The sequence below is a fragment of the Acinetobacter sp. AS167 genome (genome assembly GCF_037152175.1).
In the GTDB taxonomy this organism is placed as follows: Bacteria; Pseudomonadota; Gammaproteobacteria; order Pseudomonadales; family Moraxellaceae; genus Acinetobacter.
In genome coordinates, this window is the sequence record NZ_JBBCMP010000007.1 from 1 (window position 1) to 57,671 (window position 57,671).

Annotated in this window: 56 protein-coding genes and 1 pseudogene (1 of these 57 running past the window's edge); 35 read left to right on the top strand and 22 right to left on the bottom strand. The window is 38.9% G+C overall.

Going from position 1 to position 57,671, the window contains the following annotated elements; all coding sequences use genetic code 11:
* The coding region (locus tag WFN33_RS12485) for an NAD(P)/FAD-dependent oxidoreductase (protein WP_336953457.1) at positions 1 to 210 on the bottom strand (210 nt) is incomplete at its 3' end.
* A 203-nt stretch (positions 211 to 413) separates the two neighbouring features.
* On the opposite strand from WFN33_RS12485, the gene WFN33_RS12490 reads away from it, so the two are divergent.
* The 5 genes from WFN33_RS12490 to WFN33_RS12510 all read left to right on the top strand — a co-directional run bounded on the left by WFN33_RS12490 (position 414) and on the right by WFN33_RS12510 (position 4,850).
* Positions 414 to 1,025 (top strand): DUF1285 domain-containing protein, encoded by a 612-nt coding sequence (locus WFN33_RS12490; RefSeq protein WP_336953458.1) that lies wholly within the window; start codon positions 414 to 416, stop codon positions 1,023 to 1,025.
* Positions 1,026 to 1,072: 47 nt separating this feature from the next.
* Positions 1,073 to 1,951, top strand: a complete 879-nt coding sequence (gene murI / locus WFN33_RS12495; protein WP_034616447.1) for a glutamate racemase — start codon at positions 1,073 to 1,075, stop codon at positions 1,949 to 1,951.
* Between the two features lie 107 nt (positions 1,952 to 2,058).
* Entirely contained in the window at positions 2,059 to 3,075 is a 1,017-nt protein-coding gene (locus tag WFN33_RS12500) for a DUF4062 domain-containing protein (RefSeq protein ID WP_336953459.1), read from the top strand.
* Positions 3,076 to 3,174: 99 nt separating this feature from the next.
* Positions 3,175 to 4,185 (top strand): ferrochelatase, encoded by a 1,011-nt coding sequence (hemH, locus tag WFN33_RS12505; protein WP_336953460.1) that lies wholly within the window; start codon positions 3,175 to 3,177, stop codon positions 4,183 to 4,185.
* Positions 4,186 to 4,205: 20 nt separating this feature from the next.
* Positions 4,206 to 4,850 carry an MBL fold metallo-hydrolase gene (locus WFN33_RS12510; RefSeq protein ID WP_336953461.1) on the top strand — a complete coding sequence of 215 codons (645 nt, stop codon included), beginning with the start codon at positions 4,206 to 4,208 and terminating at the stop codon, positions 4,848 to 4,850.
* A 660-nt stretch (positions 4,851 to 5,510) separates the two neighbouring features.
* Here WFN33_RS12510 and WFN33_RS12515 read toward each other — a convergent pair.
* Positions 5,511 to 5,687 carry a DNA gyrase inhibitor YacG gene (locus WFN33_RS12515; protein WP_336953462.1) on the bottom strand — a complete coding sequence of 59 codons (177 nt, stop codon included), beginning with the start codon at positions 5,685 to 5,687 and terminating at the stop codon, positions 5,511 to 5,513.
* Between the two features lie 75 nt (positions 5,688 to 5,762).
* Between WFN33_RS12515 and WFN33_RS12520 the strand changes: the two genes are divergently transcribed.
* From WFN33_RS12520 to WFN33_RS12530, 3 genes are all read left to right on the top strand, one after another.
* Positions 5,763 to 6,425, top strand: a complete 663-nt coding sequence (locus tag WFN33_RS12520) for an SAM-dependent methyltransferase (RefSeq protein WP_336953600.1) — start codon at positions 5,763 to 5,765, stop codon at positions 6,423 to 6,425.
* Positions 6,415 to 7,620, top strand: coding sequence for a TIGR03862 family flavoprotein (locus tag WFN33_RS12525; protein WP_336953601.1), 1,206 nt, complete (start codon positions 6,415 to 6,417; stop codon positions 7,618 to 7,620). The genes WFN33_RS12520 and WFN33_RS12525 overlap by 11 nt, the downstream gene beginning before the upstream one ends.
* Before the next feature lie 88 nt (positions 7,621 to 7,708).
* Positions 7,709 to 8,119 carry a GFA family protein gene (locus WFN33_RS12530; RefSeq protein WP_336953463.1) on the top strand — a complete coding sequence of 137 codons (411 nt, stop codon included), beginning with the start codon at positions 7,709 to 7,711 and terminating at the stop codon, positions 8,117 to 8,119.
* Between the two features lie 47 nt (positions 8,120 to 8,166).
* On the opposite strand, the gene WFN33_RS12535 is transcribed toward WFN33_RS12530, so the two are convergent.
* Complete coding sequence (locus WFN33_RS12535) at positions 8,167 to 8,499, bottom strand: HopJ type III effector protein (protein WP_336953464.1); 333 nt, start codon at positions 8,497 to 8,499, stop codon at positions 8,167 to 8,169.
* A gap of 145 nt (positions 8,500 to 8,644) precedes the next feature.
* Here WFN33_RS12535 and WFN33_RS12540 point away from each other — a divergent pair, with 145 nt between their 5' ends.
* Positions 8,645 to 9,493 carry a hypothetical protein gene (locus WFN33_RS12540; RefSeq protein ID WP_336953465.1) on the top strand — a complete coding sequence of 283 codons (849 nt, stop codon included), beginning with the start codon at positions 8,645 to 8,647 and terminating at the stop codon, positions 9,491 to 9,493.
* A 125-nt stretch (positions 9,494 to 9,618) separates the two neighbouring features.
* Complete coding sequence (gene crcB / locus WFN33_RS12545) at positions 9,619 to 9,999, top strand: fluoride efflux transporter CrcB (protein ID WP_034616430.1); 381 nt, start codon at positions 9,619 to 9,621, stop codon at positions 9,997 to 9,999.
* A gap of 69 nt (positions 10,000 to 10,068) precedes the next feature.
* On the opposite strand, the gene WFN33_RS12550 is transcribed toward crcB, so the two are convergent.
* Positions 10,069 to 10,317 carry a type B 50S ribosomal protein L31 gene (locus WFN33_RS12550; RefSeq protein WP_004816804.1) on the bottom strand — a complete coding sequence of 83 codons (249 nt, stop codon included), beginning with the start codon at positions 10,315 to 10,317 and terminating at the stop codon, positions 10,069 to 10,071.
* Positions 10,318 to 10,600: 283 nt separating this feature from the next.
* Positions 10,601 to 11,899 (bottom strand): ABC1 kinase family protein, encoded by a 1,299-nt coding sequence (locus tag WFN33_RS12555; RefSeq protein WP_336953466.1) that lies wholly within the window; start codon positions 11,897 to 11,899, stop codon positions 10,601 to 10,603.
* A gap of 198 nt (positions 11,900 to 12,097) precedes the next feature.
* On the opposite strand from WFN33_RS12555, the gene WFN33_RS12560 reads away from it, so the two are divergent.
* Positions 12,098 to 12,313 (top strand): DUF1737 domain-containing protein, encoded by a 216-nt coding sequence (locus WFN33_RS12560; RefSeq protein WP_034616427.1) that lies wholly within the window; start codon positions 12,098 to 12,100, stop codon positions 12,311 to 12,313.
* An 83-nt stretch (positions 12,314 to 12,396) separates the two neighbouring features.
* Here WFN33_RS12560 and WFN33_RS12565 read toward each other — a convergent pair whose 3' ends face one another.
* Positions 12,397 to 13,752, bottom strand: a complete 1,356-nt coding sequence (locus WFN33_RS12565; RefSeq protein WP_336953467.1) for an MATE family efflux transporter — start codon at positions 13,750 to 13,752, stop codon at positions 12,397 to 12,399.
* 40 nt (positions 13,753 to 13,792) lie between these two features.
* Positions 13,793 to 14,254 carry a DMT family transporter gene (locus WFN33_RS12570; protein WP_336953468.1) on the bottom strand — a complete coding sequence of 154 codons (462 nt, stop codon included), beginning with the start codon at positions 14,252 to 14,254 and terminating at the stop codon, positions 13,793 to 13,795.
* Between the two features lie 118 nt (positions 14,255 to 14,372).
* Here WFN33_RS12570 and hemW point away from each other — a divergent pair, with 118 nt between their 5' ends.
* A complete protein-coding gene (gene hemW, locus WFN33_RS12575) occupies positions 14,373 to 15,527 on the top strand; it encodes a radical SAM family heme chaperone HemW (RefSeq protein WP_336953469.1) in 1,155 nt (384 codons plus the stop codon).
* A gap of 76 nt (positions 15,528 to 15,603) precedes the next feature.
* The gene (locus WFN33_RS12580) at positions 15,604 to 16,089 is read left to right on the top strand and encodes a hypothetical protein (protein ID WP_336953470.1); all 486 of its coding nucleotides are present in this window, start codon (positions 15,604 to 15,606) and stop codon (positions 16,087 to 16,089) included.
* 210 nt (positions 16,090 to 16,299) lie between these two features.
* Here WFN33_RS12580 and WFN33_RS12585 read toward each other — a convergent pair whose 3' ends face one another.
* On the bottom strand, positions 16,300 to 18,123 hold the full coding sequence (locus WFN33_RS12585; protein ID WP_336953471.1) for an acyl-CoA dehydrogenase C-terminal domain-containing protein: 1,824 nt from the start codon (positions 18,121 to 18,123) through the stop codon (positions 16,300 to 16,302).
* 233 nt (positions 18,124 to 18,356) lie between these two features.
* On the opposite strand from WFN33_RS12585, the gene WFN33_RS12590 reads away from it, so the two are divergent.
* Complete coding sequence (locus WFN33_RS12590; RefSeq protein ID WP_336953472.1) at positions 18,357 to 20,762, top strand: hypothetical protein; 2,406 nt, start codon at positions 18,357 to 18,359, stop codon at positions 20,760 to 20,762.
* 78 nt (positions 20,763 to 20,840) lie between these two features.
* Here the strand turns inward: WFN33_RS12590 and aroE are convergent, their stop codons facing one another.
* Both aroE and hemF read right to left on the bottom strand, forming a co-directional pair.
* Positions 20,841 to 21,629, bottom strand: coding sequence for a shikimate dehydrogenase (aroE, locus tag WFN33_RS12595; RefSeq protein ID WP_336953473.1), 789 nt, complete (start codon positions 21,627 to 21,629; stop codon positions 20,841 to 20,843).
* 674 nt (positions 21,630 to 22,303) lie between these two features.
* Complete coding sequence (hemF, locus tag WFN33_RS12600; protein ID WP_336953474.1) at positions 22,304 to 23,245, bottom strand: oxygen-dependent coproporphyrinogen oxidase; 942 nt, start codon at positions 23,243 to 23,245, stop codon at positions 22,304 to 22,306.
* A 273-nt stretch (positions 23,246 to 23,518) separates the two neighbouring features.
* On the opposite strand from hemF, the gene hemN reads away from it, so the two are divergent.
* Positions 23,519 to 24,883, top strand: a complete 1,365-nt coding sequence (gene hemN / locus WFN33_RS12605; protein ID WP_336953475.1) for an oxygen-independent coproporphyrinogen III oxidase — start codon at positions 23,519 to 23,521, stop codon at positions 24,881 to 24,883.
* Positions 24,884 to 25,100: 217 nt separating this feature from the next.
* Here hemN and WFN33_RS12610 read toward each other — a convergent pair.
* Both WFN33_RS12610 and ribA read right to left on the bottom strand, forming a co-directional pair.
* Positions 25,101 to 25,211, bottom strand: a pseudogene (locus tag WFN33_RS12610) (DUF4844 domain-containing protein); the annotation flags it as partial.
* Positions 25,212 to 25,423: 212 nt separating this feature from the next.
* Positions 25,424 to 26,026 carry a GTP cyclohydrolase II gene (gene ribA / locus WFN33_RS12615; protein WP_336953476.1) on the bottom strand — a complete coding sequence of 201 codons (603 nt, stop codon included), beginning with the start codon at positions 26,024 to 26,026 and terminating at the stop codon, positions 25,424 to 25,426.
* Positions 26,027 to 26,341: 315 nt separating this feature from the next.
* Between ribA and dxs the strand changes: the two genes are divergently transcribed.
* The 10 genes from dxs (at position 26,342) to WFN33_RS12665 (ending at position 36,082) form a co-directional block, all read left to right on the top strand.
* Entirely contained in the window at positions 26,342 to 28,246 is a 1,905-nt protein-coding gene (dxs, locus tag WFN33_RS12620; protein ID WP_336953477.1) for a 1-deoxy-D-xylulose-5-phosphate synthase, read from the top strand.
* A gap of 130 nt (positions 28,247 to 28,376) precedes the next feature.
* Entirely contained in the window at positions 28,377 to 29,207 is an 831-nt protein-coding gene (locus tag WFN33_RS12625; protein WP_004725624.1) for an inositol monophosphatase family protein, read from the top strand.
* 179 nt (positions 29,208 to 29,386) lie between these two features.
* Entirely contained in the window at positions 29,387 to 29,800 is a 414-nt protein-coding gene (locus tag WFN33_RS12630; protein WP_336953478.1) for a hypothetical protein, read from the top strand.
* A gap of 33 nt (positions 29,801 to 29,833) precedes the next feature.
* Positions 29,834 to 30,169 (top strand): hypothetical protein, encoded by a 336-nt coding sequence (locus tag WFN33_RS12635; RefSeq protein WP_336953479.1) that lies wholly within the window; start codon positions 29,834 to 29,836, stop codon positions 30,167 to 30,169.
* A gap of 336 nt (positions 30,170 to 30,505) precedes the next feature.
* A complete protein-coding gene (locus WFN33_RS12640; protein ID WP_016539375.1) occupies positions 30,506 to 32,443 on the top strand; it encodes a DEAD/DEAH box helicase in 1,938 nt (645 codons plus the stop codon).
* A gap of 410 nt (positions 32,444 to 32,853) precedes the next feature.
* Positions 32,854 to 33,672 carry an ABC transporter ATP-binding protein gene (locus WFN33_RS12645; protein ID WP_004725631.1) on the top strand — a complete coding sequence of 273 codons (819 nt, stop codon included), beginning with the start codon at positions 32,854 to 32,856 and terminating at the stop codon, positions 33,670 to 33,672.
* Positions 33,669 to 34,448: a lipid asymmetry maintenance ABC transporter permease subunit MlaE gene (mlaE, locus tag WFN33_RS12650; RefSeq protein WP_004725633.1), complete on the top strand. Its 780-nt coding sequence runs from the start codon at positions 33,669 to 33,671 to the stop codon at positions 34,446 to 34,448. The genes WFN33_RS12645 and mlaE overlap by 4 nt, the downstream gene beginning before the upstream one ends.
* Positions 34,448 to 35,125 carry an outer membrane lipid asymmetry maintenance protein MlaD gene (gene mlaD / locus WFN33_RS12655; RefSeq protein ID WP_244014196.1) on the top strand — a complete coding sequence of 226 codons (678 nt, stop codon included), beginning with the start codon at positions 34,448 to 34,450 and terminating at the stop codon, positions 35,123 to 35,125. Before mlaE ends, mlaD begins: the two co-directional genes overlap by 1 nt.
* A 21-nt stretch (positions 35,126 to 35,146) precedes the next feature.
* Positions 35,147 to 35,767, top strand: coding sequence for an MlaC/ttg2D family ABC transporter substrate-binding protein (locus WFN33_RS12660; RefSeq protein ID WP_004725637.1), 621 nt, complete (start codon positions 35,147 to 35,149; stop codon positions 35,765 to 35,767).
* Positions 35,768 to 35,794: 27 nt separating this feature from the next.
* Complete coding sequence (locus WFN33_RS12665) at positions 35,795 to 36,082, top strand: toluene tolerance protein (RefSeq protein WP_336953480.1); 288 nt, start codon at positions 35,795 to 35,797, stop codon at positions 36,080 to 36,082.
* A gap of 107 nt (positions 36,083 to 36,189) precedes the next feature.
* On the opposite strand, the gene WFN33_RS12670 is transcribed toward WFN33_RS12665, so the two are convergent.
* Positions 36,190 to 37,203 carry a magnesium and cobalt transport protein CorA gene (locus WFN33_RS12670; protein WP_004725641.1) on the bottom strand — a complete coding sequence of 338 codons (1,014 nt, stop codon included), beginning with the start codon at positions 37,201 to 37,203 and terminating at the stop codon, positions 36,190 to 36,192.
* Between the two features lie 158 nt (positions 37,204 to 37,361).
* Between WFN33_RS12670 and WFN33_RS12675 the strand changes: the two genes are divergently transcribed.
* Both WFN33_RS12675 and WFN33_RS12680 read left to right on the top strand, forming a co-directional pair.
* On the top strand, positions 37,362 to 37,979 hold the full coding sequence (locus WFN33_RS12675; protein ID WP_336953481.1) for a TIGR00730 family Rossman fold protein: 618 nt from the start codon (positions 37,362 to 37,364) through the stop codon (positions 37,977 to 37,979).
* Positions 37,980 to 38,054: 75 nt separating this feature from the next.
* Positions 38,055 to 38,453, top strand: a complete 399-nt coding sequence (locus tag WFN33_RS12680) for an NUDIX hydrolase (protein WP_336953482.1) — start codon at positions 38,055 to 38,057, stop codon at positions 38,451 to 38,453.
* A gap of 52 nt (positions 38,454 to 38,505) precedes the next feature.
* Here the strand turns inward: WFN33_RS12680 and WFN33_RS12685 are convergent, their stop codons facing one another.
* A complete protein-coding gene (locus tag WFN33_RS12685) occupies positions 38,506 to 39,135 on the bottom strand; it encodes a ComF family protein (protein WP_336953483.1) in 630 nt (209 codons plus the stop codon).
* 184 nt (positions 39,136 to 39,319) lie between these two features.
* Complete coding sequence (gene recG, locus WFN33_RS12690; protein ID WP_336953484.1) at positions 39,320 to 41,365, bottom strand: ATP-dependent DNA helicase RecG; 2,046 nt, start codon at positions 41,363 to 41,365, stop codon at positions 39,320 to 39,322.
* Between the two features lie 59 nt (positions 41,366 to 41,424).
* Between recG and WFN33_RS12695 the strand changes: the two genes are divergently transcribed.
* A complete protein-coding gene (locus WFN33_RS12695; protein WP_336953485.1) occupies positions 41,425 to 42,246 on the top strand; it encodes an NAD-dependent epimerase/dehydratase family protein in 822 nt (273 codons plus the stop codon).
* 20 nt (positions 42,247 to 42,266) lie between these two features.
* Positions 42,267 to 42,779 (top strand): alpha-ketoglutarate-dependent dioxygenase AlkB, encoded by a 513-nt coding sequence (locus WFN33_RS12700; RefSeq protein ID WP_336953486.1) that lies wholly within the window; start codon positions 42,267 to 42,269, stop codon positions 42,777 to 42,779.
* 252 nt (positions 42,780 to 43,031) lie between these two features.
* Here the strand turns inward: WFN33_RS12700 and plsB are convergent, their stop codons facing one another.
* Positions 43,032 to 45,617 carry a glycerol-3-phosphate 1-O-acyltransferase PlsB gene (plsB, locus tag WFN33_RS12705; RefSeq protein WP_336953487.1) on the bottom strand — a complete coding sequence of 862 codons (2,586 nt, stop codon included), beginning with the start codon at positions 45,615 to 45,617 and terminating at the stop codon, positions 43,032 to 43,034.
* 288 nt (positions 45,618 to 45,905) lie between these two features.
* Between plsB and WFN33_RS12710 the strand changes: the two genes are divergently transcribed.
* Together WFN33_RS12710 and WFN33_RS12715 are read left to right on the top strand one after the other, a co-directional pair.
* Positions 45,906 to 46,781, top strand: coding sequence for an acyl-CoA thioesterase (locus WFN33_RS12710; RefSeq protein ID WP_336953488.1), 876 nt, complete (start codon positions 45,906 to 45,908; stop codon positions 46,779 to 46,781).
* Between the two features lie 152 nt (positions 46,782 to 46,933).
* A complete protein-coding gene (locus tag WFN33_RS12715; RefSeq protein ID WP_336953489.1) occupies positions 46,934 to 48,172 on the top strand; it encodes a dicarboxylate/amino acid:cation symporter in 1,239 nt (412 codons plus the stop codon).
* A 97-nt stretch (positions 48,173 to 48,269) separates the two neighbouring features.
* Here the strand turns inward: WFN33_RS12715 and WFN33_RS12720 are convergent, their stop codons facing one another.
* The 6 genes from WFN33_RS12720 to WFN33_RS12745 all read right to left on the bottom strand — a co-directional run bounded on the left by WFN33_RS12720 (position 48,270) and on the right by WFN33_RS12745 (position 55,430).
* A complete protein-coding gene (locus WFN33_RS12720) occupies positions 48,270 to 49,217 on the bottom strand; it encodes a metal-dependent hydrolase (RefSeq protein ID WP_056512178.1) in 948 nt (315 codons plus the stop codon).
* A 136-nt stretch (positions 49,218 to 49,353) separates the two neighbouring features.
* Entirely contained in the window at positions 49,354 to 50,211 is an 858-nt protein-coding gene (yihA, locus tag WFN33_RS12725; protein WP_004816856.1) for a ribosome biogenesis GTP-binding protein YihA/YsxC, read from the bottom strand.
* A gap of 123 nt (positions 50,212 to 50,334) precedes the next feature.
* Entirely contained in the window at positions 50,335 to 50,778 is a 444-nt protein-coding gene (locus tag WFN33_RS12730) for an RrF2 family transcriptional regulator (RefSeq protein ID WP_336953490.1), read from the bottom strand.
* 94 nt (positions 50,779 to 50,872) lie between these two features.
* A complete protein-coding gene (gene hmpA, locus WFN33_RS12735; RefSeq protein ID WP_336953491.1) occupies positions 50,873 to 52,081 on the bottom strand; it encodes an NO-inducible flavohemoprotein in 1,209 nt (402 codons plus the stop codon).
* 295 nt (positions 52,082 to 52,376) lie between these two features.
* The gene (locus WFN33_RS12740) at positions 52,377 to 53,936 is read right to left on the bottom strand and encodes a helicase HerA-like domain-containing protein (RefSeq protein WP_209827921.1); all 1,560 of its coding nucleotides are present in this window, start codon (positions 53,934 to 53,936) and stop codon (positions 52,377 to 52,379) included.
* 303 nt (positions 53,937 to 54,239) lie between these two features.
* Positions 54,240 to 55,430, bottom strand: coding sequence for a PLP-dependent transferase (locus WFN33_RS12745; protein WP_336953492.1), 1,191 nt, complete (start codon positions 55,428 to 55,430; stop codon positions 54,240 to 54,242).
* Between the two features lie 180 nt (positions 55,431 to 55,610).
* Between WFN33_RS12745 and WFN33_RS12750 the strand changes: the two genes are divergently transcribed.
* From WFN33_RS12750 to rplD, 4 genes are all read left to right on the top strand, one after another.
* On the top strand, positions 55,611 to 56,336 hold the full coding sequence (locus WFN33_RS12750) for a type 1 glutamine amidotransferase (protein WP_336953493.1): 726 nt from the start codon (positions 55,611 to 55,613) through the stop codon (positions 56,334 to 56,336).
* Between the two features lie 274 nt (positions 56,337 to 56,610).
* Positions 56,611 to 56,922 (top strand): 30S ribosomal protein S10, encoded by a 312-nt coding sequence (rpsJ, locus tag WFN33_RS12755; protein WP_004725677.1) that lies wholly within the window; start codon positions 56,611 to 56,613, stop codon positions 56,920 to 56,922.
* Positions 56,923 to 56,983: 61 nt separating this feature from the next.
* A complete protein-coding gene (gene rplC / locus WFN33_RS12760; RefSeq protein ID WP_004725679.1) occupies positions 56,984 to 57,622 on the top strand; it encodes a 50S ribosomal protein L3 in 639 nt (212 codons plus the stop codon).
* A gap of 11 nt (positions 57,623 to 57,633) precedes the next feature.
* On the top strand, positions 57,634 to 57,671 hold the start of the coding sequence (rplD, locus tag WFN33_RS12765) for a 50S ribosomal protein L4 (protein ID WP_004725681.1). Its footprint extends 565 nt past the window's final position; only the first 38 of its 603 coding nucleotides appear in the window; its start codon is at positions 57,634 to 57,636; the stop codon falls past the right edge of the window.

Genomic DNA, 57,671 nt, shown 5'->3' on the forward strand with positions numbered 1-57,671 from the left:
AAGTTCATTGATTGCACGAGGTTCAAGTACAGCACCAGAAAGGATATGCGCACCAACTTCAGAGCCTTTTTCAACCACACAGACAGAAAGGTCTGGAAGATTGTTTTCAAGAGCTAATTGACGAATTTTAATCGCAGCAGAAAGACCCGCAGGGCCTGCGCCTACGATCACTACGTCAAACTCCATCGATTCACGTTCGATGTGTTCCATGTAGGACTCCTCATATTTCTAAGGGTGGCAACCGTGAGCATTTATTGGGAATTAATAAATCGGTGCTGCCATGAGTGTTCTAAAAATTCCGTGATACGAATTAACGCTCGTACCAATAATATATTTTGCGCTAGTATAGTTAGAAACCCTAATCTAGCCAATTGGCTGAGTCGTATTATTTTTAAGTCAGCAAGGCATAAACCATGGTAAATCAAAATAATTCAACATCAGCGGCTCAAAATCAGCCAGATTCTGATGATAAAAACTTAATGAGCATTGCACAATACTTAAAAGATGTACAGGCGGGTCACAAAAGGTCAATACCTCCTTTAGAGCAGTGGCAGCCAAAGCATTGTGGCAAAATGGATTTGACGGTAAAGGCCAATGGAGAATGGTGGCACGAAGGTCAATTGATCAAACGCCAAGCGATTTTAGACCTGTTTACAAAAGTACTTTGGAAAGAAGATGGAAAGTTCTATTTAAAAACCCCAGTTGAACAGATTGAAATTCAAGTTGAGGATGAACCTTTATTGGTCAATCAAGTTGATCAGGTGAATCTCGATGGGCAGGTCTATCTACAAGTGACCACCACCAATCAAGACATTACACTGATTGATCCAGAACACCCTATATTTATGCGTGAATATCAAGGTGAGTTAAGACCTTATGTACATATTCGTTTCGGGATAAATGCCTTGATTCAACGTTCTGCTTTTTTTCATCTGATTGAATATGGGAAATTGCTTGAAAATGAACAAGGAGATACCATTTTATCTTTAGAAAGTGGTGATTTTCACTTGCAATTAGGGACTTGAGGTTTAATCTTGTTAATTATTTTTACCGTATGCCAATAGTGGATCAAATGAGCGCGATTCTTCCTCTCTCTCCTCTAGAAAATCCAATGCCAAAAGCCTTGGCAGATGCCCCGATTGGTATTTTTGATTCAGGTATCGGTGGGCTTTCTATTGCACAGGAAATTGCCAATTATTTGCCAAATGAACGTATTGTTTATTATGCCGATACTGCACATGTCCCTTATGGCCCACGGACGGATCAAAATATTCGTGAATTAACTGCGCAAGCAATCGAGTGGTTATATCGTCAAGGTTGTAAAATCGCAGTTGTGGCATGTAATACCGCTTCAGCATTTAGTCTGGATTATTTACGTGATCATTATGGTGAAAACTTTCCTATTGTTGGGCTGGTGCCTGCTTTAAAGCCAGCAGTGCTACAAACCCAGTCTAAAGTGGTTTCAGTTTTGGCTACACCTGCCACTTTTCGTGGAAAATTGATCAAAGATGTGATGCAGCGTTTTGCAGAACCTGCCAATGTTGAAGTACTGACGATTACCAATCTTGAACTGGTTCCCTTGATTGAATCTGGACGTTATAACAGTTTGGAATGCAAACATAGCCTGCAAAAGGTTTTAGATCCAGTCATTGCCAAAGGTTCAGATTATTTGGTGTTGGGCTGCACCCATTACCCTTACTTAAAACAAAGTATTCAAGAATTATACGGCCCTCAGCTTAACTTAATTGATTCTGGATTAGCGGTTGCACGACAAACGGCGCGTATATTGTTAAAAAATGAGTTAATATCAAGTAGCTTGCAAGAAAAAGGGGTGCGTTTACAATGTTTTGTGAGTGGGGAAAATGCAAAACAATTAGAAAATGTCATCAAACATCTCATACAACCAAAAATTACATGGTCTGTAGAAAATATTGTTGAAAAACTCGGCTAATTCTTTCAATATTGAACAGATTTAATATATTTTCATAAGTGTAGGGCATATCCAACTTAAAGCTCATGGATGGATTTAAGTAGGGTGTGACAAGAATGGGTTAACCTATGCTCGATAAACGGTATCAAGTTTTTATTACAACATCTGGCAAAGAAATGCAGCCAGAACGGATGGTCGTGTCACAAACCCTTATAGGGATGGGTTTTTTTTCTTGGGGATTAGAACAACGGACACCATTAAGTACCGCATTTGCACGTCGTCAGATAGATGACTGTGATTACGTTTTATTGTTGTTAGGGAGTCAGTACGGTGAACAATCTGTTTCAGGGGTGAGTTATTTACATCTTGAATATATTTATGCGGTGACCAAACAGAAACCAATTATTGTATTTATGCATGAGAGTCCTGAATTTCGCGAACCGCATTTAAAAGAAGAAAGTACGCTGCTAAAAGAAAAGTTTAATGAATTTAGACATCAACTACAAAAAGAAGTTGAGCAAGTCGTTACTTATCGAACTTTACGAGATTTAGAACTTGCGGTACGTTCATATATGCCACAAATGCTAGAGCGCTATCCTGTTGTAGGATGGGTAAGACCTCAGAATATTCAAGTCCTACAAGATGAGATTGATCGTTTAAAAGCGAAGTTGGCGCATATTTCCGTAGAGCAAGGGAAAAAAGAAGCAGATCCATTTTTAACTTTACCCAAAGTTTCATTACATGAAGTTTTTAATTTTGATTATCGAATGCATGCCTATCAAGATGGTAATTTTAAAGAGTTATCGCCAGCGCGTGAGATGACTTGGGCTGAGCTGTTAAAAATCTTATCAGTTGAATTTAGACAACCGACGTCTGAGGATTTTTTCTCTAAAGTCTTAAACGAATATTTGAATAATACGGGTTTAACCGACGCACAAGTGGTGATGCCACGTGCCCATGCTGTGTCTAGAGCGCAGATTAATGTGCGTTCATTGCATACGATTAAGCAGCAAGTCCGTCAAAATGAATGGATCATTCCTGTGGGGCGTGATGATCGTCAGCGTATGCTATGGCAGATGACAGATAAATGCGTAAAATTACTTGAAAATTCACAACGTATTAGCAGTCGCTCTTCAATTTTTTAAGTTAAATAAATTGAGTGAGTCAAGATAAAAAATTTTGTTTAGATAAAGACTCTGTTAAGCTGATCATACGAGATAAACTATTGTGTAAATCGGGTGAAAATGTCTTTATCTAAACCTAAAGTTCTGATTATTATTGCCAATTTAGGGACACCAGATGCGCCTACAGCTCCAGCTGTTCGGGCTTTTTTAAAGCAGTTTTTATCAGATCAGCGTGTCATCGAAATTCCCAAAATTTTATGGGCAATTATTTTAAATGCATTTGTTCTGCCTTTTCGACCAACGCGTGTTGCTGAAGCTTATGCACAAGTCTGGTCAAATGATTCACCTATGCGTGAAATTCTATTTGAACAAGTTGAATCGCTACAAAAAAAATTAATAAGTACCAATGCTGATTTAGATTTAGAGATTGTGCCAGCAATGACCTATGGGCGACCAGGTATTGATGCTGTATTGAATGATGCGAAAAACAAGCAGTATGACCATATTATTCTTTTTCCGTTATTTCCACAGTATTCGGCAACATCAACCGCCCCTTTATATGATGCCGTTGCACAATGGTTGTTAAAGCAACGCAATATCCCGGGTTTAAGTTTTATTCGAGATTATTATCAACACCCACTTTATATTCAGGCGCTAGCCAACAGTGTGCGTGATTATCAGCAGCAATATGGACCAGCCACTAAACTGTTGATGTCTTTTCACGGGATCCCACAGCCTTATGCAGATAAAGGTGATCCTTATGCAGAGCGTTGTCGTATCACTGCACTTAAGGTGGCACAGCTGTTGAATTTAAGAGACGACCAATGGGCGATCAGTTTCCAATCCCGTTTTGGCAAACAAGAATGGGTAAAACCTTATACCGACCAGCTCTTACAAGAGTGGGCAGTGCAAGGTGTTGAATCTGTTCAAGTGTTAAGCCCTGCATTTTCGGCAGATTGTTTAGAAACCTTGGAAGAGCTGGCGATTCAAAATGCTGAATTATTTTTAAAAGCAGGGGGCAAACACTATGCTTACATTCCTGCATTAAATAGCCGTGCGGATCATATTGACTTATTTGAGCAACTTTTACAGACTCAATTGAATACACTCAAGTTTCATTTACAGGTATAGGGTTTTTTAGGAAAATTATCATGTTACAAGTCAAGATTGTACCCGTTACTGCATTCGCCCAAAATTGTTCTATTGTTTGGGATTCGGAAACCAAAGAAGCGGTATTGATTGATGCTGGTGGTGAGCCTGAGAAATTAAAACAAGAAGTTGAAGCATTAGGACTGACAGTCAAAGCATTGTGGTTAACACATGGTCATTTGGATCATGCTGGTGCGGTAGGTGCATTGGTCAAAGAATGGAATGTGCCTGTGATTGGTCCGCATAAAGAAGACCTGTTTTGGTTAGAAATGATTCAAGAAGTATCTGCCCGTTATGGATTTCCAATTCCTGAGCCTGTTCATGTCAATCAATGGTTAGAGGGTGGCGAAAAGTTAAGCTTAGGGGATGAAGAGTTTGAAGTGCGTTTTGCACCAGGACATACACCAGGCCACGTCATTTTTTACAATGCCAAATATGGTGTGCTTTGGACAGGAGATGTACTGTTTAAAGGTTCAATTGGCCGTACTGACTTTCCAAAAGGCAACCATCAACAGCTCTTAGAGTCAATTCAGCGTGAATGTTTTACCCTGCCTGATGAAACTCAATTTATTTCAGGGCATGGTCCAATGAGTACCATTGGTTTTGAAAAGCAACACAATCCTTTTGTGGCAAGTAAAGCGGGTTAAGTATTCGCTGTCTGACTTCATTATAAAAAATAATTAATAATAAAATTGTGAAGTCGTAGATGATTTATTCATCATTGTTTTTCTAATTCAATATTTTATATATGATTAAATGCAGGATAAGCCACTTAAATAGTCATGTAAATTATGCTTAGATAAATCGATTAAAGAACAGTGTTTATATTTCTTATTTCACAATAAAGCTTTTAGACATTACTTAATCTATCATTGAAATAAGAGGGACTATTTGCATGATAATATTCAAGAATAGTTGTATTCATTAAAATTAAGTTACTTAATTATTTTAAATCATTTTTATTTTATCATTTCCAATTTGAGTAATAAGATTATAGTTGCAAATAAAATCCCGATTGCTAGAAGAGAAAAATCAAGAATATATACTCCAATAAAAGTAAAAAATACACATAAAATTGCTAAGAGAGCGACAAAAAATTTTAAGCCTATTGACACCTTAACTACTCCACCTTTCATGATGAGTTGAAACTGATTAGACTTTATACAAGTGTGAAAACAAGCTGTATGATATCGCGATATATTCAAAAATAAATGCTTATTGTAAAGTGTAATTGTAAGTTTTTTTTAAATTTTCTAAACAAGAATAGAGTATAGGTAATTAAAGTAAGTGTAGTTTGCTGAAGCTTTTCAGAAAGCTTCAGAATCCTCTGCTTGAGGTGCATCTTCTGTAGGTAATGTATAGTCTCCATTGGCCCAAGCACCTAAATCAATGAGTTTGCAACGTTCAGAGCAAAATGGACGAGATTCATTACCCGCCCAAGTAGACGGTTCGCCGCATCGAGGGCAAGGAAAAGTTTTAGACATATGGAAATCCTCATTTAAAAAAGCAAAAGTCGCAAAGAGTTGTTAAACTTGTGAACGATTTCTTGTTAGTTTGATCTGATTATGTCGATTCGTCAATTTCAAGCACAGCGTATGCATGCTCCTCGTGATTTTCAATGTATTGAAAATAACCCAATTTGTGTAGAAATTGGGGCAGGAAAGGGCAAACATGCTTTGCTCTTTTCTGAACAGCACCCTGAACTGAAATTGATTGCGATAGAAAGAACCCGTGAAAAATTTATTGCCATGCAAAAACAGCATCAGCTGGAAGGTCAAACAAATTTAACTCCTATTCATGCTGATGCATTACCGTGGGTGGTGCATGCACTTTATCCCTATCAGGTACAACAATTTTTTATTCTCTATCCAAATCCAGAACCGCATAATCCTGCGCAGCGCTGGTTAAATATGCCTTTTTTTGAATTTTTGCTTTCCAGATTATCTCCAAATGGCAGTATCACGTTAGCCAGTAATATTCCTGAATATATTGCTGAAGCAGAACAGCAACTAAAAGATGTTTGGAAACTGCCTTATGAAAAACAAACGATTGCATCAGATTCAGCACGTACGCATTTTGAAATTAAATATTTAGAACGTGGTGAATTGTGTCAGCAATTGATTATTGCTAAACCTGAACACTATCAAACTCGTTTTGATGAGGTCGGACCACGTCAGGGTCAAAGTGTTGACTACCAATCAGAGCCGTCTGATGCCAATTAAGAAAATTGCCATCATCGGGGCAGGGCCAGCAGGTTTAATGGCTGCAGATGTTTTAAGTCAGTCTACAACTGATTATGAAGTTCATGTTTTTGAACAGAAACCTTCTGCTGCACGTAAATTTTTGATGGCTGGAAAGACGGGGCTGAATATTTCCCATGCAGAAGCATTTGAACAATTTATTCAACGTTATGATCATGGGGAATGGTTAAGACCTTGGGTTGAAAAGTGGGATGCAACTTGGATTCAAAATTGGATGCATCGCTTAGGAATTGAATCCTATGTGGGAAGTTCAGGACGAATTTTTCCTGTAGAAATGAAGGCCGCTCCTTTGTTACGTGCTTGGTTAAAGCAATTGGCAGTGCAGTACGTTCAATTTCATTATCGTCATCAAATAACCGATTTAAAGCAGCAACAACTCGAAATTCTTGATCTCAGGAACAATCAAGCACAGCAGTTAGATTTTGATGCGATTATTCTGGCGTGCGGTGCTGTGTCATGGTCACGTTTGGGCAGTGATGGCGCATGGCAAAAGTGGTTGCCTGCTTCTGAAATTGAAGCGTTTCAAGCGAGTAATGCCGGTGTGGTTCGGGCATGGTCAAACTATATGCAGCCTTTATTTGGTCAGCCTCTTAAACGTGTAGACGCTTGGGTAGATAATTCTGCAAAGACACAAGGTGATATTGTGATTACCCATTATGGACTAGAAAGTGGCTTAATCTATAAGCAGGGGCGATTATTACGTCAGTTGGTACAGCACAATCAACCCCTGTCGATTTATCTGGACTTGTTACCTGATCAAACTGTTCAACAACTTACTCAGAAATTGCAGCCGTCCAAAAAGCAATCCAGTACCAATATCTGGCGCAAAGCAGGTTTAGATACAGTTAAAGCGAATCTGATTCGTGAATTGGTTGATAAATCGGTTTGGAACAACCCAGAAAAATTAGCACAACAGATTAAGCATTTAAAAATTGAGTTAGAAGGATTTCGCCCCATTGAAGAAGCAATCAGTTGTGCAGGGGGTATAAAGCAAGCCGTATTAACTCAGTATTTACAACTTAAATCCAATCCCTCTGTATTTTGCTGTGGTGAAATGCTGGACTGGGATGCTCCGACAGGAGGATATTTGTTAACTGCGTGTTTTGCGACAGGGCGTGCTGCGGGTGAGGGTGTACATCAATATCTCAATACATGAGATTAGGCAAAAAAAATGATGGTGTTTTGATTAAAAATGCGACTTTTATGCTATTGCCAATAGCCTTTGAAATAGGGAGATTTTCTCAATGTCTGCTGAAAAAATATATACAGGAAGTTGTTTGTGTGACGGTATTCACTATGAGATTCATGGTGAAATTGGAGACGTGATTGAGTGTCATTGCCAACGTTGTCGTAAAGCCAATGGTACAGCATTTGCGACCAATGCACCAATTCAAAAAGCAGATTTTAAGATTACCAAAGGTGAGGAATTACTGAAAAAATTTGCATCGACAGCAACAACAACACGTTGTTTCTGCCAAGAATGTGGCTCACCAATCATCAGTATTAAAGCAGAAACACCAGATACCTATCGTTTAAGAATTGGAACTTTAGATACAGCTTTAGAACAGAAGCCAACAATGCATATTTTTACTGCTTATAAAGCAGAGTGGGATACCATTTGCGACGGTTTACCTCAATATGATGAGCGTCCATAACCGTGTAGAAAGGGATCGAATAGATCCCTGACTTAATTGTATTGTTGTTATTTTGCAGTTAAAGCATTGCCTTCAAATTTGATGCCATTCCAGCCATTTTGCATAAATTGGCGAATGTTCTGATGGTCTGTTGCATCAGGCGTTGCTAAAACAGCAGCATAATGCTCTGCAAATAGATTCAGTGTTTGTTGTTGATCTAAATCATTTAATTGTGCAAAAGAAAAAACTTTAGCACTGCCTTGGTTCTCTGTGGCAGCATTATGCTGTTGACCATTTTGAAATGCAGTCGGTGTGTGGGTATAACGAGCTTCAATATGACTGATGACATCTGCAAATTTTGCATCGCCTGCTTGAAGTTGTTTCAATAATTCTTGAGCCATGATGTGAAAATTCCGTGTTAAATCGTGCCAATATCATAGCCTATGGTTAAATAATTCAGTAATGCTATTTAATATTTTGAGATGGGCCATTCTTTAACCATATTTGCTAAAATAACAGCATCGAAATCCATAAAAATAGGTCGGTATGAATCGTCATAATATTAAAAATAAAGATTCAAACTTTATTTTGAGCCTGATCGGTCTTTTTGCTGAACGCCCATTATTATTAAAACTACGCCGTATCTTGATGGGTTTTATTCCTTTTCTACAGCTACAAAGTCAGGTCAAGAATCTTGTGTATTTGTCGTGGTTGGTGGATATAGATCAAGTTCGTTCACGCTATCCACAGCCTATTCAGTTATGGGAAAAGCAAGGGAAAACGATTTTTACCATACTGATATATCAGCATGAACATTTTGGTTTTTCTTTTTTAGGTCCATTACGTAAATTGATGCCATCACCGAAACAAAGCAATTGGCGCTTTTATATTGCCCCTATACAACAGGATAAAACGGTGATTTTCGAGCAAGTTGTGATTGACCAGCAGCTTTATGTTTTGAGTGGGCGTTTGGCAAGTGATGCGATGCCAGCACAATATGCAAAGAAATTTGTTCACCAAGTCTCTGAACAGCTGATTCAAACAGAGCTTGAACTTGATCCAGTTTATCAATTATCCAGCACGGTTCAAATCAATACAGATCCGCGCTTACCTGAGGCGTGGCAAAATTTATTCTCTTCATGGGATGAGGCCATTCAATATCTGGCTGAACAAGACCATGCATGGGTAGAATGGGTCGATCAACCTGAAAAACTATCACAAGGGGATATTGAAATGCCTTTTGATTTTAGTCAGGTTCTGCCTGCGCAAGTGCTTAATATTGCTTGCCCCTTGCTACAACAATGGGGTGTTCTTGAACAAGATGTATTTGCCTTTGTTGTGCCAACTTTGGACTTTTATGTCAGAAATGAGTTGCCACTTAAATTAGATCGTTAAGCTTCTCCATGTTAATCTGTGGATAACTATCCGCTTATACACAAGCTGCTTATAAACAAGCTGAGCTGTAAAAAATCGGATGGTGGGTAAATGCGTTTTTTAAAAAGTTTTAAGGATATCTAAACATGAATTGGCTATTGGTCGCATGCGGTGGGGCAATTGGTGCAAGTTTACGTTATGGTGCAGGGTTTATTATTTCTAAACCACATAGCCTATTCCCTTGGACAACATGGTCGATCAATATCTTGGGCTGTTTCTTGGCTGGGATTTTTTTTGCTTTTACCCAACGCTATCCTATTTTACAGAATGAAACTCGATTATTTTTAATGGTTGGAATCCTCGGAGGTTTTACAACTTTTTCCAGTTTTGGTCTGGAAACATTCCAGCTGATTCGGCAGGGACAGTTTCCAATTGCTTTGGCTTATACTGTTTCTAGTGTGATTGTTGGTGTGATCTGTTTAGCGATAGGCTTTTATATTTTTCAAATGCTTTTATCCACAAAATAATGTGCAATATTCAAAATGAAAAAGCCTAAGCTGAGGGAAGCTTAGGCTTAGACACAACATACAGTTCAATTAACGTTTAAAACGGGCAAAGCGTTTATTGAAGTTGGCAATACGACCTTCATTGCTTGCCTGACGAATTTCACCTGTATAGAAAGGATGTGAAGCACTGGATATATCGAGTGTGACATAAGGATATTGTGTGCCTTCATATTCTTTGGTGTTTGTTGTCTTGATCGTACTACCAATAACAAAGTATGCATTGGCATTGGTGTCATGAAATAACACTTGACGATATTCTGGGTGGATACCTTGGCGCATGGTTTTAACCTCTAATTATTTAAATATATTGCAATGTTATAATATTACATTTGGTTTGTAAAGTACTTCATTTGATGGGTATTCGTGTTGTCTAGCGGATTTGAAAAAAGTGAGATAAAAAAAAGAAGCCTAAGCAGGAGGATCTGGCTTAGACTTCAAATATAAGTTTAATGTAAAGCTCTATTCTTAAAATTAGATGAAGCGCATAACGAAATTTTTAAAATAAATGTGTTGATCCTGTCACTTTTAAATAAATTGGATGCAGTCGATTTCAATAAAAAACTTAGTCTTGTAAAGGCACCAGCTCTTCAAAGAGGTCTTTTAAATTATCATTGACTTTAAGTTGAATCAGATTCCAGTATTGGCCTGAAATCGTGCGATTTACCATTAAAGTATCTGGTGATGGTTTGAATACATCCCAATATTTTAACGATTTTTTCACCAGTTTGATGCCATCATGATGTGCTGAATTTTCAGCAAAATCATAATGTGTGGTCAATGGTCGTAATAAAATTTCAAGCCATGCCTCATATAACTCTACTGGAAATTTACCTTTTTCAGCTAACGCATCTAAAACGGTTAAATGCTCTTCAATCGTCACAATATCTTGTTTTCGTGCAGCTCTGACCAAGGCTTTAAAATGAGTAATGATTTCATTGGATAAGGTTTTTACACCACCAAAATCGTAAATGATCACACTGCCGTCTTCACGGAAAGCAAAGTTGCCAGGATGAGGGTCGCAATGGAAGCGTTTTAAGAAGAAAATCTGTTGACCCAATGCCAATATTAAGCGTCGACCAATTTCATTGCGCACAGATAAATCCCAAGTACTTGCAGTCTCAATACTTTCACCTTTTTCAAGGCTTAGGGTTAAGATGCGACGACTCGAATAGTCTGTAAACACTTTGGGAATAATAATTTTTGTGTCCAAAGCTTGATGGAATGTTCTAAAAACTTGTAAGTTTTGTGCCTCAATTTCGTAATTGAGTTCTTCATGTAAGCTGTCTTGAATTTCTTTAAATAAGCGATCTTGTAATTTTTTATCTACTTTTAAAACACCCATTAAGCGTAATGCCAAACGAACCTGTTTTAAGTCACTTTCACATGCTTCATCTACCCCAGGATATTGTACTTTGACCACAACTTCAGTGCCATTTTTTAACATGGCTTTGTGAACTTGGCCAATAGACGCTGCTGCGAAGGGTTGTTCCTCAAAATGCAGAAATGTTTGATCAATCGGTTTGCCTAGCTCGCGTTCTACTTGTTGTTTAATTTCGGCATATGGCATTGCAGGCGCTTGACGTTGCAATTTAGCGATTGCTCGTGCGACTTCAGGTGGAAAGATATCTTTATATTGCGAGGCGATTTGACCAACTTTCATCACAGCACCTTTCATTTCTCCTAAGGTATCTGCAATTTGAACACCAATATCTTGGAACAGCTTACTGCGGGCTTCATTTTTTTGTTCTTCATCCGCATTAAAGTTACGAATTGAATTTGATACCGTTTTCGTCGCGATACTTGCAGTCATACTCGCAAGTTTCATAAAGCGGCGACCTGGGGTACTGGTACTTTTCGACATTCGTAACTATCCTTTAATTGGGATTAAACGTTTAATTCATTTTGATCATAGGCGACTATTGTTAAACTGCCTACTCTAATTTGTTAAGCGTTTGTTTCTACTTGGCTATTTTTAATCTTAAAATATCCAGCATGCTATCGGTCTCTTCTCAGTGGTTTTGGATTAAATATTCTTCAATATTTTAATCGTTGTTGGATCATGAAAGTTTATCGTTATTTAACTGGTAAGGATGATGTGAATTTCTGTGCACGGGTCAGTAAAGCTTTAAATGACGGCTATGAGTTATATGGTTCTCCAACGATGACGTTTAATGGAACTGATGTCATTGTCGGGCAAGCCATTGTAAAAGAGGTTGGCAATGAATCTGAGATGTCTGAAAAGTTTCAGCAAGCCTATCAGCTTCAATCTGAGTAAAATAAAGTACACTTATAAAAAATAATGCTGTATTTAAACAGCATTATTTTTTAGCTAAACGCTTTAAATCAAATAAATCTAAATTAAGCCTGACTTAACCTTTTATTATTGGTATATAAGCGTGTCAGTAATAAAACACAGGCAATCGTGAGTCCGATAATCAGTCCTGTCCAGACCCCAGCTGCACCCATAACGGTATAACGTGCCAAATAAATCCCAACAGGGAAAGCGATGACCCAGTAGGCCAGCATGGTGATCCACATTGGGCCTTTGGTATCCTGCATTCCACGTAAGCAACCTGCAGCACTGACTTGCCATGCATCCATAAGTTGGTAACCAATCGCAAATAAAATTAAATATATTGCTGCTTGGGAAACATCATAGTCACTGGTATAAACAGACACAATCTGTGGACGAAGAATCAACAGGAGTAGCATGGTAATACAGGCGAATAAGGTACTGGTCATTAATCCAACTTTCTGCACTTTACGCATCGCATACCAATTCTTTTCACCATAATAAGTGCCCGTACGAATGGTCAGGGCTAAAGCCAATGACATCGGAATCATAAACAATTGCGATGTGATGGATAAGGCAATTTGATGTGCTGCAACGGTAACTTCACCAAGCGGACTGAGTACAATTGCACCTGTACTGAAAATACTGACCTCAAAGAAAATCGCCAAACCAATCGGCAATCCCAGTTTGAGAATGCGTTTAATCAGTACGCGGTCTATTTTCTCAAACATATTTAAGGGTTGTGTAGCTTGATAGCGTTTGGCTTTTAAAATATAGATGCTAATCGTGATGAACATGATCCACTGCAACAGGGCTGTTGCAAAACCACAGCCCGCACTTCCCAAGTGTGGAATCGGACCAAGCCCATACATAAAAATAAAATTGAGCGGAATTTGTACCACAAGTGCTACAAGGCTAATCACTGTAACTGGACGAGGATAGCCTAAAGCTTCTGAATAGCCGCGCAATGTTGAATACATGGTAAAAGCAGGCATACCAAAAGCAATTGCATGTAAAAACAAACTGGCTTTAGGCAATAAAGATTCAGGCACACCAACCAAAGGTAACAATAAAGGAATAATCTGTAAAATGAGCATACCAATAATACCCAGCAATAAGGCAACCCATAAAGACTGACGAACAATCGAAGGGATGTTTTCTGGAGTGCGTGCGCCATTGGCTTCTGCTACTAAAGGCGTAGTTGCGATCATGATGCCACTAAACAGCAGCATGACAGGAATCCATAAACCTACACCAACAGCAATTGCAGCGAGATCTTCGGGAGACATATGCCCAGCCATAATGGTATCAATCAATCCAAAGCCTGCCGCAGCAAACTGAGTGATTAATATTGGGAGCATTAAGTTAAAAAGTTGCTTTAATTCAAAGCGGGTAGTTGTGGCTTTTATCGATGCAGACACAGTAAATACTCGTTTTAAATGTGCTTAGAAAATAGATTGGTTAGCGTTGTAGAGTGAGAAGCACACCTATAAAAATCACCACGCCACCTAAAAGACGTTGCCAGTTGACTGGCGTTTTATCTGTACCCAGTAGTCCAAATTGGTCAACGATCATCGACATTGCAATTTGTCCAAAAATAATTAAGCCTGACAGGGTTAAAAAACCCAATTTCGGTGCAGTATAAATGCTCATACTGATTGCATAAACACCTAAACAGCCACCCAGCCAAAGATACCAAGGTATCACCGCTAAACTGGAAAGGGTTGGTCTTTGTTCAGCTTGTACAATCACCAAAATAGCGAGCAATAGTGTACCAACTAAAAAGGATAAAAGGGCAGCTTGTAATGGGGAATGAAGATATTCACGTAGTTGAGTGTTAAGAGCTGTTTGAAAGGTCATGGCAATGCCAATACCCATGGTGAGTGGTAAAAGGAACAATAATTGACTCGATATTTTCAGCATTCTTCTTCATCTACTTTTATTGTTAATGTTTAGTCTAAAGCAAATTGATGACTTGTTCTAATCGGATGGTAGAAGTCATGTTAAAATAATTACTCTCTAAACTTGTTCTGAGCTTTCTTTGACTGATTTAACACCTCAAAATATACCTTTGTCGCTTTATATCCATATGCCGTGGTGTGTCCGTAAGTGTCCGTATTGTGACTTTAACTCACATGCTGTACCTGATGGGAAGCTGTCTTTAGATTTAGAGCAAGAATATTTGCTAGCATTGGTTGAAGACTTTAAAACCCAAGTGGATTTTGCTCAGGGACGTAAAATTCATAGTGTGTTTATTGGTGGTGGAACCCCGTCATTGATTTCTGCACAAGGTTATCAGTGGCTTTTTTCCCAGTTAAAAGCTTTAATACCGTTTGAGCAGGATTGTGAAATTACTTTGGAAGCCAATCCTGGGACAGTTGAACATGATCCTTTTGCAGACTATTTAGATGTTGGGATTAATCGTTTATCGCTTGGGGTGCAAAGTTTTAATCCTGATCATCTAACAAAGCTGGGGCGTATCCATTCCAATGATGATGCTGTTTCCGCCATTCAACATGCCAAACAAGCGGGTTTTCAACGCGTCAACGTAGATTTGATGCATGGTTTACCAGAACAGACTTTAGAACAAGCCTTGTATGACTTAAAACTTGCAGTCGAAAATGGGGCAACCCATATTTCATGGTATCAATTGACCATTGAACCGAATACCGTTTTTTTCCGCACTCAACCTATTTTGCCTGTAGATGATGTTCTGGAAACCATTCAAGAACAGGGAGAACAATATTTACAGGCCAATGGCTTTATCAATTATGAAGTGTCTGCATGGCGTAAAGAAAAACCGTCATCACATAATTTAAATTATTGGCAATTTGGCGATTATTTAGCGATTGGGGCAGGGGCACATGGCAAAATTACCCAAGCTGATGGTGTATACCGTTTTCAAAAAACCCGTTTGCCTAAAGACTACTTAGCCAAAGTGCCTGCTGAACATTTGCAATTTAAACGTATTGAAAAACAAGACATGCCTTTTGAATTTATGATGAATGCTTTACGTTTAAATGAGGGTGTTCATGCCCACATTTATCCTGAACGTACAGGGTTGAATTTGTCTGATTTAGATCAGGTAATTGGTTCATTAAAACAGCGTAAATTGATGTTGAATGATGACGCACAGTTGGCATGTACAGCGCAAGGTCATGTATTTTTAAATTCTGTGCTGGAAGAGTTTCTATAAATCTACAGCATAAAAATTTAGCTTTTGTTATGATCTGACTTAAAACAATAATCTATTAAAAGTTAAGGTCATCACAATGAATAAGTTCCTAATCAGCAGGTTATTTGCTGTGGCAAGCCTATCACTGGCATATGCTAAAAACGTTGTCCCTCAATTTAGCGATTATCTGGTGAAAGCTGTGTATACAGGCAAGACCGCGGAACTTGATCTTTCAGATCCAAGTGCCAATATGTTTCGCACTCGACTAAGAGATGCATTAACACAAAAACCAGATTTTGCCGGTGAATATGTCACCACCATGTGGGGCTGTGGCGGGGGATGTAGAGTCTATTCTTTTGTCAATAAACGTACGGGTCAGCTTTTAGCGGATGGCTTTGGTGGGGAGGAACGGACTGAAGATGTGGTTGCAACACGTCCAAACAGCCGTCTCTTGGTCACACAAGAAGAGCATATGAATCAAAACTATGAAGTGGATCAAGTGACTACACGTTTTTATGTGCTCGAAAAAAATCGATTTAAGTTGATTAAAACCATTACTCAACCCGCTTCTAAAACTCAATAGTAGGGGATGACAGAATTATCTGTTGGCTTTTAAACAGATCAATTTTTAAAAGCATTAAAGCGAGCGCTTAAGGGCATTTTTAAGTTCAGGCTTTCAAGGATGGGCTTCTGCTACAAGTAAATGAATATCACTGTAGTGCAGCTTGCACTGTTATATTTAAAAAAACAAAGAGCGCCGTAGCGCTCTTTGTTTTTTCAGAAATCTTAAATTTTAGTAATCAAAACTAAAATGTTCTGCATCAAGTGCCATCATGGTACGAGATGGATTTACCATAGACTCAGCATGACCTTGTGAACGTGGTAATAATTGTTCAAAGTAGAAATCTGCAAGTTTGATTTTTGCTTTATAGAACTCAGGAACTTCGGCACCATTACCAGACGCTAGTTTTTCAGAAGCGACTGCTGCTTGTTGAGCCCAGTAGTAAGCCATCATTGCATAACCAGAGAACATCAAGAAATCCACAGAAGCAGATGATACGATTTCGCGGTCTTTACGTGCTGCAAGCATAATACGTACAGTCAAAGCGTTCCATTGCGCACAGATCTTGGTTAAATCCCAAGCAAAACGACGCATATATTTGTTACGTGCATGTTGACCACAGAATTTCAAGATTTCAGCGGTATATTCACGAACCACTTTACCTTTAGATGAAAGCAGCACTTTACGACCAATTAAATCAAGTGCTTGGATACCTGTCGTACCTTCGTACAAAGTCGCGATACGTGCATCACGTGCAATTTGTTCCATGCCATGCTCTTTGATATAGCCATGACCACCAAACACTTGCATACCCAAATTCGCAGATTCAAGCCCCATTTCTGTTAAGAAACCTTTGAGAATTGGGGTATAGAAACCAAGCTTATCATCATATTCTTCAAATTTTGCTTGATCACCTTGTAACATTGCATCAGTCATTTTATCTGCAAGTTGAGCGGCATGATAAATCATTGCACGACCGCCTTCTGCAAATGCTTTTTGAGTCAAAAGCATACGACGTACATCTGCATGGTGAATGATTGCATCAGCCACTTTGTCTGGATCTTTTTTACCAGATAGAGCACGCATAGACATACGGTCTTTTGCGTATGGTAAAGCACCTTGGAATGATAATTCCGCGTGAGCAAGGCCTTGTACAGCAGTACCAATACGCGCCGTGTTCATGAAGGTGAACATTGCATGTAAGCCTTTATTCACTTCACCAATCAGATAGCCTGTTGCGCCATCAAAGTTTAATACTGCTGTAGCAGATGCACGAATTCCCATTTTGTGTTCAATAGAACCACAAGTCACAGGATTACGTTCACCCACTGTACCTTCAGCTGTAGGGATGAATTTAGGCACAATAAACAATGAAATACCTTTAGTCCCTGCAGGTGCATCTGGAAGACGCGCAAGAACGATATGGATAATATTTTCAGTTAAATCATGTTCACCCGCAGAGATGAAGATTTTTGTCCCTGTAATCGCGTAAGTACCATCAGCATTAGGTTCAGCCTTAGTTTTTACTTGACCTAAGTCTGTACCACATTGTGGTTCAGTCAGACACATTGTTCCTGACCATGTACCCGCAGTCAGGTGTGGCATATAGGTATTTTTTTGTTCGTCTGTACCAAATTGCAGGATGGTATTCATACATCCCATGCTCAAACCTGGGTACATGGTGAATGACCAGTTTGCAGTCCCCATCATTTCAGATTTGATTAGGTTTAATGACATCGGTAAACCTTGGCCACCAAACTCTTCAGGATAAGACAGGCCTTGCCAGCCGCCTTGAATAAATTGGTTATAAGCTTCTTTAAAACCTTTTGGTGTCGAGACTTCACCATCTTTAAAATGACAACCTTCTTCGTCACCAGATTGATTCAGCGGAGAAAGTACATTTTCACAAAAATCTGCAGCACCTTCTAAAATCATATCGACAGTATCAGCATCGGCATTTTCGCCAATTGATAGTGTTTTATAATGTGCAGAATAGTCAAAAACTTCATTCATTAAAAAACGTATGTCACGGAGCGGCGCTTTATATGCTGGCATGTGTTTAATCCTAATTTAAAAATAGTTTTGGATTTTCAATCTATAGCTTCATTATTCATAATCATATGGGAATTACATTGATAAGACTCTCTAAAAAAATTGTCAGAAATGCGAATTTGGTAGAAAAAGCACATGTGAATTTGTTGATTTTTTGATAGTCTTGTACACTTTGTTTTTTATTGTTTCATTGTTATTTTTATTGTCATTATAATATTCAAGTGGGTAGATCTATCATGCATTTAAAAAAATTAACATTGTGTTTATTGGGTTTGAGTTTATCAGCATGTTCTACACATGTGATTAAAAGCAATGCTTTAAATGCAGATCAAGACGCTCCGCAACGTGCAATTCAAGGGTTTAATGCCTTATATGAATATCCAAATTTTGATTACCGTGGACAAGTTAAGGTTCGACTTGATAGCGTTCAGAAAGCCAACACAGCTGATACAAAACAATTAGATCCTACAATTGAAAAAAAGGTCAATCAATACCTGAAAGATCAAAAAATCAAGTTAACCGATGCGCAAAAAAAAGATCTTTATCAAGCAATTGCTAAACAGGACTCAAAGTATTTTAGTCGTTTTGCTGGTATGGGCGCAGATGTTGTACAAAATATCGTGAATGATTTGCAGATTCGTTATGATGGAACGGTAAATTATCGTCAGAAAATGGCATCGCTTAACTTAGAGACACTGTATAAAAAACCCAACCTCTCAGTGGAAATGCGTATTCCTACAGTTTTGGATTTAAATAATTATAAATTCTATACGCATATCTTTTCTTTGATGCCTTATTTGGCTAATTCACAAGATCAGAATAAATATGCCTATTATGATTTTTCTAAATATAAAGATGATATTGCCAAGGTAAATGGAAAAGCCTTGGTTGAGTTGCTTAAACAATCAGGCGCAACCTCTTATTTAATTGCTTCCCCGAATCAAATTGAAAATCTTGCGGTGAGTTCAGCTGAGAAGCAAACAGGTGTGGTTGAAAAAATCCGCTTGAATACCACCATTGAAGAAATGTTTTTGCAAGGTCAATTGTATTCTACAGTAAATCGTCAATATTTCATGAATTCAGTGCTTGGATTGAGCGCTACTAATATTGCAAAACTATTAGATACTACAGGAGAAAGCCAATCTAGCGATGATGCTAACGAAGCGGCACAAGCTGCAATGAAAGCAGTAGAAGAAGCCTCAGCGGGGATCAATACTGATGATGCGGGAGTTGCTGATGCCGCTAGCGCCATGTATCAACTTTATAGTGCAGTCAATCGTCAATCTCATGACGCGTCTGAAGAAGAGGTGGATGCAGTTTATGCAGATGCACAAGAAGCGGCTAAAAAAGCAGTTGAAGATGACGAAGACTATGCCACTAGCCAAGCTTCTGATGCTGCTGAGCAGGATGATGACAATGTTGAAGCTGAGTCTGAAGACGCATCAGCAGCGCGTCAGAAAATTTTAACTGAACAACAGTGTGAAGATTTAACAAAAGCAAAAGCTCATCCACGTTTTGGTGATGTGGAATATTGCCAGTATCATTATGAAATTGATGTTTTAAGTGCTGAACAAAAGGATGATGCATCTTCAGCTAGCAAAACTTTACAGCAGCAAAGTAATGCAGCGCTTGTCAAAACCTTTACAAGCTATGCGAAAGACCAGTTGGTTGATGCTCAACAATTTAAACAACTGTGGAATCAACATCATACTGAAGTTGAATCCAGTTTGCCGGCTAAAAACAAACGTAATCCTTTAATCGTTGATCTGTCTTTAGATAACAAAGGCCGGGCGGTAAAAGTAGATTATGATTTGGGTGTGGATTTTGATAAATTAAATCGCAAGCTGAATGTTAAGATGGATATGCAATTCCTTAATTATGGAAATGCCAGCAAGATCGACCAGAGTGTTTTACAGCAAGCCAAACCATTTAAAGACATCTTTAAAGGCAGCATTATGGAGCAAGCTGTAGGTGGTATTGCGGGTGTTTCAGGTGATACAGGCAGCCGTTCAGAACAAAAATACTTAACTTTAGATGAGCGTTTAGCACAGTTGGCTGAACAGGTGTTTGCACAAACGGGTTCCTATGAAAAAACCTATAAAGCGGTATTTATTGCCAAACTGACTGCAGAAAAACCTGAGCTAATCAAACAATACTCTGCTCAAGATTTACAGGAAATTGCGGCAGTCTACGCTTATTCTTATTCTGATGAAGAGATTTACAATCCAAAAGGCCAGACTTTAAAGCAGATCCAAGCTTTACAGAAAAAACATCATTTGGAAGATGACCACCAATATGATGATGGACTTGGAAATGCTGTTGATGAGATCGTGGCTAAAGTTTGGAAAGATAAGCAAAGTGTTTTAGAAATTCAGAATTTAGTTAAGAAATACAAAACCACTGAAGCTGTTTTTGCGCAATATTATATGCAGAAGTTTGAAGCAGAAAATGAGATTGAAAAAGGGCAACGTGCTGACTTTATCAAAACAGCGAAGATTTTAGCCAAGTCTTATACTGCATTTAAACGTAATAAATTTAACGATCAGGTAGTGGCTGGCTTGGATCAAGACGCGACTGAATTTATTGATTATGATTTATTTAAGCAAACCTATCAGATCTTGAGTGATGCCAAGTTAAAGTAATTGATCTTGGTTTGGTTAAAAAGAACCTCAATTGAGGTTCTTTTTTATTGATTTTTTAAAACAAAGATACATCCATGATTAAAGAAAATCTTTTAAATTTGGACGAACCCCATTCCAAATATAAAATGCTTCGATGGCTTGTCCAACCAACATACCGAAGCCTTCTGAGCTTGGAATCTGGCGCGCTTTGGCTTGATCGATAAAACTTGAAGGTTTGCCATATGCCATTTCATAAGCATGGTGAAAGGTTAAGGTTTCAGGAAGAATCAGTGCATCACCCGTTAAGCTTGCCGAAGTCGCATTGATAACAAGATCAAATTGCCCATCTAATTCATCTAGGCTACAAGCGGAAAGTTCTGCTTCAGGAACAGCGCTTTGTAAATCTGCCACCAATTGTTCCGCACGTGAACGGGTACGGTTGGCAATCACAATCATTTTAGCCCCCGCTTTTACCAAAGGGTAAACCACACCGCGAGTTGCACCGCCTGCACCAATAATCAAAATATCTGTGTTTTCTAAAGTCCAGTCCAATGCTTTAATCGCATCGACTAAACCTTGTCCATCTGTATTGTCACCATGCAAAATGCCGTTTTCCATCCAAAGCGTATTGACTGCCTTAGCGATTTTTGCACGTTCTGTCAGTTGTTGGCATAAGGCAAAAGCTTGTTCTTTAAATGGCACAGTAACATTCATACCTATGCCATTGTGTGCAAAAAATTCATTAACACTTGCAGTAAAGCCATCGAGTGGGGCAAGACGTTTTACATAGTTGAGATCAATACCAGTCTTTTCTGCAAAGGCATGGTGTAGTTCAGGTGAACGAGAGTGTTCAATCGGATTTCCAATGACTGCGAATAGTTTACTCATGCCAAATGTCCAAGTATTGATTGTATTGATTTTTAGAGAATCTCGACAATATACTTGAAAATGGATGATACAACCAAACTATATGCAGTTTAGCTTATGCTAAAATTTGAATAAATTGATGATTTAGAGCGCTTTTTTAATCGCGCTAAAGCTGGTTTTTAAGAGGAAGGTTTTTTGGGAAATGTTGTGCTTTAAAAAAGATGCTTATGGGTTGCAAACTGACTCTAAGAAGTCAAGAAAAATCATAGCAAAAACAACAAGAAATCCAGCAGATAATACAACACTAGAGGTAATCGAGATGCTGTCAGAGAGATGGTTGTTAGAGATAATAGTGGTTGAAATAGAGCATGCTAATAAAAATAAAATACTGAATGAAAGTGTAACCTTGTGATTTTCTAATAAATTCCTCATACCTACCTCTGGTTTCTACCGCTATAATAATCTTTAATGCTAAGACTTTTTTCAAAAAAATTAAGGAAATTTTAAGGTTGGTATCTTAGCCAAGTTCGAACATATATTAAATTAAAAAAGTGTCCTAATCGTGAATTATTCTCATTTTAATTGTGAGTAAATCTTTCAAGACTTATTTTCTCAGAAGTATTCAACGGTTTAAGTTAAAAAGCTATCTTAAATGAAAGATAGCTTTTTAACGATGAAGCTTAAATTGCTGATGATTACTTTAATATGGACAACCAGTCTTTAGGCTTTAAATAATGATCAGTGAGGCGTTTTTCTGGGCTATTTTCATCCCATTCTGGGCGATAAGACCATGCAGCAAGTGGTGGCATGCTGACCAGAATAGATTCAATTCGCCCACCAGTTTGTAAGCCAAATAAAGTTCCACGATCATAAACCAAATTATATTCAACGTAGCGACCACGACGATACAGTTGGAAGTCTCGTTGGGCTTGTGTAAATGGTTTATCCTGATTTCTTTGGAAAATAGGCAAAATAGCATTTAAATAACCATGAGCGACCGCTTGTATATATTCAAAGCATTTTTCAAAATCCCATTGGTTTAAATCATCAAAAAACAATCCACCAATACCCCGTTGTTCATCACGATGTTTTAAATAGAAATAATCATCGCACCATTGCTTATGTTCCATATAAATTTCTTTACCAAACGGTGCACATAGATCAAATGCTGTTTGGTGCCAAGATAAAACATCTTCATCATTCGGGTAAAAAGGCGTGAGGTCAAAACCACCACCAAACCACCAAATTGGTGCCTGTCCTTCAGGTTCTGCAACAAATAGCCGTACATTGGCGTGAGATGTTGGAACATTGGGGTTTGTTGGATGAATGACCAAAGAAACACCCAAGGCTTGTGCTTTGGCTCCAGCAATTGCTGGATGGCGTTCTGTTGCTGAAGCTGGTAGTTTGGAAATGTTGATGTGAGAAAACATCACCCCGCCTTTTTCGATCACAGTACCATTTTGTAAAACACATGAACGGCCACCGCCCCCTTCAGGGCGTTGCCAGTCATCAATTTCAAATGTTGCAGTGCCATGGCCTAATTTTTCTTGTTGCTCTAGGGCAGAGCAGATTCGAGCTTGTAAATCTGTCAGGAAATCACGAACACGTTGAATATCTGCAGAAGTCGGGTTTTGCATGATCATCCTCAAAGGAGAATTGAAAAATTTTCTACATCAAAACATAAAAATTCAAAAAAAACAAAACGAAGTCATCATGAAGACATTTTTTGAACGTGCCGTGAATTAATTGAACGTGAGTGAAAATCTTTGGTTATCGTTGGCATAAGCTTCGCAATCCCGAGCAATTCGCTAGGTTGAAATCTATCCTTAAGCTCAGCACAATGTATTGAGGATAAATTCAATTTTGGGTTTATTTCATTTTGAATGTTAATTGCGTATCGAGCAGTGAATATGAGTTGTTCCTTGATTCAAAAATACAATGTTGCTGGACCCCGTTATACTAGTTATCCAACGGTTCCATATTGGGATGAGGCTTCATTTTCGCTGCAACAATGGAAACAAACGCTAAAGCGCTCTTTTGATGAGTCTAATCTCGCTGAAGGCATCAGTCTTTATATTCATTTACCGTTCTGTGAAAGTCTATGTACTTTTTGCGGATGCCATAAAAAAGTCACTAAACGGCATGATGTTGAACTACCCTATATTCAAGCAGTTTTAAAAGAATGGGATTTATATTGTCAGTTGCTAGAAGACAGACCCATCATTAAAGAAATCCATTTGGGGGGTGGGACACCAACATTTTTTTCAGTTGAGCATTTACAACAATTAATTCAGGGTATTTTAGCCAAAGCCAATATTGCGGATCGTTATGAATTTAGTTTTGAAGGGCATCCCAATAATACCACACGAGAACAGTTACAGGCCTTATATGAGCTTGGTTTTCGCCGTGTCAGCTATGGTGTGCAAGACTATAATGAGAATGTTCAGAAAGCCATTCATCGTGTCCAGCCCTTTGAAAATGTAGAAAGAGTCACGCAATGGGCACGTGACATTGGCTATACATCCATTTCACATGATCTGGTTTTTGGTTTGCCATTTCAAAAATTAGCAGATGTATTGCATACCATTGATTTGACTAATATTTTAATGCCAGATCGCTTGGCTTTTTATAGTTATGCCCATGTGCCTTGGATTAAGGGCAATGGACAGCGTGGGTTTAAAGATCATGATGTGCCCAAAGATGGAATGAAACGAACGCTATATGAAGAAGGGAAAAAGCAACTTTTAGCCCATGGTTATCATGAGATTGGGATGGATCATTTTGCTTTAGATCGGGATGAGATGTATCAAGCATTTCATGCAGGTACTTTGCATCGTAATTTTATGGGCTATACCTCATCAAAAACACAAGTCATGATCGGATTGGGTCTATCTTCAATTGGTGATAGTTGGTATAGCTTTGCACAGAATGAAAAAAATTTAGAAGCTTATTACAGTTGTCTTGAAAATGATGAAATTCCTGTGGTGAAAGGGCATGTGTTAAGTGTAGAAGATTTAAAGATTCGTCAACATATTTTGAATTTGATGTGTACCTTTCAAACCTCTTGGTCAGATCACATGATGGATTTTGCCGAACGTGGTGATGTGATTCAACAGCTTGTTGAAATGCAGCACGATGGTTTATTGAATATTGAAGTGGATCGGATTGTGATCACGGAGCAAGGGAAACCTTTTGTCCGTAATATCTGTATGGCGTTTGATTTGCATTTAAAACGTAGAAAACCTGAAACGCAAATTTTCTCGATGACGATATGATTCTATTTTACAAAATATTGTATTTAAACATTTAGATGAAGAAGTGTAGATGATTCCTTTCTTTTCAGGGATGAAAGAAATAAAAATCCTTAGTTGGGCAAAGGGGACTCCTGTCATCCTTGTCCAACGGTGACATCCCTGTCGCCATCCGAGAGAGCAAAATCTTTCTTGATGTTTTATTTATAAAAATTAGTGAATTATTAGAGATGTTATGGTTTTACTGATTCTTTTGTTCAATTAACTTATTAATGACTTCAACATATACCCAAGTATTTAAAATAATATCTGAGCTTTCTAGGCCAATAATATCTAAAAATTTTTCATAGCTAATCGAGTTTTTGCTTTAATTAAGGATTTTGGATCTCAGAATATAAAAAATGTCGGGCAAAAAGTGACCTTGTTGTTGGAGCTGTTTTAATTATTGAATGATTGCAGATTAGGCTTTTGAATCATATGCGTTGAATAAAAGGAGAATGATTGCAAATAAGATTGAGCTTAATTTCATTAGTTCAGTCTCCTATTATTTAACTTAGTGATTATTTAAAAATCATCTTTCTCATACATATGAGACATACGGTCATGTTTGGTTTTTAAATAATCTTCATTGAACTTATTTAAGCCCACTGTCAACGGTACACGATCTAATACATCAATACCTAAATCTGTTAAAGCTTTTAATTTTAATGGATTGTTGGTAATGAGTTTAACTTGTTTGACCTGTAAATGATCAAGCATGATGCTACACATATCATATTTACGTGCATCAGCAGGTAGGTTTAACAATAAATTTGCATCAACAGTATCGTGCCCTTGATCTTGCAGCGCATAAGCACGGATTTTATTGGTCAAACCAATACCACGACCTTCTTGGCGCAAATATAAAATCACACCCTGACCTGCTTCATTCATCATTTTCATGGTGTTGTGCAATTGAGGACCACAGTCACATTTTAATGAGCCAAAGGCATCGCCAGTTAAACATTCTGAATGAATACGAACTAAAACGGGGTTTGTAGGCGCGATTTCTAAACCCTTAGAAAGAGCAACATGCTCTTCACCTGTTTGTGGATCTTGAAATACAGAAATTTTAAAATCACCATAAGCAGTGGGTAATTTTGAAGTGGCAACAAACTCTATTGACACAGAATCTTCCATCTATTTGTTTAGAAATTGGCTAAAGTATAGCGTAATGCTTGGACATTGGTAGGTTTGTAAAGCATGTTTTTATAGATAACATTGCTATAAAAATTTCTTTTTTGTATAAAGCACACGATAATAGTTGATATATAGATAGATTATTCATGATAATTGACACCAATAGCACACTAGCTGACTTGGAAGTTCCAATGACGCATCATTATAAATGTGGCTGATCGAATGTGATATGATTTGTTCTCACAATCATGCTAACCCGTTTACCTAGCTAGATTTGCCAGGCTTTAGAAGGCTTTGCCACATATGTTGTATACCGAAATACCTAGTCATCGTCCTGTTACGCCTTTGTTGAATGAAATTAATCATCCTCAACAATTACGTCAGTTTGAGCAAAGCCAATTGCCGCAGGTCGCAGACGAATTGCGTCAATTTATTTTGTATGCTGCTGGACAAAGTGGCGGGCATTTTGGTGCAAACCTTGGCGTTATAGAGTTAACAGTCGCCTTACACTATTGTTTTGAAACCCCAAGAGATCGTTTAGTTTGGGATGTAGGCCATCAGGCGTATCCACATAAAGTTCTTACAGGACGCCGTGAGCAATTGATGACTATCCGTTCTAAAGATGGATTGGCAGCTTTTCCAGCACGTGATGAATCCGAATTCGATACTTTTGGTGTAGGACATTCATCGACTGCAATTTCTGCTGGCTTGGGCATGGCCTTGGCACGTCGTTATCAAAAAGATCCTTGTGAAGTTGTTGCCATCGTTGGTGATGGTGCGATGACTGCTGGAATGGCATTTGAAGCCATGAATGATGCAGTGGCACATAATGCTGATTTGTTGGTGGTACTCAACGACAATGATATGTCGATTTCATGTAGCACTGGTGGTTTTGCTAAGCATTTGGCTGCAATTTGGGAACAAGGGCAATTCATCAATATTGATGAAGAAGGGCAAGCTTTTGTACAGGATTGTCCTGAATGGAACTACAACTCTCGCTTACATCAATCTGCGACTGATGCCGCGGATAATCTATTTAAAGCGATTGGTTTTGATTATTTTGGCCCATTTGATGGCCATAATGTTGAGCAACTGGTCCAAGTCTTTAATGCGCTTAAAAAACGTAAAGGGCCACGCCTGATCCATGTCTATACTGTGAAAGGTAAGGGTTTCGCGCCTGCTGAAGCGGATCAAATTAAATATCATGCGATTGGCAAAATTAATGCTTCAGCTACTAAAAATTTAGCACCAAAATATTCAGATGTATTTGGGCAATGGCTTTGCGATGAAGCTGCACAAGATGACAAATTACTCGCGATTACCCCTGCTATGTGTGAAGGCTCAGGCATGGTACAGTTTGCTAAGCAATTTCCAGAGCGCTACTTCGATGTTGCTATTGCAGAACAGCATGCTGTGACATTAGCCGCCGGTATGGCTTGTGAAGGACTAAAGCCAGTTGTGGCGATTTATTCAACCTTCTTGCAACGCGGTTATGACCAGCTGATTCATGATGTTGCTTTACAAAATCTTGATGTGACCTTTGGTATTGATCGTGCAGGCTTAGTCGGTGAAGATGGTCCTACGCATGCTGGTGCTTATGACTATGCTTATATGCGTACTGTTCCCAATATGGTGATCATGGCGCCAAAAGACGAAAACGAATGTCGCCAAATGTTGCATACAGCATATCTATACAAAGGGCCAACTGCAGTACGTTATCCTCGCGGTAATGGTTTAGGTGTAGAAATTCAACAACAGTTGATTGAGCTGGAAATTGGTAAAGCTGAAATATTGTTAGAACTCAATACTGAACACGAAGACGGTATCACGATTTTGGCTTTTGGCAGTCGTGTTCAACCTGCGCTTGAATCAGCAAAACAACTCGCACCAACATTGGATATCGCAATTCGTGTGATCAATATGCGTTTTGTGAAACCACTGGATGAACAAATTATTCGTGATTTGGCAGATAAAACGCACTTATTTGTTACTGTTGAAGAACATGCGGTGATGGCAGGTGCGGGTAGTGCCGTAAATGAGTTCTTGGCACAGGCACAAATTCTGAAGCCAATTTTAAACTTAGGTTTACCTGATGAATTTCTTGCACAAGCAAGCCACTCTGAAATGCTTCAAGACTGTGGTTTAGATGAAAAAGGTATTCAAAACTCGATTGAACAGGCATGGTTAAAGCTAGTACAACACGTTTAAGCTCATGTAAAAATTGAAGTTGTAAAATTTTAGAAACAAAATTTCCCAAAAAGCGCCGATATTTGCTAAAATGTCGGCGCTTTTATGCATTATTCTTTATCAGTATCTTCAAATTTGTAGTGGGTGTTCAATGGAACCTATGGTGGTGATGGCTGCGCGTGCGGCTCAGTTAGTTGGTCAAGAGCTTTTAAAAGCGCATCAAAATCGTCATAAACTCGATCTACAAGTCGAAGAAAAAGGAATTGATGGTCCAGTGACTCGTGTAGATCGTTATATCGAGCAGTTGACTATTGATACGCTTCGTAAAAGTTATAAAAATCACAGCTTCCTTGGTGAAGAGTTTGGGCTACAAGAAGGTAAAGGTCATGATGCCGATTGGTGTTGGGTGATTGATCCTCTTGATGGTACTTTAAACTTTATCAATGCTTTCCCACATTTCTGTGTATCTATTGCAGTTCAACATAAAGGTGTAACTCAACACGGTGTTATTTATGACCCTGTGAAAGATGAGCTATTCTCTGCAAGCCGTGGTCGTGGCGCAATGTTGAATCAACGTCGTATTCGTGTGAATGTTAAAGACAGTCTTGAAAATACCTTTATGGGTGTAGGTCATGCTTACCGCGCTAAACGTAATGGTGAGATTGTTTCTTATGCGAAAAACCATTTTGAATCATTATTAAATGTAACTGAAGCTGGTGCACAATATCGTCGTGCAGGTTCTGCTGCATTAGACTTGGCTTATGTCGCAGCTGGTCGTTTAGATGGTTATTTTGAGCTCGGTTTAAAACCTTGGGATATCGCAGCAGGCGAGCTTATGGTGAAAGAAGCGGGTGGTACAGTCGTTGATGCTCGTGGTGGTTCAGATTCTATGGAAAATGGTCAAGTGATTGCGTGTTCTATGAAAATGTTAAAACCATTGATGCAAGCTGTTGTTCCTGCTTGGGGTGAAGCTGCGAAGTAATTTATACTTGTGTAGATTGAGTTTTAAAAAGCCTTCATTTTTATGAAGGCTTTTTTATGGGTTGTGATTTAATGCAATACTACCAATACTGAATGTCGTTGTTTAAACTTCTGTGATTGCAAGACCTAGCGAATAGTACTTATATAAAAAATAATACAACTTATTGGGGGAAGCTAAGGGTGAGAAATTTACTGGATAAAGTAAAAAAGTTATTTGGTTTTAAATCTATGAGCCAAAAAATGGAACAGGGAAATCCATATCTTAAAATAGATGAATCTAAAACAACTCAAGAGCAATGCGAAAGATTATTGCTATTAGAGCATGAGGATCATATAGAAATTATTTGCGATCTTCAAATGAGAAAAGATCCTTATGCTATTCCTTATATAAAGCGAGCAATTTTTTTAAAACCTCACTTGGCATATTTAGCTAGTGAAGAGGATTCTGCCTATTTCAAAAGATGTCTTTGGGTATTACAAGAAATAGGTACAGTAGAAGCTATCAATTTAATAGAAGAATATACGCATTCAGATAAAGAAGAGCTTGCAGAACAGGCACGGTATAGAATTTATCGAATTAATGGTGGCACTTAGATGAAATCCAAAAACTAACTCGGAATAGATCAATTGAAAACTATTTATCAAAATGAAAAATTTAGTCTAAAAACCCATCATACAATTCCTCATGAAGATGTTGCGCTGCAAAACATAGACTTTTGGGTCATTATAGATGGACAAACATTTTTGGGCAGTGCAAGCACAACTGAAAATATTCAGTATTTAATGCAGAAAAATAAACAAACAGGAGAGTGCGCTTTAGGCACATATCATTGGCAATCCAATATGATTATTCTAAGTGAGTTTACCATTAAGTGTTTAGCGGTCGCTGTAGCAGATATTATTGAGGATGAGAGTCTAGTTGTAGATCAAGTTTTTTATTTAATTCCTGAATATTATGAATGATTTAATACAATACAGGAAAAAACAATAAAACTTCGTGACATTATTATAAATTCTGCTATACTCTGCGCACGCACTAAATTTCGTTCATTACCTGAACATTTCTCTTCTATATTGTGTATGCGCGTCCGGTCCAAAGAGAGGACAATATTTCGCGCCCCACCCAATCGCTTAAGCGATTCCTTCAGGTTGCGGCTGTTATCAAATGTGCGTTATACGCATCGTCGTTCTCGGATCGCCGCTGATTCTATATTTTCAGCGATTATTGCTGTGCCGCTTTTTGCCGATGTCCATCAGACCATATATTAATGGAGCACCCACATTAGGGTGAATATCTCTATGAGCAAAACTTTTGCTGAATTTTCATTAGACGAGTCGCTACAGAAAGCACTCGAGAGTCTTGGTTTTACTACGCCGACTCCTGTTCAAGAACTATCTATTCCAGCGGCTTTAGAAGGAAAAGACCTTCTAGTATCAAGCCAAACTGGTTCTGGTAAAACTGCTGCATTCTTACTCCCTACGTTAAACGCTTTAGCTGGTCAAGATACTTTTGTACCATTTAAAGATCGTATGAAAGCAGTAACTCAACCAAATATCTTGGTGATTTCACCTACTCGTGAACTTGCACAACAAGTATGTCAAGATGCGATTGCATTTGTACGCCATATGAAAGGTGTACGTGTTGCAGCAATTATGGGTGGTATGCCTTTTGGTAAGCAAATCCAACAATTAAAAGGTGCACAAGTTGTTGTTGCGACTCCAGGTCGTTTACTTGATCTTGTAAACCGTCGTCAAATTAAACTTGATTTAGTTGATGCTTTAATCGTCGATGAAGCTGACCGTATGCTTGACTTAGGTTTCTCTGAAGACCTAGAAGCAATCAGCGATTTAGCTTTAAATCGTAAACAAACATTAATGTTCTCTGCAACATTTGCACCACGTATCATTAATCTTGCTGAACGCATGATGAACGAACCTGAACGTATTGCAATTGAAACAGGTCATTCTACAAATACTGATATTACCCAAACTTTACATTGGACTGATGGCTTTGAGCATAAGAAAAAATTGCTTACGCATTGGTTAAATGAAGAAGACGTAGATCAAGCAGTAGTATTTGCTTCAACTCAAGAAGATACAGATATGCTTGCTGAAGAGCTTGCAGAAGCAGGTCTTTCAGTTGTTGCGCTTCATGGTGCTATGCCACAAACTGTACGTAACCGTCGTTTACGCAGTATCCGTGAAGGTCGTGCAAAAATTCTTGTTGCTACAGACGTAGCTGCTCGTGGTCTTGACGTACCAACAATCTCTCACGTAATTAACTTCGGTCTTCCAATGAAGAATGAAGATTATGTGCATCGTATTGGTCGTACAGGTCGTGCGGGTCGTACCGGTAAAGCAATCACTTTAGCAACTTACCGTGAACGCGGTAAAATCCGTGCTTTAGAAGATTATTTAGAAGCGCGTTTAAGTGTTTCTGAAATCGAAGGTTTAGAACCATCTCCACCTCCAGCTCGCGGTAGTCGTGATGGTGGCGGTCGTGGTCGTAGTAACGGTGGTGGTCGTCGTGAAGGCGGTCGTGGCGGTTTCGGCGGTGGTCGTCGTTTTGAAGGTGAATCAAACTTCAAACGTCGTGAAGGTGGTGATGATCGCCCACGCCGTAGCTTCGATGACAAACCACGTGGTGATCGTCCATCTTATGGTGATGACCGTCCTAAGCGTGATTTTGGTGATCGTCCACCACGCCGTGAAGGTGGTTTCGGTGATCGTCCACAACGTTCATTCGGTGGTGAAGATCGTCCTAAGCGTGATTTTGGTGATCGTCCACCACGTCGTGAAGGTGGTTTCGGTGACCGCCCACAACGTTCATTCGGTGGTGAAGATCGTCCTAAGCGTGATTTCAACTCTGATCGTCCACGTCGTGAAGGCGGTTTTAACGATAAACCTCGTTTTAACTCGAATGATGACAACCGTGGCAACAGCGTAGATTACAAACCACGTCGTGAAGGTAGTTTTGCTGATCGTCCTAAGCGTGATTTTGGTGATCGTCCACCACGCCGTGAAGGTGGTTTCGGTGACCGTCCACAACGTTCTTTCGGTGATGATCGTCCTAAGCGTACATTCGGTGGTGAAGATCGTCCGAAGCGTGAATTTAATTCAGATCGCCCTAAACGTGCGTTTGGCGGTGAAGATCGTCCTAAACGTGAATTTGGTGGTGAAGATCGTCCAAAGCGTGAATTCAATGCAGACCGTCCGCGTCGCAAATTCAACGATTAATTAGATATTTTTAATAAAAAACCAGCCTAAAGGCTGGTTTTTTATTGCAAGTTGAAAAGTATTTGGTAAAATAAAGTGTGACATAGTTCAATTTATTTAATAAAACAGTTAGACTTAACTTATGAAAAATTGAATCTAATAAAGTTGGTGATTTCTTTGAGGTAATTATGTTATACATGTTCTCACTTTTATTGATCTCAAATGTTGGGTACTTTTTTTATAGCCTGCTTTTTAGATAATCTATTTGCTCATTAAATAAAATTTAAAAGTAAAAAACTAAAAATAGACCAAGTAACCTTATTTATAAAGATGAATATTCTTTATGATTTTTTATTATCTTTTAATTACAAAACATATAGATATTTAAGAGTATAGTATGTGGGCTGATAAATGCAGGAAAAAGTTCAGCTATGAATAAACACAGTCATTCCGAAGCTGAAGCTTTAATTGAAGTCAAAAATTTAAGTTTTAACCGAGGTGAACGCGTTATCTACGATAATGTGAGTTTGCAGATTCGTCGTGGGCAAATTACCGCAATCATGGGACCATCTGGAACGGGTAAAACAACCCTGTTACGGCTCATTGGTGGTCAGCTTAGCCCAGATGCTGGTGAAGTACGACTTGATGGGAAAAACATTGCTTCGATGTCACGTAATGAGCTTTTTGCTGCACGTGCGCGTATGGGGATGTTATTTCAGAGTGGTGCGTTATTTACCGACATGACCGTCTATGAAAATGTTGCTTTTCCAATTCGCGCACATACAAAATTACCAGAAAATTTAATTGCTGAGTTGGTGGCACTAAAATTAGAGTCGGTTGGTTTGCGTGGTGCTGAAAAGTTAATGCCCGCAGAACTTTCTGGCGGGATGAATCGACGCGTGGCGCTTGCTCGTGCGATTGCGCTTGACCCAGACTTGATTATGTATGACGAACCCTTTGCTGGGCAAGATCCGATTGTGATGGGGGTTTTGACCCGATTAATTCGATCATTACGTGATGCTTTAGATCTAACAACAATTATTGTTTCACATGATGTTGATGAAACATTATCAATTGCTGACTATATTTATGTTGTGGCTGAAGGTAAGGTGCAAGGCGAGGGGACACCTGAGCAATTGCAACAACACGCTTCTCCATTTGTACAGCAATTTTTAACAGGTTCAGTTGAAGGTCCTGTTGATTATCAATTTAGTCATCAAGCCTATTTAAGTAATGAGGTTAGTTCATGAATGCTATTGCCTTATTGGGTAGACGCGTTCTAGAACGTGTTCAGGGCATTGGTGTTGCAATGCTCATGTTGTTGCGCATTTTATTCTCTTTGCCAACAATACTTGGTGTAAAACTTTTCATTTATCAGATGTATCGAGTAGGCGTACTGTCTTTATTGATCATTGCTGTATCTGGTCTGTTCATCGGTGCAGTACTCGGTTTGCAGATGTATAACATCTTGGTCACTTTTGGTAGTGAAGCAATGTTGGGTGCGGCTGTGGCTTTAACCTTGTTGCGTGAACTTGCGCCTGTTGTGGCTGCCTTACTTTTTGCTGGTCGTGCAGGTTCTGCTTTGACCGCAGAAATTGGCTTAATGAAGGCGACTGAACAATTATCCAGTATGGAAATGATCGGTGTTGATCCGTTAAAGCGCGTGATTTCTCCACGTTTATGGGCGGGTATTGTCAGTTTACCGATGCTATCTGTGATCTTTGCTGCGATTGGTATTATGGGCGGCAAAATGGTTGGAGTTGATTTTCTCGGCGCAGACGAAGGCTCGTACTGGAGTGGTATTCTGAGTAGTACTCAGTTTATGAAAGATGTGTTTAACGGGACCATCATAAAAAGTTTAGTATTCGCTTTAATTTGTACTTGGATTGCGGTGTATCAAGGTTATGCTTGTGAACCAACATCTGAAGGTATCGCAACATCTACGACACGTACTGTTGTGTATTCATCGTTATGTGTTTTAGGTTTTGATTTCGTGTTGACTGCGGTCATGTTCGGAGGTGTTTAATGAAATCACGTGCTAGTGAGCTGACCGTCGGTATTTTTGTCATCATTTTTGGTCTCGCTCTGTTCTTTTTAGCTATGAAAGTGAGTGGCTTGGTGGGTACAAACTTAAAAGATAGTTATGAAATGACTGCAACATTCGACAATGTGAATGGTTTAAAACCGCGTGCCAAAGTGACCATGAGTGGTGTTAAAATTGGACAAGTTGACGCAATTACACTTGATCCTGTGACACGTCATGCAACGGTTAAATTCGATTTAGATGGTTCATTGACAACATTCAATGCAGAACAGTTGAAAAAAGTAAAAGAAAATGCGCTAGGTGATTTACATTACAGTGCTGACTATCAGGCTGCGACACCTGAGAAACAAAAAGAAATGGAAACGCAACTGTTAGGTAACATGAAATCCATCACAAATATTGATGAAGATGCTTACATAATGGTCGCAACCAATGGTCTTTTAGGCGAAAAATATTTGAAAATCGTACCAGGTGGCGGCATTAACTACATTAAACGTGGTGAAAGCATTGAAAACACCCAAGGTACGATGGATCTAGAGGATTTGATTACTAAATTTATTACGGGTGGTGCAGGAAAATCATCAACTGGCGCATCGGAAGCTAAAGATGCATCTGCATCCACTGAAACAACTGATGCTCAAACTTCATTTGTTGAATAGGCATTAGAGGAGTTATTGAAAATGAACATGCTGTTAAAACAAACTTTTACTGCAACTATTTTAGCAACTATGGTGGCGACTGCCGCTCAAGCTGCTCCAGCAGAAGCACCACCAGCATTTGTTAAACGTGTTGCTGATGGCCTGATTTCACGCTTAAAAGCAGATCAAGGTAAATTGCAAAACCCTGCTACTGTTAAAGCGATTGTTCGCCAAAACCTTGATCCTTATGTCGATGGTCAAGCGTTTACACGTATTGTGATGGGAACTTATGCAAATAGCAGTACTCCTGCTCAACGTGCGCAATTTGAACAAAACTTCCGTAATACTTTGATTGAGAATTATGGTAGCGCATTTGCAAAGTATTCAAATCAATCGTATTCAATGCGTCCGTATAAGGCAACCAACAGCAAGTTTCCTGTCGTTACTTTAGACTTCAATAACAATGGCGAAAAGATCCCTGTATCTTTCCAATTGTCTGATGCAGGTAGCCAATGGAAAGTACGTAATTTGAATGTGTCTGGTATCGATCTAGGTTTGCAATTCCGTAACCAATTTGCTGCGAACGTGCAACGCAACGGTGGCAATATTGATAAAGCAATTGCAACATTCAAGCCTGATGCAGACGCTGCTGTTAAGAAGTAAGCTCATAACATAGATAGGTGCAAGCGAGTGATTGAATTTAAAAATCAGGAATTATATGTTAGCGGTAAAATTGCTTACGAGAATGCTGAAAGCTATTATTTAAATGGTTTGAGAGCGATTCAAAATGAGAAAAATTTTCCAATAACTGTGAATCTATCACAGCTTGAACATGGCAGTACCCTTGCTTTATCTGTGTTTGTGCAGTGGTTACGTCAAACATCAAATCTTCAGGGGCTGCAGTTTAAAGCAGTGCCTGAAAAGATGATGAAAATTATTCAAGCTTGCCATTTGCAAGATGACTTGAAATTAATTTAGCATATGCAAGATTGATGTAAAAAAGCACCTAAGGGTGCTTTTTTATTGACTAATGGATTTTGAACGATTGTAAATCTCAACACAATCCAACAGAAGGAGTGGAGTATTTAAATCCATTTCTTCCATCTAAAGTAAGCCAAAGGCCCTACAAAGAAAGCAATTAAGATGGTAATCACCACATAAAAGCTCCAGTGGCCATGGGCAAATGGCAGAATTTCAGTGTTCATCCCATAAATACTGGCAATCAACATCGGTGGCGCAAGCATACTAGGTAAGATGGAGAAGCGACGAATGGTATCGTTCTGTTCAGTGTTAATAAATCCAGAGGTGGTATCAAGCAAGAATCGTACTTTTTGGAACAAGAACGCATCGTGTTCGACAAGTGAGCGGACATCCTCACTCAACTCTCGAATATCTGCATCATAGATATGACTCCCCAAGGCACGAGGACGGGACAGAAAGGTCAAGACACGACGTAAGTCAATCAGACAAAGTTGCGCTTTTCCAAGCATATCTTCCTTTTGTGCTAAGCGGGTAATCATGTCATCTAAGTCTAAAATCATTTCACGATGACGTACGTTGAGGACTTCTGTGGAATATAACTCTAAGTCTTTGTGGATATCTTCTAAGATATCCGCAAGCTCATCTAGCTTTGCTTCCAATAAGCCTAAAAGAATCCATGTCGGATCTTTGTATTCAATTTCATAGTCATTACGGCGTGCACGTGCGCGAAAGGCACGAAAGGCAACCAACTTTTCACCACGTAAGGTAAATAAGCGGTCTTTATGCAAAATGAACGCAACCGTTTGCACATTGGCAAGCATGTTTGAAGTATCTTCGGGATCGCCTTCAACTTGGTAATTTTTATTTTTTGTTAAAAAATAAGTACTGATATGTAGAATCCCATCATCATCACGGTAGAATCGTGCAGAGGATGAAATGTCTTCTAAAGATTTAAGAGTTGGTAGATTTTGCTGGTAAGCATCTAAAACCCATTCTTGTTCTTCTTGTGAAGGTGCAATGAGGTCAACCCATACCAATTCAGGGTGTAGGTCGAATCCACCATTAATTGTTGCATCTTCTAAGCTACCGCGCTCAGTGGCGTAAAAGGCTTCAAGCATTATGTCTTTTCTCCCTTGCGCAGTGTGGTGTCAATTTGATGTGTGTATTTTAGACAAGGATTTTAGGAAAAACACTCATTACATTGCTGTTTTGTAAAAAAAATCTTGATTGGCCGTCTGCATTTTTAGCATGACAAAATTAAAGTTAGGTTAAATTTATGAATTCTATTGCTATTTTTTGTGGTTCATCATTAGGTACGGATCAAATTTTCGCTGATGTTGCGGAGCTGACTGGTGAAACAATCGCCAAGCAAGGGAAAACTTTGGTCTATGGTGGTGGCCGTTCAGGGTTAATGGGTATTGTTGCTGACAGCGCTTTGGCAGCAGGAGGCAAAGTGATTGGTGTGATCCCTCAGGGATTGGTGGATCGTGAATTGGCACATCCAGATTTGACCGAGCTGTATATTGTTAAAAATATGCATGAACGTAAAACAAAAATGTCTGAGCTTTCTGATGGCTTTATTGCATTGCCTGGTGGAGCAGGAACCATTGAGGAAATTTTTGAGCAATGGACGTGGGCGCAATTGGGAATTCATTTAAAACCTTGTGCATTTTTAAATGTTGAAGGTTTTTATGATGATTTATTGAAATTTATTCAACTTACGACAGACAAAGGCTTTTCTAAAGCACGTTTTACAGATCAGTTGATTGATTCTGCTTCGATCGAAGAAATTTTGACTCAGTTTAATCACTATCAAGCGCCAGAACCAAAATGGGGTGTGAAAGAACGTGAAGAATTGGTGAAATTAGATCAAGCAGATCGTAGATTTGGTTAAAAACTAAAACACAATATATTGTTTTTAAATTTATTACTGTCACAATATATTGTGTTTTTTCTATTTTTAAAACTTATGAATGTAATTACTGTCGCGGCAGCTGTGATTTTGAATGATAAAAATCAATTGCTCTTGGTGAGAAAGCAAAATACACAATTTTTTATGCAGGTTGGTGGAAAGCTTGAGCCCAATGAACCACCTGAGCAGACCATGTTGCGTGAGATTTTAGAAGAAATTAGTGTTCAAGCAGAGATTACTCAGTTTATTGGGCGTTTTGAAACAAAAGCAGCCAATGAAGCAGACTTTCAATTAGTGAGTTATCTCTATCAAGTTGACGTAGAGCAAACACCAAAAATTAATGCAGAAATTGCTGAAATGAAATGGATTAATTTGGATGATGCGCAAACGCTTTTAGCGCCATTGACCAAAGAGATCGTGATCCCATGGTGTAAAGCAAATTTAATCCATTCATAATTTTTACGATGTTTGCTTCTCTATGTTTGTATCGCTAAGCGATAATGAAAATTTATAGAGCTGCAGCAATACAAGCATTATAAATTTGCTGGCATCCTAAGTTTTCTAAAGCATGGGTTAAAGCATGAATTGAACTACCTGTGGTCACGACATCATCAATAATCAGTATTTTTTTAAATTTTCGTTTTTCTGTTTTAATTATTTTAAATTGATATTCAATATTTTCTAAGCGCTCAATTCTGCTTAGCCCTTTTTGTGAATGTTGTGCTTCTCGAATTATAGGTTGCCATACGGGGATGTTTAATTGTCTTGCCATGATTTTAGCGATAATTAGCATTTGATTGTAGCCACGTTCTTTTAAGCGATCATTAGAAATGGGCATAGGAACAATGGCCTGAATTTTAGGTAAGCTTAAATTTAATAAACTTTGTGCTAATAGATTTTGATAATGCAGTTGTTGTTCATATTTATAGACTTGGATAATGCGATCTATTGGGAAGTCATAACGATGAGCACAAAGAATTTTTTGTTGATGCCGTTCAATATATTGCTTATACCACGGAAGCTGTGCCCAACAATCATTACAGAGAGAATGCTTTTTTTGTTGATCTATCCCGCAAAGTAAGCAAGGGGAAATGCTTTGAATGCTTTTATGGAGAAGTTGATTGATAAATTGGAGCATGGCCTGTTCTATTCTTATTTGTTATTAATTTCTCATAGTGAGCTAAATAGATCAACCCAAGATTTTTTAAGCTTGATAACACTTAAACTTGATATATTCATAGGATTGCAACCTTCATATCATTAGGCGGAATTAATCAAACATCCGAGCTAAGACACTTATGCATGGATGTTTATATAGATCTTTATACATAGGCATATCTTGGCGCTTCAGGTAACCACCGTTTTAATAAAGCTTCAGCATTTTCTGGAGCATCTTTCAGGACTTGGCTGGCAACATAATGCGCTTGATTAAGTAAATGATCATCTCGTTCTAACTTGGCAACACGGAAACCCAAATCTCCTGTTTGCTTGGTCCCCAGTAATTCACCCGGTCCTCGAATTTCCAAATCTTTTTCTGCAATGATAAAACCATCATTGGTTTCGCGCATGATACGTAAACGCTCTTGGCCATTTTGTGATAAGGGATGCTTATAGAGCAGGGCGCAAAAACTTGCGGTTGCACCACGACCGACACGGCCACGTAACTGGTGCAACTGAGAAAGCCCTAAGCGCTCAGCGTTTTCAATCACCATAATGGAAGCATTTGGGACATCAACACCGACTTCAATGACTGTTGTTGCAATCAGCAGTTGTAATTCATTGTCTTTGAATTGTTGCATGACCAATTGCTTCTCATCGGCTTTCATTTTCCCATGAACTAAGCCGATATTAATATGCGGAAAGCGATCTTTAATCTCTTGATAGGTGGCTTCTGCGGCTTGAGCATCGAGAGTTTCTGATTGTTCGACCAGTGTACAGACCCAATATGCCTGTTTACCTTCAGCACAGTTCATGGTTATACGATTCAAGACTTCTTCACGTCTATCAAGAGGAATCGTGACTGTTTGAATGGGAGTACGTCCAGGAGGCAATTCATCAATCACTGAAGTATCTAGGTCGCCATAGGCAGACATTGCCAGTGTGCGAGGGATTGGTGTTGCTGTCATGACCAATTGGTGTGGTGTGGTGTTATCCACGCCTTTATTACGTAAAGCTAGACGTTGATCTACCCCGAAACGATGTTGTTCATCAATAATCACGAGACCAAGTTTGGAAAATGTAACATTGTCCTGAAATAGAGCATGGGTACCCACCACAATATTGGCAGTTCCATCCTTAATGGTTTGTTCAGCCGCAGCGCGTGCTTTGCCTTTTTGTTTGCCTGAAAGCCATGACACATTTAAACCGAGTGGCTCGAACCATTTCTTAAAATTGATATAGTGCTGTTCAGCTAAAATTTCAGTCGGTGCCATCAGTGCGACTTGCCAGCCTTCTTCCAAAATATGACAAGCCGCAACACCTGCAACCAATGTTTTACCTGCACCTACATCGCCCTGAACCAGTCGTAACATGGGTTTGTTTTGTTTTAAATCTTTGGCAATTTCATTTGATACACGTTTTTGTGCATTGGTCATTTCGAAAGGTAAGCTTGCCAATAAGGCTTTTGCAAATTTTTTACTGGTTGAAAATGCTGGCGCTGCAATTTTTTGAATATAAGCACGTCGGGTTAATAGGCTGATTTGATGTGCAACCAATTCTTCAAAAATTAAACGTTGTTGAGCAGGGTGAGAACCTTGTGAAAGTTGTAGCATATTGGCATTTACAGGAGGGTGATGAATATACTCCAGCGCCTGTTTAAGCGCATAACCATTGGTGAATTTTTCAGGTAATAACTCAGGTAAAGCATCAGCGTGTTGGTTTAAAGCTTGCTTAACGTATTCACGTAATTTGGGTTGAGTTAGGCCTTCGGTAGCAGGGTAAATTGCTGTCAGTTGGGTTTTAGGGAGTGCTGTATGTTCAGTAATTAACTGGATCTCAGGATGGTAAAGTTCAAGGCCACGAGCGCCAACACGGACTTCCCCAAAAATTCTTAAACGATTACCCGCTTTAGCACGATCTGTGAGTGCTTTATAGATATGATAGAAGCGTAAAGTAACCTTGCCAAAATCATCCTGCAATAAAATCGCCATCGATTTGCGTTTACCAGGTGGCATATCGATTGATCTGACCACGCCTTCCATGAGATAACTACGACCGACTTGTAATTGGTTCATCGGAATGATCGTGCTACGATCTTCATAATCACGTGGCAAATGAAACAGCAAATCATCAGTGGTGAAAATATTTAGTTTTTCAAGTAAAGCAGCGGCGGCATTGCCAACCCCTTGCAATTGATGGACGGCAGCCATGTCCCCTCAACTTAAGTTTGATTGATTTTGAAAATCGGTTTCGAAGAATAGGTCGTGTAATGCATATTCTATTTATTGGTTATGGTAAAACATCGCAACGTGTTGCCAAACAATTATTTCAGCAAGATCACCAAATTACCACAGTTAGCCGCAGTGCGAAAGATGATGATTTCGCACAACATTTGATTCAAGACATTCAACAACTTGATTTAGCGCAAATTCAGCCTCTCGATGTGATGTATGTATTGCTCGCACCAACTCGAAATTCTCCGCTAAGTGATATCGAAAATTATCAACAAACCTATGTAGATTCGGTGCAGCCAATTGTGAGGGCTTTAAAAGGCCATCCGCTCAAAAGAATTATTGTGGTTTCATCGACACGTGTTTATGGAGAAAACTGTGGTGAGCGTATTGATGATGAGTCAACGCCTATTCCAAGTGATCAACAGGGTCAATTGTTATTGGCAATGGAACAGCAATGGCAACAGGCTTATCCATCTAAATGTGTGATTGTGCGTCCAACTGGAATTTATGGCACATCCGTTGCTCGTATGGTTAAACTTGCAGAAACCACACGAAGTTATCCCAATATTCATTGGTCAAATCGAATCCATATAGATGACCTTGCACATTTCTTAGCGCATTTGCTTCACGTGGAACATCCAGAAAAATCATATATTTGTACAAATAATCAACCAAAACCTTTGCATGAGAAAATTTTAAATCTTCAGCGCGAGTTGAATTTGCCAGAGTTGGTTTTGGAAAGCGAAAAGGAAACAGGTAAAAAAATTTTTGCGGAGAGGATGGTTGCAACAGGATTTAAGTGGGTACATCAAAATTGTTATATTGATTATGAGCAAAAATTATTGTCAGAATACTAAATTAAATTAGCGAGACTTAAGTGGAAGATATTATTTATATTAAAGATTTTTTAAAAGATAACCATAAATTATTTGCTCTTTTAAATAGAAAAATAATATGGGATGAGCGTATGACAGCACGTAAAACTGCGAGTTTTGGTAAATCTTATAATTATTCTCAAATGTCATATCCTGAAGCTCCTTTTTTGGGTGAAATAAGACCGATTATTGATTTAATTAAAGAGACTTTGAGTTTTGAACCAAATAATTGTCTTGTTAATTATTATATGAATGGTCAAGCGCGTATGGGATGGCATTCGGATCAAACAGATGTCCTTGTTTCGGGAACTGGTGTTGTGATTATTTCTTTAGGTGGTGAGCGGATTTTAAAATTTAGAAAAATAAATGCTTATGAGGTAACTTCTGAGTATTTGTTGTCATCTGGCAGCTTAATTTATATGAGTCAGCAGATTCAGGAGGAATGGCAACATTGTATTCCAAAATCAAATATTGAACAGGCTAGAATGAGTCTGACGTTTCGGAAGCTACTGTAAAATTTAGTCAGCAGATAAGTTGTTGGTGAGGCTAGAGCCTAAAAATAGAAATAATAAATTTAATTGATGAAACAGTTATTTTTTCGTAGCTAGATATACCACACTAGAATCTGAAAATTATAAATTAGTTCGTAGAGTCTTAGGATTATTCAATCATTGAGGTCTTGAGAAGTTCCCTCTCCTTGCAGGAGAGGGTTAGGGAGAGGTAATCATCCCAACCTTCTCCCAAAGAAAAAAGGCACTTTAAAGCTTTTATTTTTTCTTCCGTTTTAAACGCTTCTTGGCTTGTTGAGCGGCTAAAGCATCTAAAGCTTCTTTTAACTCCTCATCTGTAAATGAGGTGATATGGTGGAGCATTTGCAAAGTTACATCATCAAGCACCAAATTGGCATATTGTGCAACATTTCTAAACTGCTCATCAAAAACAATGGCATGGTCTTCATTGGTTTTGATATAGCCTTGTTCAGTTAAGACTTTCATAAAACTTTGGAATAACGCTTTATCAAAGAACTCAGGTGAGTTGAACTCATACAATACAGATAAACGTTGTCCAACCAAGTGACTTAATTCTTCAACTTGGCGAATAGAGATATTCCCAGAGCCACGTTGAGTAATTAAAGCCAGCGTCATGTAATAACGTTCAAGACTTTGACGTACTGGAGCAGCCAAAACAGCCAATTGATTATGGTCTTCTGAGTTTGGCGCAGGGCTGAAAATAAAATCTTCATCATCGACAAAAATTAAATTCGCTTGAGCCAAAGCATCGACATATTCAGTCACTTGAGCCTTGATTTCACTATCTTTCCATTTTAAGAACAACTCTGCTTTTAAGAATGGATAAAGGGTGCGAATCACATTGAGTAAATCAGACTTACTGATCTTACCATTATGTTCCACCAATGCTGCGACCAACGACGGTAAAACAAAAGCGTGCAAAATGTTATTGCGGAAGTAAGTCAGTAAAATGGCTTGATTATCTTCAATGGCAATAATATCGCCAAGGACGTGCTGAACACGTTTAATCAATTTTAACTTCATACCATAGGCAATGATTTCTTTACCTGATAATGGCGTGACCTGAGTGCGGCTATCATAAGGATTTGCGGTTAATAACTTGCGATATGTATCAAGCTGTTTAATGCAGATTTCTTCATCAAGTGTGTGTTTTGGTGTTGCCAATAAAATCAGTGACAATAACGAAACAGGGTTGATCACCACAGCACGGTTGATATTTTCCAGAATAGCATTTGCCGAGCTGGTTACTGCATCTGAGACTTCTTGTGGGATTGGATCATCATTATGTTCAATGGTGATTTGATCAGCGCCATGTGCTTTGAGTAAGTCATCTAAGAAAACAGGCTCACCAAAATTGACATGCACTTTACCAAAAATACGCTCAATTTTTTTCAGGGTTTGCAAGATTCCCCAAATGGATTCAGCTTCTTTTGGCTTACCATTCATTTCGCCGACATAAGTTGCGCCTTCCATCAAGCGCTCATAACCGACATAGGTTGGGATAAAGACAATTGGTTTGGCACGGCCGCGCAAATGACCATGTACCGTCATTGCGAGCATGCCAGTTTTCGGGGGTAACAAACGTCCAGTTCGTGAACGACCACCTTCGATAAAGTATTCAAGAGGTGTGTTTCTAGATAGGATGCTAAATAAATATTCTTTAAATACCGATGTATAAAGTGCATTGCCACGGAATGAGCGACGGATAAAGAATGCACCGCCTCCACGCAGTAATTGACCGACAAATGGCATGTTAAGATTATCGCCAGCGGCAATATACGGCACCATCAAGCCACGTTTATAAATCACATAAGACAATAACAAGTAATCGATATGGCTACGGTGACAAGGTGTATAAATCACTTCATAGTCTTTGACTAACTCACGCACAGTATTGAAGTTATGTACTTCAACGCCGTCATAAAGTTGTGTCCACAGACGAGTCAAGGCCATATCTGCAAAGCGTACAGCAGATGCAGAATAGTCGGATGCAATTTCGTTTACAAAACCAATCGCTTTATGTTCAGCATCTATCATGCTGATTTTTGAGCGAATACTTTCTTTACGAATCGCATCTTGTACATCAGGGGCTTTAATCAGTGATTGCATGACATTACGGCGATCAGATAAATCTGGACCGAGAATGACCTCACGCTGACGATCTAAGTAGTCATTTAATTGATTGACAATATAAGTGGCTGGTGAAATATTGGGATGAGCAATTTTCGCATGATCCACTAAAGCTCTAAGTGATTGCGCTTCATGGAATTCAAGGAATGACTGTCGACCATGTAAACCAATGTTCATCAACTGTTTAACTTTACTTGGCGTTGCCCAAGTGTCGGTAAATAACAGTTTAAACCAAGAGTCTTCTTTATCTGGTGAACGTCCCCACAGTACTGTGACAGGGATTAATTCAATATCTAATTCAGCATTTTGATCAAGTGATTCAATCAGTCGAACTAAACGCGGCGGATAAGCATGCGTAGGCGGATTAAAATAATTGTTTTCATCTTGGTGTTGTAAAAATAAAATCGCTGCTTTTTCGCGACTATTGCCAATCATTAATGGGTCAAGTGCAGGAGGAAGCTGCAAACGACGTGTTTCACCATCAACAACTAAAGCGTTACTTCGTGAGTAATTCTGTAGAACATAGCAGACAACTTTTTGAGTTGTGGGCTGAATGAGCTCAGAATTTTCAGTTGAAGGGTCTAAAGGTTGAGCTTCTGTAGGAACCTCTCCAAGAACATGTGGTGTTACCACAAGGTCAAGTATTTTACTCGAAAGTCGACGATACATTTGACCAAAGCCACTCTTGGACATAAATACTCCTAGCCAATGGTGAATCACGCAATAAAGCGGATAAAAAATATTTTCTGTAATTAAAGCACAGAACAGTATGTCATTTTCTGACAAACTGCATGTAGCTTGTCAGATTTTATCGTTAAAAAACGTATTTTAAACAATCCATCAGCACAAGAGAAGTGACAATACGGTTTATGAAAATTTAATGTTTCACTGTGGATTTGTGGCAAAATAGAGTTAAATCTCTAAAATATGAATACTTTGTCCTAGCCGTTGGAATAAAGTCAGTATATAGAAAGGTCACTTATGAATGCTTTAACTCAAGAGCTTGTAGAGCTCTTAACCCTTGAAAAACTTGAAGAACATATTTTTCGTGGTCAAAGTCGAAATTTAGTTGGTAAGCGTGTTTTTGGTGGGCAAGTTTTAGGGCAAGCACTGCGAGCAGCATCATATACTGCTGATCGCCCGGTACATTCTTTACATGCATACTTTCTATATGGCGGGGATATCAATGCCCCAATCATTTATGAGGTGGATCGCTTACGTGATGGCAAAAGCTTCTTAAGCCGCCAAGTCCGTGCAATTCAGCATGGACGTACCATTTTTTCTGCAATGGTGTCATTTGCAACACCTGAAGAAGGCTTGAATTATCAAATTGCTGAGCCAGAATATCCAGCACCTGATGAATTAAAAGCTGAGCAAGAGCTTAAAGAAAATTTAATCAGTTTTATCCCAGAAAATATTCGCGCTGCGTTTATGCGTCCACGTCAGGTAGAAATTCGTCCGCTCAATGTGACCAACCCATTTCAACCACAACCTGAAGCGCCGTCTTATGCACATTACTTGCGTACGCACGAGCCATTAACTACAGAGCAGGCGGATGATATCTCGTTAAATCAGGCAATTGTTGCGTTTTATTCGGACTATACCTTGATGATGACTGCTTTGCGCCCACATGGTCTCAATTACCTCTCACCAAGTTTGCAATGTGCCAGTATTGATCATACGATCTATTTCCATAAACCAGTAAAAGCAGATGATTGGATGCTCTACGATATGGATGCAACCGTCAGTGCAAATTCACGCGGTCTGAATTTTGGTCGTATGTGGCAAAATGGCGAATTGGTTTGTAGTACTGTGCAAGAAGGTTTGATGCGAGTACGTGAAATCGAAAATCAATAATATAGTTTGTGCTGTGATTCTAATTCTAAATTAAGCCATCATCTGTGATGGCTTTTCTATTTTTTAGCAGAGCTTGTGACAAAAAAATGCTCGATTCTAAATAACTTCAATGGCATAGTTCAACGTGTAAATATTTATAATAGTCAGCGAAGATGAGTTTAAACACCCAAATTTTTATTGCAGCCATTCTTGGTGTGGCATTTGGATTTTTATTAAACCAATTCCCCAATACTCAATTTTTAGATGCCAGTATTTATGGTTTGAGCATCGCCAGTAGTATTTTTATTGGTTTATTGAAAATGCTTTTGGTTCCACTTATTTTTAGTTCAATCTTGGTGGGTGTTTCAAACTTAGAAGCGGGTAGTCAACTCAGTCGAGTTTGGAAAATAACCTTGGCTTGTTGTGTGACCACAACGACATTGGCACTTATTCTTGGTTTAGCGTCGACACATCTATTCAATGTTGGACAAGGTGTGGATATTGCAATGTTTCAAGATGCAATGAATCAACATAAAAGCCCAGATTCATTGACCCCCAGTTCGTTTTTAACCAATTTTATTCAAAATACCCTCATCAATCCATTTAAAGCATTTAGTGATGGTAATGTTTTGGCAGTCGTGCTGTTTGCTTTGTTATTGGGCTTGGCATTGGTACATGGCGGAGAGCGGTTTAATTCAATCAAACAACTGGCACGTCAGTTTTTTGACATTATGATGATGTTAGTTGGTTGGGTGATGAAAGTTGCGCCGATTGGTATTTTTGCTTTGATGGCAAAGCTGATTGCAACAGAAGACATCTCTATTTTAAGCCGTCTTGCTGAGTTTGCTATTGTTGTTACGGGAACCACTATATTTCATGGTGTCGTAGTTCTGCCATTGTTGTTATGGATCTTTGGAAAAATGGATCCGATTACCTTTTTTAAAGGAACGCGTGCAGCATTAATTACAGCATTTGCAACCAGTTCAAGTTCTGCAACCATGCCTTTGAGTTTAAAGTGTACTCAAGAAAATTTAGGCGTGCGCCCACAAATTGCAGGCTTTGTGATTCCTTTCGGTTCTCAGTTAAACATGGATGGAACAGCACTTTATGAAGCAGCAGCAGCGCTTTTTATTGCCAATTTAATGGGTTTAGAGTTATCAATTACCCAACAAGTGATTGTCTGTCTGACTGCGATGATTGCTTCATTGGGTGCGCCGGGTATTCCAAGTGCGGGCATGGTCACTATGATTATGGTGCTACAATCTGTGGGATTACCAGCGGAAGCAATTGCGATTCTTCTGCCAATTGACCGTATTCTCGATACTGTACGTACTGTAGTGAATGTACAAGGGGATATGATGATTAGTGTGGTTGTTGACCGAAATACCCAAGATATGGAAAGTCCAACCTAGTGTATGGTTAGGATCTTGTTCTAAAAGATTGACCCAAAAAAGCAGGATCTAAATCCTGCTTTTTTTATTTGATTTCAGTATCACTATTCAATAGTTATTATGCTGCAACTCTAGGCAATGCACGTTTTGCCGCAGGAGATTGATCCAAATAAGCAATCGCATCTTCTGTTTTAGCTTCATGTACGGGATCATACCAAGGCATTAAATAGCCCAATTGCTGTGAAACTAGCCATAATGGATGCGGCATTAAGCGATTATCTGATTGTGCGATACTCGCCCATTCACGCCAAATCCAAGGCTTATAGAATGCAGGCTTTTTATCTGCATAACGTGGGTCTTGCCCCATGATATGTGCAGCACCATCAACCCATAAGCCCAATACAGCGGCAATCACGATAACGCTTTGATAATAACGAGAAATATAACCACCACCTAAATGGCGATATAGATCAAAAGCCACTGTACGGTGTTCAATCTCTTCGGCACCATGCCATTTGACTAAATCAAGCATATTTGGATCTGCACCCAATTCCGCCCATTTTTTATTATAAAGTGCATATTTACCCAAGACACAAGTCATATGTTCAACAGTGGCGACGATACCTAAGCGGAACAAATCCCATTGATGATCGAGGACTTTGGGTACTTTAAAGCCGAGTGGTTGATCTGCAAGTAATTTGCCAAACAAGAAATCCATAATCTCAAGATTACGTTGAATATCAATATTACGCACAGTTAAGTATTCTTTATTTGCCGAAGCATGTGCTTGAGCATGCATGGCTTCTTGGCGGATAAAAGCACGAACATCTTCAGCTAATTTTTCATCTGTGATTTTGGGTAAAACACGATTGTATAAACGGCAGAACCAAAATTCACCTGCTGGGAGAATATTGTTAATTTCATTGATAAAGTAGCTGACAAATGGCTGATTTGGAATCCAATCGACAGGGGTATCTTGCCATTCAAATTTCACTTTACGTGGTTTTATGTGGTACTGAATAGACGATCCAATCCGACTGTTCTTTAATTTAGCGAGTAACTTCATCACAGTGTCCTAATTTTTCTTTGGTGATTTCACACTTTATTATTCAAGTATAAAAAAATGTCCTAAATAGTTATTAGCAATTTAGGACATTCCAGTATCAATATGTGATGAATTTTGTTAGACAAGACTTTTTTATTTATGCTTGTGGATTTTCATCTACATTTCCATCAATATTTTCACTATTGAATTCGGATTCTTGATCCTGATCAATGAACTCATCATCCAGATCATCTTCAGTGGCTTCAGGAATTGCATCAATATCAAAATCTAAAGTTTTGTCTAAGGTGTAATTTAAGCGACCCGCCATAATTGACGCAAGTTCTTCTAGACCTTGCTTATTGAGTGATGAAAACAGTTGTATAGAAAAATTCAACTTCATTTTCTTCAACTGTTGTTGTACATCTAACAACACTTTACTGGCAGGACCACGGTTGAGTTTGTCGGATTTAGTCAACAGTACATGTACAAACAAGTGACGTGAATATGCCCATTCCAACATCATCACATCGAAGTGTTGTAAAGGGTGGCGAATATCCATGAGTAGAACCAGACCTTGTAAACTTTTTCGATGAATCAAATAATTCTCAAGTTCTTTTTGCCAGACAATTTTCATTGCTTCAGGTACAGCTGCATAACCATAACCTGGTAAATCGACAAGGCGTTGATCTGGATTACCTAAACTAAAAAAGTTAATCATTTGCGTACGGCCAGGTCTTTTCGACGCGCGTGCCAATTGCTTTTGATTGGTCAATGCATTGATAGCACTTGATTTTCCGGCATTTGAACGGCCTGCAAAGGCAACTTCATAACCAGTATCTTCTACACAAAGATTCAGTTTAGGCGCACTCATCAGAAATTCAGCTTTACGCAACCAATTCAAAGATGAAGTTGAGTATTCTGAAATCGCAGGATCAGCCTTTTTTTCATAACTGATTTTTTGTTTAGGGGCGCTTGAGGTCTTACTATTTTTAGACTTTCCACTGCTGCGATGCATATTTCAACTTCAATAAACGGATAAACAAAGTGCATTATAAAGGAAGTCGGAGATTCAAGCGAATTTTGATCGTGTTAACTGAAATATTGGCTATTGGGATGCTGGACGATGAGCTTTTGTGACTTAAACATTGAGATTGGGAATGGGTGAGTTTACGATCTTTGGATGTTGTGGTGGCGCATTGAGAACATCGGCAACAGTATACTGATCTAGACTTTGATAAAACTGTTCAACGGCCTGATCTAAAATACCCTTTAAACCGCAACGTGGACGTAGCACACAAGGTGGCGTATTGCACTCTACAATTTGTGCATCACGTTGGAGAATTCGTACAATATGCCCTAAGCGAAATTCTAAGATATCTGGGTTTAAGCGCAAACCACCGCCTTTACCTCGTGTGGTAATTAACCAACCTTGTTTTCCCATAAAATGCACAATTTTGACCAAGTGATTTTCTGAAACATGCAAATCTTCTGCAATTTCGGCAATTGTATAAGGCATATCTTTTGGAGGCGCGATGTACATTAAGATGCGCAGGGCATAGTCGGTAAATTTATTTAGTTGCATGTAGGCTGCTCATCTATGGGTAAAGATGTATCTCATCCTGAAATAAATAAGGCCAGTCTATCATAGACCAGCCTTATAAAGAACGAATGGAGATTTAGATACCTGCACCACCCGTACCAAACGCTTCACTATGAATTTGTTCAGGTTTAATACCACGAGCCACCAATGCTTGGTGTTGTTGTTGCATAAATGGTATTGGGCCACAAAGATAATAATCAGCATGGGGTGGGAGTAATGCAGTATCAAGTGTTGCCAAGTCTAAACGACCAGCCACATCGTAATCTTCGCCGATAACATCACCGCTATGTGGGAACTCATAAGCTGTAAATGTACTGAGACGTGGGAATTTAGTTTTTTGCTCTTGGATATGTTGTTTCATTGCATGTACTTGGCTACTGCGACATGCATGGATAAAGCTAGCTGGTTGAGGCATGTCTAAAGTCACCAATTGATTAAGCATTGCAATCATTGGGGTTAAACCTACACCTGCACTAATGAAGACATTACGTTTGCTACTATCAATCAGGTAGAAGTTACCTGTTGGAGCAGACACTTCAATTTCTGAATCTTCAGCTAAGCCATGTAAAGTATTTGATACCCAACCACTTGCCAAATCACCTTTTTCATCTTCACGTTTAACTGAAATACGTAAATAGTCTATTTGTGGACTTGTTGATAGTGTGTATTGACGTGGTTGTTTTAAGCCTAACGCTTCAACAAATACTCGCACTGAAATATATTGACCTGCTTCATATTTAGGTAATGTGCCGCCATCGACTGGAGCAAGATAGAAAGAGGTAATTTCTTCGCTTTCATTCGCTTTTTTAACGATTTTAAATTTACGCCAACCTAACCAGCTACCTTGAGTTTGTTGGTGCTGCTCATAAATCGCTTTTTCAGTACTGATAAATAGATCGGCCAATTGTCCATAAGCTGCAGCCCATGCATCAATCAATGGATCTTCCATCGAAATAGTTAATACTTCACTAATTGAATGTAATAGGTTTTCACCGACAATGTTGTAATCAGGTGCTTGAATATTCAGACTGACATGTTTGTGGGCAATCAGTTCAACCACAGGCAAAAGTACTGAAGGGTCTTCAATATTTTCAGCATATGCTAAAACAGCACCAGCCAAGGCTTGAGCCTGTGCACCACTACGTTGATGCCCCATGTTAAAGGTTTCTTTTAATTCAGGATTATTGCCGAGCATGCGGTTATAAAAATAACCAGTAAGTGCTACACCATTTTCGCGAAGAACAGGAACTGTTGCTTTTACAAGGTCAATTTGCTGCGGAGTCATTGTTGATCTCTCTTGGCTGTCATTTATAAGATGTATTTAAAATACATCTTATAAAGTGTATTTGCAATACACCTTTAATAAAAACACATAAAATAATTATGGTTTATTTTAAATTTAAGCCCTATTGATTGAAATCATTGGACTTATTTTTAAATTTTTTTAAATGATTTTTTAGATATGTTTAGATGGCTTGATTAAGCGAGATAAGCGAATGAAAAGATAAGCAAGAACATGCGCTATAAAATAGAGAATAAAAAAGGAGCGCTAACGCTCCTCACATTTGTGTTTAAGCGAATTAACGGCCACCAAATAATGAACCTAACAAACCGCGGACCAGTTTTTGTCCTGTAGGGCCACCTAAAGTTCGTGCAGCACTTTTAGCAAAAGTTCCGATCACATCTTGAGTCAGTTTGGCACGCGCAGCTGCAGCTTTTGCTTCTTCTTTTTCTAAGCGTTCTTGCTCTTTGGCTTGTTGCTTATCGAGAGTCTGTTGTTGCTTTGTGAGCTCTTCTAATTGCTTGGCTTGTTGAGCTACAGCATCAAAAGCCACCTGCTGTTGTGAGCTATCAGAAACTTTACGTTGTAGCATTTCATAAGCGCTATCACGATCCACTTCATTGTCATAAACACCTGCGACAATACTTTGCGCCATCAATGCTTTTCGTTCATCTAAAGTAATTGGGCTAAATGATGAGTAGGGTGGCATCACCATCGCTCGTTCAACCACTTGAGGCGTACCTTGTTCATCTAGGCAACTAATAAGCGCTTCACCGACAGCTAGCTCTGTAATTGCTTGATCTACTTTAAACTCTGGATTGGCACGGAAGGTATCGGCAGCAGTTTTTACTGCTTTTTGATCTTTAGGGGTAAAGGCACGTAATGCATGTTGCACGCGGTTACCGAGCTGCCCTAAAACATTTTCTGGGATATCTAATGGACTTTGTGAGATAAAATAAATTCCGACACCTTTAGAGCGAATTAGACGGACCACTTGTTGAATTTTTTCTTGTAATGCTGGGCTGGCATTATCAAAGAGCAAATGCGCTTCATCAAAAAAGAACACCAATTTTGGCTTATCTAAGTCACCGACTTCAGGTAGCTTTTCAAATAACTCTGAAAGCATCCAAAGTAGAAAGGTTGCATAGAGCTTTGGTGTGTTCATCAGCTTATCCGCAGCCAATAGATTGATATAACCATGTCCATTGGCATCAGTTTGGATAAAATCCATAATATCAAGGCTTGGCTCACCAAAGAAACGTTGACCGCCCTGATCACCTAAGGCCAATAGATTACGTTGAATAGCACCTAAACTTGCTGGTGAGAGATTGCCGTATTCTGCTTTTAAAGCCGCAGCATTTTCACTGACATAGGTCAGCATGGCTTTTAAATCTTTAAAATCAATTAACAGTAAGCCTTGATCATCTGCAACACGGAACACCGCTGAAAGCACACCTTCTTGAGTGTCATTTAAATTCAGCATTTGCGAAAGTAACAGTGGGCCGATTTCAGAGATTGTGGTACGAATCGGATGTCCTTGCTCACCAAATAAATCCCAAAAAATAGTCGGTGATGCAGCAAAAGGGACACTGTCTATCCCTAAGCTTTTAATGCGTTCTTCAAATTTAGGATTGGTTGAACCTGCTTTGGCTATACTTGAAACGTCCCCTTTTGCATCAGCCAGAAATACGGGTACACCAATCCGTGAAAAACTTTCAGCAAGCACTTTAAGGGTAATGGTTTTGCCTGTCCCTGTGGCTCCTGCAATTAAGCCGTGACGGTTAGCAAATTGTGAATGTAATACAATATCTTGTGTTGTATCTGAAGTTTTTTTTGCGATGACGATTGGTGTACCCATTGTTATTCCTATAGCTTTAATTTGAGTTTGGATGTTTTTTATCTGACTCAATATTTATATCATTGTTGTTATACAAAATTGCATTAAATGATGATGTTGTAAATCTGTTTTTATTGTTGAATATGAATGTAGGGTGGTGCGAATTGTTTCCTGAAATGCAGAGGGAATAAGTAAAAACTAAATGTACTTTTTGCTGAATGAACTCTGCGCTTAATCGTATTTAGAGGTGAGTATAGAGCCCTTGCCATCATTTGATATAGCAAAGACCCAGATATTATGTATTAAGCCTGCTGAGTTGAATTATTAAGCCTGAATGGCTTGAAGCGCGTGTTGAATATCTTGGATTAAATCGTCTGGATGCTCTAAACCAATACAGAAACGAACCAATAGACCTTGCTCTAGGTGTGCGCGTTCTAAATGACGCATGTCACTCAGATTATAAATCATGACTAAGCTGACAGGACCACCCCAACTAAAACCGAGTTTAAATAAAGATAAATGATCACAAAACTTTCGGATTTTGTTGATATCAAACTCAGGTTTAAAAATAACACTAACAAGACCAGCACTTTGTCCTGTTTGACAGGTCTGGTTCCAATAGGTGTGACTTATATTGTCAGAATCCGCAGGGTGTAAAATTTGAGCAAACGCATTTTGATTTTTTAGCCAATTTAAAATCTTTAAAGCACTTTGAGACTGATGCTCATAACGAATTTGCATTGAGGCCAAACTACGTTGCACTTGTGCGGCATCATCACCTGAAATCGCGATACCTTGAATGGCATGCATACGGAACAGCTTATGATGTAAAGCTTTATCTTGAGTGACCACAGATCCCATTAAAATATCACCCCCACCACTCGGGTATTTGGTCAAGGCATGTACACTGATATCTACGCTTAAATGTTCATGACTAAAATCAAAGGCATTAAAAGCTATACCAGCTCCCCAAGTATTGTCCAAGGCCGTCAGGATTTTCTTTGCTTTGGCTTTTTTGACTAAATTAACAAGATCCGGAAATTCAAGTGTGACTGAACCTGCGGCTTCTAACCAAATCAGTTTGGCATTTTCATTGGGTTGGAATGAGTCTGCATCAATTGGATTGTAAACTTGAACAATAATGCCATAACTTTTTTCAAGGTGACGTAGGTGTTCCATGTTGGGACCATAGATATTGTCTGCGACCCAAACTTCATCTCCATGACTTAAAAAACATGAATTGACTATGTTAATCGCAGATAAACCACTAGGTGCAAGTAAACAATATTCACCCCCTTCAATTTGAGCAATGTGATCGCCTAAGGTAAATGTTGTCGGTGTGCCATGTGTTCCATAACTATAATCGTAACGATCTGTCCAATGGCGATTAAATAGTGCATCGGTATTTTCAAATATAATTGTTGACGCACGAAATAGGGGAGGCTGTATAGTATTTATATATTGTGGTGCTTTACGAGAAGAATGAATTAAAGCAGTAACTGGTTCTTGTTTCACAGGAATACTCAATTTTTGTTAATAGCTGGACTAAAGTAAGCAAAACATAATCGCTCAGTGACGAAAAGCAATAAATTGTGAAAAATAATAAATAAAATTGATATTGGCTTCATTTTTGCATTTATCCGGCTATGTTTTGTGATTTGTAGCGTAATTGATACAACAAGAATAGGTGATAACATGAAAAAACTTAAAGTGCATTATTTTCAGCATATTGCAGGTGAAGGCTTTGGAAGCTGTTATGAGTATTTGAAAGCAATGGGCGCAGAAATTACTGCAACAGAATTTTTTGCTTTACCTATAGATTCTCAGTTAGAAATAGAAGCTTTACCGCATGTCAATGATGTGGATTTACTCATCATTATGGGTGGGGAAATGAGTGTAAATGATGAAGCTAACTATCCTTGGTTAAAGGTTGAAAAACGATGGATTCGCCGCTATTTAGCATCGGAAAAGCCTGCAATCGGTTTGTGTTTGGGTGGGCAGCTGATAGCCAATGCTCTAGGTGCTAATGTTCGACGTAATACTATACGGGAAATCGGTTGGACCTTGGTCAATAAAAGCAACCATGTGCCAGAAGATTATTTCCAATTGCCTGAGCGGGTCAATGTCATGCAATGGCATAGTGAGACCTTTGATATTCCTAAAGGTGCAATTCGTTTGGCGGAGAATCCAGCATGTCCCAACCAACTTTATCAGATAGGCAAGAATGTGTTGGGATTTCAGTTTCATCCAGAAATCACCCCGCATAGCTTAAAAATTTTCATTGAACATGAAGAAGAGGATATGCTGTTTAGTGGGCTACACAGTCAATCATTATTGGATTTAAAAAAATCACAACAAATGGACTATGTGATTGGTAATCAGTTACTCAATCATGCGATTGACTACGTTTTGAGGGTTTAAGTTGGTGTTTAAATAATAAGCGCTTTATTTATAATTAATTACTCAAAAAAAGGTAAAAATGTCCAAATAAGTTTGCTTAAGTGTTAAACAATCGTTATAATGAGCGACCCTCCAATATGGTGGGGTGAATGGCGAAGAAAGTCATTCAGATCGTTACAGTCGTGGCATCGATCACGACCTTAGTGATTTTCACTGCCTTTGACACTTGCCTACTTTAGTGGGGTGAGATGCGTCAAGGGTGATTCTTTATATATTTGGCTTGGAGTTAACTGGTATGTCTAACCAGAGAATTCGTATCCGTCTTAAGTCTTTTGATCATCGTTTAATTGATCAATCTTCTCAAGAGATCGTAGAAACAGCAAAACGTACTGGCGCACAAGTATGTGGTCCAATTCCGATGCCTACTCGCATCGAACGTTTTAACGTTTTAACATCACCACACGTGAACAAAGATGCGCGTGACCAATATGAAATCCGCACATATAAACGTTTGATCGACATTGTTCAACCTACAGACAAAACTGTAGATGCGTTGATGAAGTTGGATCTTGCAGCTGGTGTTGATGTTCAGATCGCATTGGGTTAAGGCTTTCGGTTAATTAACGCTTTATAAGTTAATTAGGCCGCTTTTTTAGAGGTTTATGCACATGGCTATTGGTTTAGTCGGTCGCAAGTGCGGTATGACACGTATCTTTACAGATGCTGGTGTTTCTGTGCCTGTAACAGTGATTGAGGTTGATCCTAACCGTATCACTCAAATCAAAACGCTTGAAACTGATGGTTATCAAGCGATTCAAATCACTACTGGTGAACGTCGCGAATCTCGCGTAACAAATGCTCAGAAAGGTCACTTTGCGAAAGCTGGTGTGGCTGCTGGTCGTTTAGTTAGCGAATTCCGTGCTACAGAAGCTGATCTTGAAGGTCGTGAAGTTGGTGGAACTATCGGTGTTGATTTGTTCGCAGTAGGTCAAGTTGTTGACGTAACTGGTCAATCAAAAGGTAAAGGCTTCCAAGGTGGTGTTAAGCGTTGGAACTTCCGTACGCAAGATGCTACACATGGTAACTCTTTGTCGCATCGTGTTTTGGGTTCTACAGGTCAAAACCAGACCCCTGGTCGCGTATTTAAAGGCAAAAAAATGGCTGGCCATTTAGGTGCTGAACGCGTAACAGTTCAAGGTCTTGAAATTGTATCTATCGACGCAGAACGTTCAGTTCTTGTTGTTAAAGGTGCGATTCCTGGTGCTACTGGTGGCGACGTTATCGTTCGTCCTACGATCAAGGCCTGAGGGGGAATAACGTGAATTTAAAAACTGTTTCCGGCTCTGCTGTTGAATT

Bases quoted from the DNA above. Each gene is read 5' to 3' on its own strand.
- WFN33_RS12560 (WP_034616427.1), top strand. From the start codon at position 12,098: ATGAAAGTTTATCGTTATTTAACTGGTAAGGATGATGTGAATTTCTGT.
- WFN33_RS12585 (WP_336953471.1), bottom strand. From the start codon at position 18,123: ATGCCAGCATATAAAGCGCCGCTCCGTGACATACGTTTTTTAATGAAT.
- WFN33_RS12645 (WP_004725631.1), top strand. From the start codon at position 32,854: ATGAATAAACACAGTCATTCCGAAGCTGAAGCTTTAATTGAAGTCAAA.
- WFN33_RS12720 (WP_056512178.1), bottom strand. From the start codon at position 49,217: ATGAAGTTACTCGCTAAATTAAAGAACAGTCGGATTGGATCGTCTATT.
- rpsJ (WP_004725677.1), top strand. From the start codon at position 56,611: ATGTCTAACCAGAGAATTCGTATCCGTCTTAAGTCTTTTGATCATCGT.
- WFN33_RS12750 (WP_336953493.1), top strand. From the start codon at position 55,611: ATGAAAAAACTTAAAGTGCATTATTTTCAGCATATTGCAGGTGAAGGC.
- WFN33_RS12555 (WP_336953466.1), bottom strand. From the start codon at position 11,899: ATGTCGAAAAGTACCAGTACCCCAGGTCGCCGCTTTATGAAACTTGCG.
- crcB (WP_034616430.1), top strand. From the start codon at position 9,619: ATGAATTGGCTATTGGTCGCATGCGGTGGGGCAATTGGTGCAAGTTTA.
- WFN33_RS12515 (WP_336953462.1), bottom strand. From the start codon at position 5,687: ATGTCTAAAACTTTTCCTTGCCCTCGATGCGGCGAACCGTCTACTTGG.
- WFN33_RS12740 (WP_209827921.1), bottom strand. From the start codon at position 53,936: ATGGGTACACCAATCGTCATCGCAAAAAAAACTTCAGATACAACACAA.
- WFN33_RS12640 (WP_016539375.1), top strand. From the start codon at position 30,506: ATGAGCAAAACTTTTGCTGAATTTTCATTAGACGAGTCGCTACAGAAA.
- rplC (WP_004725679.1), top strand. From the start codon at position 56,984: ATGGCTATTGGTTTAGTCGGTCGCAAGTGCGGTATGACACGTATCTTT.
- mlaE (WP_004725633.1), top strand. From the start codon at position 33,669: ATGAATGCTATTGCCTTATTGGGTAGACGCGTTCTAGAACGTGTTCAG.
- hemH (WP_336953460.1), top strand. From the start codon at position 3,175: ATGTCTTTATCTAAACCTAAAGTTCTGATTATTATTGCCAATTTAGGG.
- hmpA (WP_336953491.1), bottom strand. From the start codon at position 52,081: ATGACTCCGCAGCAAATTGACCTTGTAAAAGCAACAGTTCCTGTTCTT.
- hemN (WP_336953475.1), top strand. From the start codon at position 23,519: ATGAGTTGTTCCTTGATTCAAAAATACAATGTTGCTGGACCCCGTTAT.
- WFN33_RS12535 (WP_336953464.1), bottom strand. From the start codon at position 8,499: ATGGCTCAAGAATTATTGAAACAACTTCAAGCAGGCGATGCAAAATTT.
- WFN33_RS12540 (WP_336953465.1), top strand. From the start codon at position 8,645: ATGAATCGTCATAATATTAAAAATAAAGATTCAAACTTTATTTTGAGC.
- WFN33_RS12570 (WP_336953468.1), bottom strand. From the start codon at position 14,254: ATGCTGAAAATATCGAGTCAATTATTGTTCCTTTTACCACTCACCATG.
- WFN33_RS12670 (WP_004725641.1), bottom strand. From the start codon at position 37,203: ATGCTTGAAGCCTTTTACGCCACTGAGCGCGGTAGCTTAGAAGATGCA.
- dxs (WP_336953477.1), top strand. From the start codon at position 26,342: ATGTTGTATACCGAAATACCTAGTCATCGTCCTGTTACGCCTTTGTTG.
- WFN33_RS12730 (WP_336953490.1), bottom strand. From the start codon at position 50,778: ATGCAACTAAATAAATTTACCGACTATGCCCTGCGCATCTTAATGTAC.
- WFN33_RS12590 (WP_336953472.1), top strand. From the start codon at position 18,357: ATGCATTTAAAAAAATTAACATTGTGTTTATTGGGTTTGAGTTTATCA.
- WFN33_RS12510 (WP_336953461.1), top strand. From the start codon at position 4,206: ATGTTACAAGTCAAGATTGTACCCGTTACTGCATTCGCCCAAAATTGT.
- yihA (WP_004816856.1), bottom strand. From the start codon at position 50,211: ATGCATCGCAGCAGTGGAAAGTCTAAAAATAGTAAGACCTCAAGCGCC.
- aroE (WP_336953473.1), bottom strand. From the start codon at position 21,629: ATGAGTAAACTATTCGCAGTCATTGGAAATCCGATTGAACACTCTCGT.
- WFN33_RS12685 (WP_336953483.1), bottom strand. From the start codon at position 39,135: ATGCTCCAATTTATCAATCAACTTCTCCATAAAAGCATTCAAAGCATT.
- WFN33_RS12525 (WP_336953601.1), top strand. From the start codon at position 6,415: ATGCCAATTAAGAAAATTGCCATCATCGGGGCAGGGCCAGCAGGTTTA.
- WFN33_RS12715 (WP_336953489.1), top strand. From the start codon at position 46,934: ATGAGTTTAAACACCCAAATTTTTATTGCAGCCATTCTTGGTGTGGCA.
- WFN33_RS12675 (WP_336953481.1), top strand. From the start codon at position 37,362: ATGAATTCTATTGCTATTTTTTGTGGTTCATCATTAGGTACGGATCAA.
- plsB (WP_336953487.1), bottom strand. From the start codon at position 45,617: ATGTCCAAGAGTGGCTTTGGTCAAATGTATCGTCGACTTTCGAGTAAA.
- WFN33_RS12500 (WP_336953459.1), top strand. From the start codon at position 2,059: ATGCTCGATAAACGGTATCAAGTTTTTATTACAACATCTGGCAAAGAA.
- WFN33_RS12660 (WP_004725637.1), top strand. From the start codon at position 35,147: ATGAACATGCTGTTAAAACAAACTTTTACTGCAACTATTTTAGCAACT.
- WFN33_RS12550 (WP_004816804.1), bottom strand. From the start codon at position 10,317: ATGCGCCAAGGTATCCACCCAGAATATCGTCAAGTGTTATTTCATGAC.
- WFN33_RS12490 (WP_336953458.1), top strand. From the start codon at position 414: ATGGTAAATCAAAATAATTCAACATCAGCGGCTCAAAATCAGCCAGAT.
- WFN33_RS12680 (WP_336953482.1), top strand. From the start codon at position 38,055: ATGAATGTAATTACTGTCGCGGCAGCTGTGATTTTGAATGATAAAAAT.
- recG (WP_336953484.1), bottom strand. From the start codon at position 41,365: ATGGCTGCCGTCCATCAATTGCAAGGGGTTGGCAATGCCGCCGCTGCT.
- WFN33_RS12580 (WP_336953470.1), top strand. From the start codon at position 15,604: ATGAATAAGTTCCTAATCAGCAGGTTATTTGCTGTGGCAAGCCTATCA.
- WFN33_RS12695 (WP_336953485.1), top strand. From the start codon at position 41,425: ATGCATATTCTATTTATTGGTTATGGTAAAACATCGCAACGTGTTGCC.
- murI (WP_034616447.1), top strand. From the start codon at position 1,073: ATGAGCGCGATTCTTCCTCTCTCTCCTCTAGAAAATCCAATGCCAAAA.
- mlaD (WP_244014196.1), top strand. From the start codon at position 34,448: ATGAAATCACGTGCTAGTGAGCTGACCGTCGGTATTTTTGTCATCATT.
- hemF (WP_336953474.1), bottom strand. From the start codon at position 23,245: ATGCAAAACCCGACTTCTGCAGATATTCAACGTGTTCGTGATTTCCTG.
- WFN33_RS12625 (WP_004725624.1), top strand. From the start codon at position 28,377: ATGGAACCTATGGTGGTGATGGCTGCGCGTGCGGCTCAGTTAGTTGGT.
- WFN33_RS12530 (WP_336953463.1), top strand. From the start codon at position 7,709: ATGTCTGCTGAAAAAATATATACAGGAAGTTGTTTGTGTGACGGTATT.
- WFN33_RS12710 (WP_336953488.1), top strand. From the start codon at position 45,906: ATGAATGCTTTAACTCAAGAGCTTGTAGAGCTCTTAACCCTTGAAAAA.